Raw genomic sequence first — 54,730 nt, 5'->3', positions numbered from 1 at the left:
TGACCCCCAGAGGTCAATGACCAACCCCTTCGGCCAGTCGCCCTGATCCTGCAAATGGCGGCGCAAGAGCTCTTCGGCCAGCTTCACCCCCTGCGCATGGGCGGCGCGCGAGGGCACGGCGCGCGGATCAGTGGTGAAAAGGTTGCGCCCGGTCGGCAGCACATCCGAGCGGCCGCGATAGGGCGAGCCCGACGGCCCCGCCGTCACCCGTGCGCCGCCCAACGCCGCCAGGAGGCCTGCGCGCTCCTCGGCACCGCAAGCACCCCGGCCATAGATGTGCAGCCCCTCGCCGAACTGGCTTTCCTTGATGTCGCAGACGAAACGGTCGATGCGGGTCAGGGCTTCGGCGGCGCTGGCGCCCTGCGGGATGCCCAGATCCTCCTCAACCCCCGCCGCCTGCGCCTCGCCGCGGATATCGCCGATCAGCCGGTCGCGGCGGGCGGGGTCGAGGCCTTCGGCGGTGGAATATTCGTCCAGCAGGCGCTCAAGATGGCTCAGGCCTTCGGGCACCGAGCTTGCCACCTGTGGCGGTGGCAGATGGCCCAGCGTCACCGCGCCGATCCGGCGTTTGGCCTGCGCCGCCTCGCCCGGGTCATTGACGATGAAGGGATAAATCACCGGCAGCGGCCCCAGAAGCGCCTCGGGCCAGCAGGCCTCCGAGAGGGCCACCGATTTGCCGGGCAGCCATTCCAGCGTGCCATGCGCGCCCATATGGATCAGCGCATGCAGCCCCTGCGACCGCAGCCAGAGGTAGAAGGCCACATAGGCGTGCCGGGGGGTGCGTGACAGGTCATGGTAGTCATCCTCGCGCGCCGCCACATCGCCGCGCTCGGGTTGCAGCGCCAGCAGCACCGCGCCGCGCCGCAAAGCGGGAAAGCGGAAGGCACCGTCGCGGACCATCGGGTCGGTTTCGGCGGGCCCCCAAGCCTCAGCCAGCCGGGTGCGCAGGTCTTCGGGCAGGGTGGCCAGCGCGGCCGAATAGTCCGCCAGCGGCCAGCTCAGGGTTTCGTCCCCCAGCGCTTTGCCAAGATCGCTGCCACTTTCGGTAGCATAGCCCGCCCCGGCCAGATCGCCGAGCACGGCCTCGGCGGAGGCCAGCGCATCGAGACCCACGGCATGGGCCAGCTGATGCGCCTTGCCGGGATAGGTGGAGAGGATGAGGGCCAGTTGCCGTTCCCGCGCCGGGGTACGCGCGAGGCGGATCCAGGCGGCGACACGCTCGGCCACAGCCTCAATCCGCAGGGGGTCGGCGCGATGGGCAAAGCGGGAATATTGCAGATCGGGGTCGCGCGCGCCGGGGGATTTGAAGCTGACCACCCCGGCGAAAAGCCGCCCGTCCACCTCGGGCAGCACCACATGCATGGCGAGATCGGCGGGCGAGAGTCCGCGCTCGGACCCCGCCCAATCGCGCCGCCGTGCGGTGGAGAGGGCGAGCTGGAACACCGGACATCCGGCGGCATCCAAAGGCGAGCTGCCATCCGGTCCCTGCGCCGAAAAGGCGGTGGCGTTGAGGATGGCGGCGGGCGGGTGCGCCGCCAGATGCCCGCGCAGCCACTGGGCCGCAGCGGGGGATTTCAGCGAGGGGGCAAAGGCGCCATGGGCGGCAAAGCCCCGCGCCCGGAGCGCCCGGATCAGCGCATCCACCGGGCCGGTATCGGCGGCGGTCAGATAGCTGCGGTAAAAGGTCACCAGAACCTCGGGCGCGCGCGCGGACGCCGGGGGCAGGGCGGTCAGTACCCCGGCATCCGGGTCATAAAAGCCAAAGTCCGGCACCGATTTGGCGCCCATCACCGGCCCGGCATAGAGCCCCGCCGCCAGTGCGAGCTGCGCCAATGCTGCCTGCGCCGCCACCGCGCCGCCCGCCTCACAGAGGCTGGAGAGCTGGCGCAGGGTCGAAACCGGCAGGGTCGAGAGCGCATCGAGCCGCGCATCAGGCCGCCCGTCGCCCGGCAGCACCGCCAAAGCAATCCCGCGCCGCCGCGCCAGATCCTGCAGGCTCGAGAGGCCATAGGGCCAATAGGCCTCGCCGCCGATCAGCCGCACGAGGATACCGCGCGCGCCGTGCAAGGTCTGCTCGACATAGGTGTCAACCGAGAGCGGATGCCGCAGCGCCACAAGGTTCGCCAGCCGCAGGGTCGGCAGGCGCTCCCGTCCCCGTTGCCAGCCTGCCGCGAAAGCCCCGAGGTCACTGTCGGAATAGGACAGAACCACCAGATCGGCCGGGCTTTGGCCCAGATCGATCGGGGTGTCGGATTCCTCCAGCCCGTGACTTTCGCGAAAGACGACATGCATCAGGCGACAGCGACCTCCGGGATCAGGACGGCGCGGATCGCAGCCGGATCAACGTCATGATGCTCGGCAATGACGACGAGGCGCGAGGCGCGCGCCTCCGTGCCCCAGGGCCGGTCAAACTGCGTGCGGATGCGCGACCCCACCGCCTGCACCAAAAGGCGCATCGGTTTGCCGGTGATCGCCACATAGCCTTTGACGCGCAGGATGTCCTGCTCTTCCGCCAGACGGGTGATTGCGGCCACCAAAGCCTCAACACTGTCCTGTTCGGGGAGTTCAATCACCACCGAGTCGAAATCGTCATGCTCGTGATCGTCGGCCCCATCGTGATGCGAGGGGCGGGCGGCCAGATCATCCTCAGCGGCGGCATTGAGGCCGAGGATGACGCGCGGGTCAATCACGCCCTCGGTCATCGGCAGAATCGGGATCACACGCGGCGCTTCGGCCAGAATGATCTCGCGCGCGGCGGCCAGACCCGCTTCGCCCGCCAGATCGGCCTTGGACAACAGCACGATATCGGCGCAGGCGATCTGATCCTCGAAAACCTCCGAGAGGGGCGTCTCGTGGTCAAGGCTGTCATCCGCCGCGCGCTGCGCTTCCACCGCCGCCTCATCGGGGGCAAAGCGGCCCGCCGCCACCGCCTCGGCGTCGGCCAGCGCGATCACGCCATCCACGGTGATGCGCGAGCGGATCGCCGGCCAGTCAAAGGCCTTCAGCAGCGGCTTCGGCAAAGCCAGCCCCGAGGTTTCGATCAGGATATGATCCGGGCGCTGCGGCAGCGCCATCAGCGCCTCGATCGTCGGGATGAAGTCATCGGCGACGGTGCAGCAGATGCAGCCGTTGGCCAATTCGACGATATTCTCGACCGGGCAGCTCTCATCGGCGCAGGATTTCAGAATGTCGCCATCCACACCGACGGTGCCGAATTCATTGACCAGAACGGCGAGGCGCTTGCCCTGCGGGTTCTGCATCAGATGCCGGATCAGCGTGGTTTTCCCGGCGCCGAGAAAGCCGGTGATCACGGTCACCGGAATTTTGGTCAGATCAGACATCTTGGGTCTCCGTCGGAATGGGGGTCAGGGGAGGAATACGGGCAAGGCTTTGCTTGCGGAAAATCACCGGGCGCTCGCGCCAGGGCACGATGCCATCGGCGCTCTGCGCATAAGCGGCGGCCCCGGCAAGGATCTCGGGCGCGTCATCCGTGGTCATGCGGCCATACACATAGGACCAGCAGCCCGGGGCCGACAGCGCCACCGCGCAACCCGCGTTGCAGGCGGAAAGGCATTCGACGCCGACAATCCGCACCCCTTCGGGGGCGCCTGTCGCCGTCAGCGCGGCCTGAAGGCGCGCGCCGGGCGGAATGTCACCCTCGGGCACGGGTTCACCCGCGCGGCAGGTGGTGCAGACGTGAAGCGTAACGGTCATCGCCGGTCCTCATGGGGACGCCGGGGCATGGCCAGAGGCGGGGCCGGATTGCCCCTGCCTGCCGGTCGCGGAACACCCCGTCCGCCCGTTCAGTCACATGCGCTGGCAGGTCTCCCGGCTTGCGGATTCAGGGTTTCCCCACCGGTCCACCCTCCTTCCCGGCATCTGCCAGTGGCTGGGCGGACCTTTCCGGTCACGGTCGCGGGGGCGGCTGCGCTTCGCGTTTCCGACCGGAACAGTCGGAAACCCTGTCGCATTCCCTCTTCGCCTGTCCTAAGACAGGAACCAACGCCGCCTCACCTGAGGCACGAAGCCCCTGCTTGTCAAGGATGAGGAGCGACGAGATGACCGAAGTCAGCGACCTGGAAGCCAAACACGCCAGCAAGATGGCCAAGAAAAAAGCCGCGCGGGATAAGATCATGGCGGGGAAATCCGGCGAAAAAGGCCTGATCATCGTCCACACCGGGCCGGGCAAGGGAAAATCCTCCTCCGGCTTTGGCATGATCCTGCGCTGCATCGCCCATGAGATGCCCTGCGCGGTGGTGCAGTTCATCAAAGGCGCCTGGGACACCGGCGAGCGGCGCCTGATCGAGACGCATTTTTCGGATCTCTGCCAGTTTCACGCGATGGGGGAAGGCTTTACCTGGGAAACTCAGGACCGCGCCCGCGACATCGCCGCGGCGCAAGCCGGATGGGCCAAGGCCAAGGAGCTGATCCTGAACCCCGAAATCCGCTTTGTGCTGCTCGATGAGATCAACATCGCCTTGCGCTACGATTATCTGGATATCGCCGAAGTGGTGCGCTTCCTCGTCGAAGAAAAGCCACCCCTGACGCATGTGGTGCTGACTGGTCGCAATGCGAAAGACGAGTTGATCGAGATCGCCGATCTGGTGACCGAGATGACACTGGTAAAGCATCCGTTCCGCTCGGGCATCAAGGGGCAGAAGGGCGTCGAATTCTGACCTCTTCTCCTGCGTGAATGGTGCAAGGCAGGTATTTATACCAAGAAGAAAAGGCTGGACTCATGATCAGGGCGTGGCAGACTTTCAGGGCGGTACAGGGAGAGGTCCCGATGACCGCCCAAGGAGAAAGCGCCGCGTTTCCCCCGCCCGGGCGGCCCGAAGCGCGGCGCCCCTTGGCTGTCCGCTCCCCTTTCTTCTTGGCGAAAAATACCTCCGCCGGAGGCTTCCGCAGTCAGGTTCGGTGCGGCGGCGGAGGGATGCGATGACCGCGGTGATGATCCAGGGGGCGGGCTCGAACGTGGGCAAGTCGCTGATTGTGGCGGGTCTCTGCCGGGCGGCGTTGAGACGGGGGCTGACGGTGGCACCGTTCAAGCCGCAGAACATGTCCAACAATGCAGCCGTGACGGTGGACGGCGGCGAAATCGGGCGCGCGCAGGCGTTGCAGGCTTTGGCCTCGGGGCGGTTGCCGCATACCGATATGAACCCGGTTCTGTTGAAGCCTGAGAGCGAAATGGGCTCGCAGGTGGTCGTGCAGGGGCGGCGGATCGCCACGGTGAAGGCGCGCGACTATGCGAAGTTGAAACCGCAGCTGATGGTTTCGGTGCTGGAGAGTTTCCGGCGGTTGCAGGCTGAAGTTGATCTCGTGATTGTCGAGGGGGCAGGCAGCCCGGCCGAGGTCAATCTGCGGGCGGGGGATATTGCCAATATGGGCTTTGCCCGCGCGGCGGATGTGCCGGTGGTGCTCGTGGGGGACATTGACCGGGGCGGGGTGATTGCGCAGATCCTCGGGACCCAGTTGGTGCTTGACCCTGAGGACGCGGCGATGGTTGGGGGCTTTCTCATCAACAAGTTTCGCGGCGACCCGCGGCTCTTTGACGATGGGTATCAGCTGATCTCGGCGCGCAGCGGTTGGCCGGGGTTTGGCGTGGTGCCCTATTTCGCGGGGGCGGCGGATCTGCCGGCGGAGGATGCGCTCGACATTCAGGGGGGCGGTTCGGGAGCCTGCAAGATCGTCTGTCTGCAATTCTCGCGCATTGCGAATTTCGATGATCTGGATCCGTTGAAGCTGGAGCCGGGGGTTGAGGTGGTGATGCTGCGCCCGGGGCAGCCGATCCCCGGCGATGCGCGGCTGGTGATCCTGCCGGGCAGCAAATCGACGCGGGGCGATCTGGCCTTTCTGCGGGCGCAGGGCTGGGATGTGGATCTCGCGGCGCATGTGCGGCGGGGCGGGCATGTCTTGGGCATTTGCGGCGGCTATCAGATGCTGGGACAGAGGATCTCGGACCCGGAGGGGATCGAGGGTGCGCCGGGTGAGATGGTGGGGCTTGGCTTTCTGGACGTGGAGACGGTGATGACGCCGGATAAGCGACTGACGCGGACAACGGCCGAGCATGTGGGTTCGGGCCTGACCGTCGAAGGCTATGAGATCCACATCGGCCGCACCGAGGGGCCGGACCGGGCGCGGCCTTTCGCGCGGGTCGCGGGCACGCCGGAGGGGGCTGTGAGTGCGGATGGCCGCATCATCGGCAGCTATCTGCACGGGCTTTTCGCCGAAGATGGGTTCCGGGCGGCGTTTCTGGCCGGGCTCGGCGTTTCGGCGGGGGCCGTCAATTATGGCGCGCGGGTGGAGGCGCGGCTCGATGAGCTGGCCGCGCATCTGGAGGCGCATCTCGATGTCCCGGCGCTGCTCGGTTTGGCGCGTTAAGGGCCTCCGGCGGGGATATTTGACCGAAGCAAGACCTTAGCGTTCGCGCCAGGCGTCATGGGTGTTTTCCTGCCAGCCTTTGCGGTGCAAGAGCGGCGTGTCATCGGTAAACTCCGGATAGCCGAGGCAGATATAGGCGGCAAATTCCCAGCCCGGTGGCACGGCAAACAGCGCCTCGATCGCGCGGGGTTCGAGGATGGAGACCATGCCGAGGCCAAGGTTGCGGGCGCGGGCGGCGAGCCAGAGCGTGTGGATCGCCATCGCGGTGGATTGCCGCAGGGTTTCGGGCAGGGTGCGGCGGCCGAGGCCGTGGCCCTCGGGCGGATCGGATTCGGTGAAGACCGCCAGCTGCACCGGGGCGGCATCGAGGCCCGCCAGTTTCAGCGCCAGATATTCCGTCAGCTTTTCATCGCTGTAATCGGCGGCGGCCTCGGCATTGCAGCGGTTGAAATTCGCCCGCACCGCGGCGCGAAGCCCGGGGTCGGTGACGCGGATCACCCGCCAGGGCCGGGCATTGCCGACCGAGGGCGCGTAATCCATCAGCTCTTCCAGCTCATCGAGCAGTGCCTGCGGCACCGGGTCGGTGCGGAAATGCCGCACATCGCGCCGCCAGCGCAGCACCTGCGTCAGCGCCTCGGATTGGGCATTGTCAAACTGCATGGAGGCTCTCCAGTGCTTGGGTGAGGCGGTCCCATTCCGCGGGCGTCCCGGGCAGGCCGAGGCGCAGCCAGCGGTCGGAATAGGGGAAGCGGCGCGACCAGATGCGGTGGCGGGCCAGCGCGTCCTGCGCCGCCGCCGCCTGCGGGGTGTCGTAGAGACGAAAGAGCGTGCTGCCGCCGCGCGGGGTCCATCCGGCGCGTTCGGCCAGCGCGTCAAGGCGGGGGGCTTCCTCTGCCAGACGCCGGGTTGTGGCCTCGGCCCAGGCGGTATCGGCCAGCGCGCGGGTGCCGATGGCGAGGGCGGCGCCCGAGACGGGCCAGGGCCCGGCCATCTCGGCCAGCGCCGCGATTTCGGCAGCGCCCCCCAGCACAAAGCCCAGCCGCAGCCCGGCCAGCCCGTAGAATTTGCCAAAGGAGCGCAGCACCAGCAGGCCCGCGCGCCCGGCCTGCGGCGTCAGCGACATCTCGGGCGTCATATCGCCAAAGCTCTCATCCACCACCAGACGGCCCACGCGTTCAAGGAGGGCCTGCAACGCGGCGGGCGGATGCTGGCGGCCATCGGGGTTGTTGGGGTTGACCACCACCGCCAGATCGGCGCCTGCGAGATCGGCTAGGGTGGCGACTTCCTCCACCTGCCAGCCCGCAGCGCGCAGGGCGGCGGCATGTTCGTTATAGGTGGGGGCAAGCACGCGGGCGCGGCCCGGACGGCCCAGACGCGGGATCATCTGGATGGCGCCCTGCGCGCCTGCCAGCGCCAGCATCGGCGCGCGGGTGCTCCAGGCGCGGCGTGCCGCTTCGATCAACGCGGCCTGCGCGCTGCGGGTGGGCAGCATCGTCCAGACCTCGGGCGGCATGTCGGGCAGCGGATAGGGCACACGGTTGATCCCGGTGGAGAGGTCGATCCACTCGGCCAAGGTGCCGCCGTGACGGCTGACTGCCGCGTCGATATTGCCACCGTGATCGCGCATTCTTCCCCCCTAAGCTGTCGCCAGCGCCACGAGCATCAGCCCGAGCAGCAGCATCGCCCGCCGATAGAGCACCAGCCCGCGCCGGATGTCCTCTGCCCCCGGATCGGCGGCCTCTGCATTGACCCAGGGCTCCTCTGCCACCCGGTCGCCATAGATCCTCGGCCCGGAAAGGCGGATCTGCAAGGCCCCGGCCAAAGATGCCTCGGGCCAGCCCGCATTGGGCGAGCGGTGGTGTGACGCGTCGCGCGCCATCGTGGTGAGGGCCGCGCGGGGGCGGCCGGAGGCCAGCGCGAACAACAGCCCGGTCAGCCGCGCCGGGATCAGGTTCACGCCGTCGTCGATGCGGGCCGAGGCCCAGCCAAAGGCTTCGTGCCGGGGGCTGCGGTGGCCGATCATCGAATCCAAAGTGTTGATCGCCTTGTACCCCGCGATGCCGGGCAGGCCCAGCAACGCCCCCCAAAACAGCGGCGCGACGATCCCGTCCGAGGTATTCTCGGCCAGGCTTTCGAGGGCGGCGCGCGCGACCCCTGCGGCATCAAGCCGCGCCGGGTCACGGCCCACGATCATCGCCACTGCCGCCCGCGCGCCCGCCAGATCGCCCGCACTGAGCGGCCGCGCGACGGCGACGACATGGTCATGCATCGCGCGGGTGGCCACCAGCGGCCAGGCCAGAACCCCGGTGATCAGCATGCCCGCGACGCCGCCCGGCAGCAGGCGGGCGACCAGCCAGCAGGGCAGGACGGCGGCGGCAATCACCACCAGCGCGGCGGCGATACCCATGATCCGGCGGGTGAGGTCGCGGTGATGGCTGTGGTTCCAGCGGCGGTCGAGATGGCCGATCAGCCGCCCGATCCAGGTGACCGGATGGCCGATGCGCGCATAAAGCGGCGCGGGCCAGCCAAGGCCCGCATCCACCACCATCGCCACCGCCATTGCGCCTGCTGCCAGCATCAGTTCCCCCCGATCAGAAAGGTTGTGATCCGGGAAAAACCCGCCCGGCGCAAGTCTGCCCTTGCGCCCGCAGGCACCTTCCCCGGGGCAAAGAGCAGCGCGCGCGCGGCCCCGGTATGCGCTATCGCCCAGCCCAGCGCCCCGTGGCGCGCCGCCAGTGCCGCCGTCGGATCGGGGTTTGGACCCCGCTGCGCCAGGGTGCGGGCGGCGGAGAGGCTGGCGAGGGCGGCCACTGCCGCCGCCCCTTTTGCACAGGCGTCGGGCCAGCGCGCCACAAGGTCGCTGATGTCGGGAAAATCCAGATCCTGCGGGTCTGTGCGCTGGCCCGGCCCGAAAAAGCCGCCCAGCACCTGCAGCCGGGGCAGCGGTGGCAGCGCGGCCAGAATCCGCCCCTCGCGCGAGGCCCAGAGGAGCCGCTCGGGCCGGGGCAGCATCAGCGGATCGCTGGCGCCTTCGGTGATCCGGCAGGCATGGGCGATGCGGGCGGGGTCATATTCTCCGGCGGCCCGCGCCAGTGCGACGCGCGCCGCGGTCGAGGCCCCGGCCCCGCCGCCCGGCGGCATGTCGAGGCGCAGGGTGAAGCGGCCGCGCAGGGGCAGGTCGAGGGCGCGCAGAAACCGGGCGGCCTCGCTGCGGGTCAGGGCGCGGGCACCGGGTTGGTGCAGGGTGAACTGGCGGGGCCTGTGGCTGGCGGCGGTGCCCTCGGCCGTGGCGCGCACCAGCAGGGCGGGGCATGGCAGGGTGATCAGCGCCAAGGGGCCAGAGGCGCCGAGCCGCCCTTGCAACAGCTCGCCGAAATGGCCCGCGACCGAGACCTCTGCCACGCTCATGCCGCGCTCCGGTTGACATAGGCGACGGAGAAGGAGAGCGCATCCGCCTCGGGCAGCACCCGGATCAGCGTCACCGACAGCGGCGCGATTTCAAATCCGAGGCCCGCCGAGGGCACCCCCAGCGCCCATGACAGTGCCGCCCGGATCACCCCGGCATGCGCCACAACCGCCACCCGCCCCCCCGAGGCCGCCGCGATGAGCCCCGGTGTCACGCGGGCGCAGAGATCGGCAAAACTCTCGCCCTGCGGTGGGCGGTGCTGCGCCAAAGCGTCGCGGGAGAGGGGGCCGAGATCGGGCAGATCGGCGGGAGAAGTCCCCTCCCAGAGGCCGAAATCCTGCTCCCACAGGCGTGCATCCTCGGTGGCCTTTCCGGTGGCGGGTGCCGTCCCAAACAGCGCCGCAAGGGTCATCTGGCAGCGGCGCGCGGGCGAGGTGATCAGCCGGTCCGGCACGCCGATCAGCTGCCGCCGTGCCTCCAGCTCGGCCGCGCCGGGCAAAAGCGCCCCCACATCGCGGCGCCCGGCCAACAGCCCGCCATTGTCCGCCGGGGCATGGCGGATCAGCAGGAGGTCGGTCGCGCGGCGCGGCGGGGTGGGGACAGAAGGGGGCGTCGTTTCAGGGCGGGTCACGGTCGGCTTTGCCCCTTTTCAAACGGGCGGAATGGTGTTTCTTGGGCGCCAACCCGCCCGGTTGGCGGCACAGGAGGGCATATGAGCGTGATACTCATCACAGGTGGCGCGCGTTCGGGCAAGAGCCTGATCGCGGAAAACCGGGTCCTCGCTTTGCCGGGCCGTCCGGTCTACATCGCCACGGCGGAGGCACAGGACGCCGAGATGGCGGCCCGGATCGCCCAGCATCAGGCCCGCCGCGATGCCCGCTGGGCCGACCGGCCCGCGCCGCTGGATCTGGTGGCGGCGCTGGCGGAAACCGATGGTGGCGGCCCGCGTCTGGTGGATTGCCTGACGCTCTGGCTCTCCAATCTGATGTTCGCCGAGCGCGACTGGCGGCAGGCCGGGGCGGAACTGGTGACGGCGCTGGCGGCTCAGAAAAGCCCGGTGGTGCTGGTGACGAATGAGGTGGGCCTCGGTATCGTGCCCGACAATGCGCTGGCGCGGGCGTTTCGTGACGCCGCCGGCACGCTGAACCAGATGATTGCCCAAGCCGCGGATGAAGTGATTTTCGCGGTCGCGGGTCTGCCGATGAAGGTGAAATGATGAGCCAAACCCCCTTTCCCGCGGCTTCCTTTGCCGCGCTGACCGAAGCGCTGACCACGCTGCCCGCCGCCGATGCGGAGGCGGCCGGGGCCGCACGTGCGCGCCAGAACAGCCTGACCAAACCGCCGGGCAGTCTGGGGATGCTCGAGGATCTGGCAGTGTTCATGGCCGGTTGGCGGGGCACGGAGCGGCCGAAAATCGTCCGCGCCCAGGCGGTGATTTTCGCGGGCAACCACGGGATCTGCGCGCAGGGCGTGAACCCCTTCCCGCAGGAAGTCACCGCGCAGATGGTGACGAATTTCCAGCATGGCGGTGCCTCGATCAACCAGCTCTGCCGGGCGAATGGCGCCGATCTTTCGGTGGTCGCGCTGGATCTGGACACCCCGACGCAGGATTTCACCACCGGCCCGGCGATGAGCGAGGCCGAGGTGCTGGACGCGATGGCGCGTGGTGCGGCGGCAGTGGACAGGGGCGCGGATGTGCTGCTGCTGGGCGAAATGGGGATTGGCAATTCCACCATCGCGGCGGCGCTGGCCACGGCGATTTTCGGCGGTGCGGCCTCGGATTGGGTCGGCCCCGGCACCGGCTCGGATGCGAGTGGCATGTCGCTGAAAGCGCGGGTGATCGAGGCGGGGCTCGAGCGCCACGCGGCGGCCAAGGGCAACCCGCTGGCACTGCTCGCGGCCTTTGGCGGGCGCGAGCAGGCAGCGATCTGCGGCGCGGTGATCGCGGCGCGGCAGGCGCGGATTCCGGTGCTGCTCGACGGGTTCATCTGCACGGCGGCGGCGGCGGTGCTGGCGGGCACGCCGGGCGCGCTCGACCACTGTCTTGTCGGGCATGAGAGCGCCGAGCCGGGCCATGCGCGGCTGCTGAAAGCGCTCGGCAAACGCGGGATTCTCGATCTGGGGCTGCGGCTGGGCGAAGGCTCGGGCGCGGCGCTGGCGCTGGGCGTGCTGCGCGCGGCGCTGGAGGTGCATAACGGCATGGCGACCTTTGCCGAAGCCGGGGTGTCGGGCGGCTGATGCGCGCGCGCTGGGATCAGTTCCGGCTGGCGGTGATGCTGTTGACCCGGCTGCCGGTGGGGCGGCTGCGCGATCCGCTGCCCGCGATGGGCAGCGCCGCCTGGGCCTTTCCGCTGGCGGGCCTGCTGGCGGCAGCGCCCCCGGCGGCGGTGATCTGGCTGACCCTGCCGCATCTGCCGCCGCTGATGGCGGCGCTTTTGGCGCTGATGGCGGGATTGCTGGTCACCGGCGGGCTGCATGAGGACGGGCTTGCCGATCTGGCCGATGGTCTGGGAGGTGGCGCCACCCGCGCCCGCAAGCTGGAAATCATGCGCGACAGCCGTATCGGCTCTTATGGCGGGCTGGCGCTGGTGCTGGGGATCGGGTTGCGGGCCACGGGCCTCGCGGCGGCGCCCGATGCCACCACGGCCGCTTTGGCCGTGCTGGCGTTGGGAGCAGCAAGCCGCGGAGGCCTGCCGCTGATCCTCACCTTTCAGCCCCCCGCGCGGGACGATGGTCTGGGTGCCTCCGCCCGCAGCGCAGGGCGTCTCGGTGCGCTCGCTGCGCTGGGCTTTGGCGTTGTTGCACTGGTTCTGGTGGGCCATGCGGCTCTGGCGACGGGAGCGGCGATCGCCCTTGCCGGGGCGGCGCTGACGGCGCTCTGCCAGCGGCAGCTCGGTGGCTATAGTGGTGACACATTGGGCGCCACGCAGCAGATCTGTGAGATCGCGGGCTGGGTCGCGCTGGCCGCCTGCTGGAATGCCTAAACCTGCTGGCGCGAGAGCGCCGCGATCAACCGGTTGCGCGCCTCGGGCAAAGGCCGGGTGCCGAGCGCCGGGGCCAGATGCGTGGCGAGAAAATGGCCGGTGACCGCCAGCCCCTGCGCCAGTTCACCCGCCATCGCCGGACCCTGCCCCAACAGACATTGCGGCAGCGGCAAGAGCCGGGGCGCCCAATCGCCCGCGGCCCCGCGGCTGATGGCACGGCCGGTCTTCGGGCTGACAAAGGCCAGATCCTCGCGGCTGCCGGTCACAGCACAGCGGCTGAGATCCAGCCCGTGCCCCATCTCCTCCAGAAGCTGCATCTCCCAGCGCAGATAGGCGAGCGGCCAATCGGGATGCCCGGCGGAGAGTTGCCCCAGCAATTCCTCGGTCCGGTCGTGCAATGCCGGATGCGGGTCACGCTCGGGCAGCACGAAGACCAAAAGCGCGCAGATGGCGTTGAGGCCGCTGAGCGCCAGCCGGTCCGATAGAATACCCGCCCGGCTGATCAGCGGCTCGGCGGTAAAGCTGCCCAGATGATCCTCCAGCCGGGCGCGCCAGGCGAGGGTGACCCGGTTGCCCGGTTGGATGACCGGCGCAATCTTGCGCGACACGCCGCCCCGCACCACCCCTGCGTGACGCCCGCGGTCGCGGGTGAACACCTCAAGGATCACCGAGGTTTCCCCATGCGGGCGCAGCGAAAGGATGGTGCCGTCTTCCCGCCAGTCCACGTGTCGCAGTCTCCCCCTTTGCTTGGTACAAAATATCCCCGCCGGAGGCATCCGGCGGTGCCGCTTGCGGCCACCCCCGGGGGCTTTGCGCCCCCGGACCCCCGCAGGATATTTGTCCCGAAGCAAGGCTAATCCGAGAGACCCTCTTCGTCGAGCAAAGTGCGGCCCGTGCGGCTTTCGATCTCGATCACCCAGAGGTCGGGGTCAAAGCTGCGCTGGCGGCGGATGGCGGCGTCAACTTCGGGTTCGGCATCGTCTTTCAGCACCACCCAGGCGCGGGCGCCGCTCATCAGATCATAGCTGCGTTGCCAGAGACTCGCGCGGCCATCGAGCGTGGCGCATTTCACCAGCACGGCGCCCGCGCCGGGGTCGCCCTTGTGCAGCACATAGGCCGGAATGTCGGCAAGCCCGAGCCGCGCCAGATAGGCGCGGACCCAGAAATCCGCCGTCAGCCGCGCCTCCATCAATCGCCGTCGTTGAAGTCGAGGCCCATTTCCGAGTAGCGCTCTTTCTCTTCCAGCCAGTTCGGCCGCACCTTCACCTGCAGGAAGAGATGGACCGGGCGGCCGAGGAATTCGGTCAGATCTTCGCGTGCGGCCTTGCCGACGGATTTGATCGTCTCACCACCATGGCCGAGCACGATGCCCTTATGCCCGTCGCGCATCACATAGACGAGCTGGTCGATCCGCGTCGAGCCATCGGCGCGGTCTTCCCATTTCTCGGTCTCGACGGTGAGCTGATAGGGCAGTTCCTCATGCAGGCGCAGGGTCAGTTTCTCGCGCGTCACTTCGGCGGCGATCATCCGCATCGGCAGATCGGCGATCTGATCCTCGGGGTAATACCACGGGTTTTCCGGCAGTTCCGCCGCCAGCCATTCGCGCAGATCATCGACGCCATAGCCGCGTTCCGCCGAGATCATGAAGGTCTTGGCGAAAGGATAGGCGTTGTTCATCTCTTCGGCCAGCGCCAGCAGCGTCTCGGCCTTGACCTTGTCGATCTTGTTGATCGCGAGGGCCACCGGGCGGTCGCCCATCCGCTCTTTCAGCGCCTCGATGATGGCTTTGGTGCCTTCGGTGCGGCCGCGATGCGCTTCGATCAGCAGGACAACCAGATCGGCATCGGCTGCCCCGCCCCAAGCGGCGGTGACCATGGCGCGGTCCAGACGGCGGCGCGGCCGGAAGATGCCGGGCGTGTCGACAAACACGATCTGCGCATTGCCCTCCATGCAAACACCGCGGATGCGGGCACGGGTGGTCTGCACCTTATGGGTGACGATCGAGACCTTGGCGCCAACCATGCGGTTCAGCAGGGTCGATTTTCCGGCATTCGGCTCGCCGATCAGGGCGACGAAACCGGCGCGGGTCGGGCCCTGCGGTTGCGTATCCTCTTGCGGGTCGTTTGCGCCGTTCTCGGGGGTCGCTTCAGTCATCGGACATCTCCATACGGGCAAGTAGGGCGCGGGCGGCGGCCTGTTCGGCCTGACGCTTGGCGCCAGCCTGTGCGGTTTCAGCTTCGCCCGTTGTCAGGCGTGCTTCAATGGTGAAGAGCGGGGCATGGTCGGGACCATCGCGCCCCACTTCGGAATAGGTGGGGGGCGGCAGGCCACGGGCCTGGGCCCATTCTTGCAGGCTGGTCTTGGGGTCGCGGGCATCCTCGGCCACACCGCCGATGCGCGGCCCCCAGAGGCGCAGCACCAGATCACGCGCGGCATCAAAGCCTGCATCGAGGTAGACGGCGGCGATCACCGCCTCCATCGCATCGCCCAAGAGCGCCTCTTTGCGGCGGCCCCCGGTCATCATTTCGGAGCGGCCGAGTTTCAGCACATCGCCCAGCCCGATGTCGCGCGCGACATCGGCGCAGGCCTCTTTGCGCACCAAAGCGTTGAAGCGCGGCGCCAATTGCCCCTCGGAGGCTTTGGTATCGGCCCGGAGCAGCGTTTCCGCCATCACGAGGCCGAGCACCCGGTCGCCCAGAAACTCCAGCCGCTGGTTGTCGGGGCGCTGCGGCGTCGCGATCGACGCATGGGTCAGCGCGCGCAGCAACAGCTCCGGCTTGGCGAAGCTATGGCCCAGGCGGGCCTGAAAGCCCGCGATTTCCGCCGAAATCTTCACTCGACCGCCTTGAAGAAGCGGTCAGAGCGCCAGGTCCAGAAGAAGAGCAGCGAGCGGCCTGCCGAGGAGAACATGATCCGGTCGGCGCGGCCGATCAGATATTCTGCGGGCACGAAGCCCACGCCATCGGCCGTCACCGCAAAGCGGCTGTCGGCGGAGTTGTCACGGTTGTCCCCCATGAAGAAATACTGGCCCGCGGGAACGGTGAAGACCGCCGTGTTGTCGGCAACCCAGGTGTCCGAGATGTTCAGGATGTCATGCGAGACGCCATTCGGCAGCGTCTCGATCTGACGGCCCTTGACACATTCGCCGCCCTGACCCACCGGGTCATTGGCGCAACGCGGCATCAGGCCCTGCGGCCCTTGCTTTTCCTTCGTCTCGACAAAGGTGCCGTCATCTTTCAGCTGCACCGGGGTGCCGTTGATGATCAGAACGCCATTGGTCACCTGAATGGTGTCACCCGGCAGACCCACCAGCCGTTTGATGAAATCGACGCCCTGCGTCGGATGGCGGAAGACCACCACGTCGCCGCGCTCGGGGTCCGAGCCGAGGATGCGGCCGGTGATCGGACACATCGAGAAGGGGCAGGAATGGCGCGAATAGCCATAGGCCATTTTGTTGACGAAGAGGAAATCGCCGATCAGCAGCGTGTCCTTCATCGAGCCGGAGGGGATCCAGAAAGGCTGGAAGAAGAGCGTGCGGAACACGCCTGCAATCAGAAGCGCGTAGACGACGGTTTTCACCGTCTCCATGATACCGTCTTTCGCCGTGCTGGCCATGTTCCGTCCGTTTCTTGTGGAAAACCCAGCGCTAATTGCGCTCCCCCGGCCTCCGAGTCAAGCGATGGGGCGGCGCGGGGGGCCGGTTTTGCCGGGTTCCGCACGTCACCGTGATGGGCGCTTTGGCGGCAGCGCGGGTCTGTGCCCGGCCAGAACCGCATCCGGGCGGTGGGCCGGGGGCCTGCAACCGGGGTGGTGGTGGCGGCGCGGTCAGGGATGTGGCGGTGTCAGGACCTCATCTGGCGCGGTGACCGGGCGCGCCTCGATCACCACAAAGGCCTGCGCCCAAGGGTGATCATCGGTCAGCGTCACATGCACGGTGGCCTCATGTCCGGGCGGGGTCATCGCGGCCAGACGCTCGGCGGCCCAGCCGGTCAGATGCATGACGGGCTGGCCGCTGCGCAAGTTGGTGACGGCCATGTCCCTCCACGCGATCCCCATCGCGAGGCCGGTGCCAAGCGCCTTGGAACAGGCCTCCTTGGCCGCCCAGCGTTTGGCATAGGTGGCGGGCTGATGCGCCCGCGCCTCGGCCTTGGCGATCTCGGTCGGGGTGAAGACCCGGTTCTTGAACCGGTCGCCAAAGCGGGCCAGGGTGCCCTCGATCCGTTCGATATTCGCCAGATCGGTGCCGATGCCGAGGATCATGCCGAGACAATTCCCGCGCGGGCCGCATCCATGCGGGCGCGCATCTCGCGGATGGCGGGCTCCAGCCCGATGAAGATCGATTCCGCGATCAGGAAATGGCCGATGTTCAGCTCGACCACTTCGGGCAGGGCGGCGATGGGGGCGACGGTGTCAAAGCTCAGCCCATGGCCCGCATGCACCTCAAGCCCCAGCGAATGCGCCAGACGCGCGCCCTCGGCGAGGGCGGCCAGCTCGGCGTCCCGCTCGGCAAAGCGGCCCTCGGCGTGGAAATCGCAATAGCCGCCGGTGTGCAGCTCCACCACCGCCGCGCCGATGCGGGCCGAGGCCTCGATCTGGCGCGGATCATGGCCGATGAACATCGATACCCGCGCGCCCGCCTCGCGCAGCGGGGCGATATAGTCGGCTAGACGCGCCGCGTCGCCCGCCACATCAAGGCCGCCCTCGGTGGTGCGCTCTTCGCGTTTCTCCGGCACGAGGCAGACGGCATGCGGGCGGGTGGCCAGAGCCAGTGCCTGCATTTCCGCAGTTGCAGCCATTTCAAAATTCAGCGGCAGGCTGCAGCCCTCGCGCAGGGCGGCCATATCGGCATCGCGGATGTGGCGGCGGTCTTCGCGCAGATGCGCGGTGATGCCATCGGCACCAGCGGCCTGCGCCAAGAGCGCTGCGCGCAGCGGATCGGGATAGGCCCCGCCGCGGGCATTCCGCACGGTGGCCACATGGTCGATGTTCACTCCCAGACGGAGCCGGTGTTGCGCTTGATCCATCGTCGCCTCCTTGCAGCTGTGCTGCGCAAGGTAGAGCGCGGCGCGGCGAAACGGAACCGGGCGGCGCGGGAAATTTTGTACCAATTCTGCGGGGGGATACACATGCCGCCTGCCGGACCGGCGGCGGCTTCGCGGCGCGTCAGACCTTGTCGGCGCGGTGGACGATCTTGGCCTTCAGCTTGTCAAAGCGTTCCTTGATCCGCTTGCGGCGGCGGTTCTGATAGGCGGTGATCAGCGGCAGCGAGAAGTAATAGGCCGCCACCGCCGCGATGATCCCGGGACCGATCCCCCCCACCAGATAGGGCAGGAACACGTCAAAGAAGAAATTCGCCAGCCCGTCCCAATTGCTGTGCGCATCGGTGAAGATCGCCAGGAAGTTGTTCTTCAGATCGCCGCCCGCCTGCAGGAACTTTTCGACCAGCCCGTGGTTGCCATGGTCCTGAAACCGGGTGCCAAGCATCCAATGCCCGAGCTTCATCGAGGAATAGCCGATGATCGGAAAGGTGATCGGATTGCCCGCGAACGTGCCGAGAATGGCGGCGATGATATTGCCGCGCAGCGCCATGGCAATCACCACCGCGCCAAAGAAATGCAGCCCGAACAACGGTGTAAAGGAGATGAACACCCCCGCCGCAATGCCGCGCGCGATGCGGTGCGGCCGGTCGGGCAGGCGGTTCAGTCGGTGCTTGATATAGTGGAAGGCGCGGGTCCAACCGCCCCGGGGCCAGAGCGATTCAGCAGCCATGCGCGCGTAACTGCGTTTGTCGCGCCGCTTGAATACCACCGATCCGTCCTTCCCTCGTCCTGCAGCATCAGCCCTGCGGCCCCGCCATTTTGGTCCCCCCAAGGGGGGCACCGTCAAGGCTTGCGGGACAGATCCCGCCAGCGTTCTACTTGCGCCACGTCGCTTTCCGCTTCCAGCGCCGTCAGCAACGTATGCAGGTGTTCCACGTCGCGCAGTTCGACCTCTATCACGAGAGAGTAAAAGTCTGGTTTCCTGTCAACGAAACGCATGTCCGAGATATTGGCCTTTTGCTGGCCGATCAAGGTGCAGATATGGCCAAGTACGCCCGCGTCATTGGCGATGGTCAGTTTGAGGCTGACATCATTCACCGCCGCATGACGCCCCGATTGCCAGTGCAGATCGACCCAGCGTGCGGGCTGCTCCTCGACCTCTTCCAGCGCCGGACAGTCGATGGAATGCACCACCACGCCCTGACCGCGATAGGTGATGCCCACGATCCGCTCGCCCGGGAGCGGCTGGCAGCAATGCGCGCGGCGGAAGTTCTGATCGGCGGCCAGACCGATCACCGGACGGCGGCTGTCGACCTCATCCGCCTGTTTCAGCGCGAGTTCGGGATAGAGCGCCGCAATCACTTCGCGCGCCGTCAGCTCCGCCGAACCCAGCCGCGCCAACAGCTCGGTATCATCGCTGAGGCCGAGGGTTTTTGCGGCTGTTCTCAAGGCCTTGTCCGAGACCTTGCGGCCCACGTGCTCAAAGGCCACCCGCGCCAGTTCGGCCCCGAGTTTCACGAAACGCTCGCGGTCATCTTCGCGCAGGGATTTGCGGATCGCCCCCTTGGCGCGGCCGGTGATGACAATGTCGAGCCAGGTCGCCTGCGGCCGTTGTCCGGCGGCGGTGATGATCTCGATCGACTGGCCGTTCTTCAGCCGGGTCCAGAGCGGGACGCGGATTCCATCGACCTTGGCGCCGACACAGGAATTGCCGATCCGCGTGTGGATCGCATAGGCATAGTCGATGGGCGTGGCGCCTTTCGGCAGCTTGACCACATCGCCTTTCGGGCTGAAACAGAACACCTGATCGGTGTACATTTCCAGCTTCACGTTTTCGAGAAACTCGTCGTGGTCGCCCTCTTCGAAGCGTTCGGTGAGCTGCGCGATCCATTTGGCGGGGTCGACGGCAAAGGGGTTTTGCGCCCGGACCCCCTCGCGGTAGGACCAATGCGCGGCCACGCCCGCCTCGGCCACTTCGTGCATCTGCCGGGTGCGGATCTGCACCTCGACCCGTTTGCCGTCGCGCGCCGAAACCGTGGTGTGGATCGAGCGGTAGCCGTTCGACTTCGGTTGGCTGATGTAATCCTTGAACCGGCCCGGCACGGCGCGCCAGCGCTGGTGGATCACCCCCAGCACGCGGTAGCAATCGGCCTCGGAGCGGGTGATGATGCGGAAACCGTAGATGTCGGACAGCCGCGAAAACGCCAGCTGCTTTTCCTGCATCTTGCGCCAGATCGAATAGGGACGTTTGGCGCGGCCAAAGACATCCGCCTCGATCTGGGCCTTTTCCAGCTCGATCCGGATGTCGGTGGTGATCCGCGGGATCACGTCGCCCGATTCTTTTTGCAGCGTCACGAAACGGCGGATGATCGAAGTGCGCGCCTCGGCGTTCAGCACCTTGAAAGCCAGGTCTTCCAGCTCTTCGCGCATCCATTGCATGCCCATGCGCCCGGCCAGTGGGGCAAAGATGTCCATGGTTTCGCGGGCTTTTTGTGCCTGCTTGTCCGGGCGCATCGATTTGATCGTGCGCATGTTGTGCAGCCGGTCGGCCAGTTTGACCAGAATGACCCGCAGATCCTTGGACATCGCCATGAACAGTTTGCGGAAGTTCTCCGCCTGTTTCGACGCCGAAGAGGAAAGCTGCAGATTGGTCAGTTTGGTGACGCCATCCACCAGTTCGGCCACATCGGTGCCAAACAATGCGGCAACTTCGGCATAGGTGGAGCGGGTGTCTTCGATCGTGTCATGCAGCAACGCGGTGACGATGGTGGCATCGTCGAGCTGCTGCTCGGTCAGGATCGCGGCGACGGCCACGGGATGGGTAAAATAGGGCTCGCCCGAATGCCGGAACTGCCCTTCATGCATCCGCTTGCCATAATCATAGGCGCGGCGGATCAATTCGGAATTGGTACGCGGATTGTAGTTGCGAACGAGCGCGATCAGGTCTTCGACGTCGATCATTCCCGTTCGCCAGCCTCCGGTCTTATTCGCGGCCCTGCGCTTCCATCAGCGCGCGCAGCATCCGCTCTTCCGACATGTCGTCTTCCCGCGGACGGTCCGGCGCTTCGCCACCCATCAGGAGAGCCATGGAATCTTCTTCCGGCTCATCGACTTCGATCTGGGTCTGGTTGCTTTCGATCATCCGCTCGCGCAGATCATCGGCGGCTTGCGTCTCGTCAGCGATTTCACGCAGCGAAACGACGGGGTTCTTGTCGTTGTCACGGTCCACGGTAATCGCGGCACCCGACTGGATTTCGCGTGCCCGATGGGCAGCAAGCATCACCAGCTCGAACCGGTTCGGAACTTTGTCAACGCAGTCTTCAACCGTCACGCGGGCCATAGGCAACTCCAATGCGAAATGGGAGGTGTGGAACCGCCTCTTTACGGCGCGGCTCCCGGATTGACAAGCGCAGAAGCACCCCCATTGGCCTGGCCCAGGGGACGAATGGCGGTTTTTTCGCCCTCCGGCAGCGCCAGAACCATCGCTGCGACCGTTTCGCCGGTGACCGGATGCACCCAATCGGGCGCGATGTCGGCCAAGGGAATCAGCACAAAGCCCCGCTCGGTCAGGCGCGGATGCGGCAGGATCAACTGATCGGGCGCAAGGCGCATCTGGTCTGCGACGGGCAGGCTCTGCCAGCGGGTCTGGGTCTCAAGATCGGGTAAAATCTGCGCGCCCACCGCCAAAAGGTCAAGATCGATGACGCGGGCCCCCCAGCGTTCCTGCCGGACCCGGCCAAGATCCGCCTCGATGCGGTGCAGCAGCGCCAGAAACGCGGCGGGCGTGCCGGTCCCGCGGATGCTGGCGCAGGCATTGACGAAGTCGGGGCCCGAGCCGGGCGGAAACGCCGGTGTGCGGAAATATCGGCTGACGGCGTGTACACAAAAGCCATTTGCCTGTATTTCTGCCAGTGCTTGCGTCAGAACCTCTGCGCAATCTCCCGCTGATCCGGGCAAGTTGCCCCCCAACGCCATCAAGAATTCGCTAGTATCCTTTTCGACAGATACCTTTTGATTCGAATCTGTCATCTATTTGCACCCCAGATTTTCGCCGACTTTTCGGTCCGGCCTCTCCACTCGCGGAGCGACGGCGATGATTATAGAAAGGATCATTTGATGTTTTACAAGGATGAGCGCCTGGCGCTGTTCATCGATGGATCTAACCTTTACGCCGCCGCCAAAGCCTTGGGTTTCGATATTGATTACAAGCTGTTGCGGCAAGAGTTCGAGCGGCGGGGGAAATTGGTTCGGGCGTTCTACTACACCGCCCTGCTGGAAAATGACGAGTATTCGCCCATTCGCCCGCTGGTGGACTGGCTGAATTACAATGGCTACGCGATGGTGACCAAGCCCGCCAAGGAATACACGGATTCGATGGGGCGACGTAAGGTCAAGGGCAATATGGACATCGAACTGGCGGTGAATGCGATGGAACTCGCGCCGCGGCTGGATCATGCGGTGCTCTTTTCAGGCGATGGTGACTTCCGGCCGCTGGTGGAAAGCCTGCAACGGCAGGGCGTGCGCGTCTCGGTGGTGTCGACCATCCGCAGCCAGCCGCCGATGATCGCCGATGAATTGCGCCGTCAGGCGGATAACTTCATCGAGCTTGATGCCCTGCGCGATGTGATCGGCCGCCCGCCGCGTGAGCCGCGTGAGGCAGAGCCTGCGGAGCCCGTCGAGGGCTGAGACAGGCATCGGGTTGGCACTCCGATCCTGCGCTATGGGGATGGTGCGGGATTGGGGGCTGCCTGCCCCCGCGCGGCCGGGGGCCGCGTCCCCCGGGGATATTTCTCACGAAGCAATTGCCGGGACAGGCGCGGTATTCGGGGCTGGACCTGAGACGGTGCTGCGCTTACCTCTGGGGCGAGTAGATGCAGGACCCGATGATGCCCAAACCTCCTTTGACCCTTTATCTTGCGGCGCCGCGCGGCTTTTGTGCCGGTGTCGACCGGGCGATCAAGATCGTCGAGCTGGCGCTGCAGAAATGGGGGGCGCCGGTCTATGTGCGCCATGAGATCGTGCACAACAAATTCGTGGTGGACGGGCTGCGCGATCAGGGCGCGGTCTTTGTCGAGGAACTGGATGAGGTGCCGGACGACCGGCCGGTGATCTTTTCCGCGCATGGGGTGCCGAAAGCGGTGCCCGCCGAGGCGGCGCGGCGTGAGATGGTCTATGTCGATGCGACCTGCCCATTGGTTTCCAAGGTGCATATCGAAGCCGAGCGCCATCATGGCGAAGGGTTGCAGATGGTGATGATCGGCCATGCCGGGCATCCGGAAGTGCTGGGCACCATGGGGCAATTGCCGGAGGGCGAGGTCATTCTGGTGGAGACGGTCGCGGATGTGGCGGGGATCGCGCCCCGCGATCCGGCGCGGCTGGCCTGGATCACCCAGACCACTTTGTCGGTGGATGACACGGCCGAGATTGTGCGGGCCTTGCAGGCGCGGTTTCCCGGCATCATTGGTCCCGCCAAGGATGACATCTGTTACGCCACCACCAACCGTCAGGCCTCGGTCAAGGCGATTGCCGGGAAAATTGATGCGCTGTTGGTGATTGGCGCGCCGAATTCCTCCAATTCGCGGCGGCTGGTGGAAGTGGGGCGCTCCGAGGGCTGCGCCTATGCGCAGCTGGTGCAGCGCGCCGCCGATATCGACTGGCGGGCGCTGGAAGGGATTGCCTCGGTGGGGGTGACCGCCGGGGCGAGCGCGCCGGAAACCCTGGTCAATGAGGTGATCGAGGCCTTTGCCGCACGCTATGCGGTGCAGGTGGAAAAGGTTGAGACTGCCCGCGAGGATATTGAATTCAAAGTGCCGCGCGTCTTGCGGCAGAGCGCCTGAGGGGGAAGCGATGAGCTGGGAATTTCTGCTGACAGCCTTTGCCGTCTGTGTCGCGCCGGGGATCGGGGTGGTCTATACGCTGTCGGCCACCTTGGGCGGCGGGCTGCGCGCCGGGGTCTGGGCTGCCGTGGGCTGCACGCTGGCCACGATGCTGCATATGGGCGTGGCGCTGGCCGGGCTGGCGGCGGTGTTGCACACCTCTGCCGTGCTGTTCCAGACGTTGAAATATCTCGGGGTAGCCTATCTCTTGTGGATGGCCTGGGGCGCGTTGCAGGGCAGCGGCGGGCTGGCGGTGACGGCGGCGGCGCCTGCCCCGGCGGCACAGATCATCCGGCGGGGCGTGTTGATGAACATCCTCAATCCGAAACTGCCGTTGTTTTTCATGGCATTCCTGCCGCAGTTCCTGCCCGCAGGCTCCGGCACCGGGCTGATGGTTGAGCTGGGCCTTGGCTTTGCGGCGATGACCTTTGCCACTTTCCTCTTGTATGCGCTGATCGCGGCCAGCGGGCGGCAGCGGCTGCTCGGCAGCCCGCGGCTGATGGGTTGGCTGCGCCGGGCCTTTGCGGCGAGCTTCGCGGCGCTGGGCCTGCGTCTGGCGATGGAGCGGGCGGCGTGAGCGTTCTGATGGCCTGGACCGATGGCGCCTGTTCGGGCAACCCGGGCCCCGGCGGCTGGGGCGTGTTGATGCGCGCGATGGACGGCGAGACGGTGGTGAAAGAGCGCGTGCTGAACGGCGGCGAGGCGGATACCACCAACAACCGGATGGAGCTGATGGCGGCGATTTCGGCGCTGGAGGCGCTGACCCGCGCCAGCGAGATCACCATCACCACCGACAGCGCCTATGTGAAAAACGGCATCACTTCCTGGATGGTGGGCTGGAAGCGCAAGGGCTGGCGCACCGCCGATGGCAAGCCGGTGAAGAATATCGATCTCTGGCAGCGGCTGGATGCGGCGCAGGCACGGCATCAGGTGATCTGGAAATGGATCAAGGGCCATGCGGGCCATGCCGAGAACGAGCGTGCCGATGAATTGGCGCGTGAGGGCATGGCACCATTCAAACCGGCCCGCGCGGCGCGCAGCGCATGACCGCGCTGGCGGTTCTGGATCTGGCGGCGGTGCTGGTCTTTGCGCTGACCGGCGCGCTGGTGGCCAGCCGGGCGCAGCTTGACCTCGTGGGGTTTATCTTCATCGCGGCGCTGACCTCTGTGGGCGGCGGCACTTTGCGCGATCTCTTGCTGGGGCGTGATCCGGTGTTCTGGGTCGGCCAGCCGGAGTTCATTCTGCTGGCGGCGGCGGCGGCGATCGTGGTGTTTTTCACCGCGCATCTGCTGGAAAGCCGCTACCGGGTGCTGTTGTGGCTGGATGCCTGTGCGCTGGCGGTGGCGGTGCCCGCCGGGGTGGCCTTGGCCGAAGGGCGGGGGCACGGCCCGGTGATCGTGGTGCTGATGGGGGTGGTGACCGGCTGTTTCGGCGGGCTGATGCGCGATGTGGTCTGCAACGAGGTGCCGCTGGTGCTGAAACAGGGCGAGCTTTACCTCAGCGCGGCTTTTGGCGGCGCGGTGGCGGCGGTGGCCGTGGCGCAGCTGGTGCCGGGGCCCGGCTGGCCCAGCCTCGCGGCCTGCGCTTTGGTCACCTTTGCTCTGCGCGCGGGCAGCATGACCTTTGGCTGGCGGCTGCCGGTCTACAAAGCCCGGCCGCCGCGCTAAGCGTTTCAGTCGAGCAGACGCCGCGCGATCACCTGCGCCTGAATTTCCGCCGCCCCTTCAAAGATGTTCAGGATGCGGGCGTCGCAGAGCAGACGGCTGACGCGGTATTCCAGCGCGAACCCGTTACCGCCATGAATTTGCAGCGCATTATCCGCCGCCGCCCAGGCCACGCGGGCGCCGAGCAGCTTCGCCATCCCGGCTTCCAGATCGCAGCGCTTGTCATGGTCTTTCTGCCAGGCGCTGAAATAGGTCAGCTGCCGCGCGATCATGATTTCCACCGCCATCATCGCCAGCTTGCCGCCGACACGCGGGAATTCGATCAGCGATTTGCCGAATTGCTTGCGGTCCTCGGCATATTGCATCCCCACTTCCAGCGAGGCCTGCGCCACGCCGATCGCCCGCGCCGCGGTCTGGATGCGCGCGCTTTCAAAGGTTTGCATCAGCTGTTTGAAGCCCTGCCCCGGCACGCCGCCCAAGAGGTTCTCGCCCTTGACCTTGAAACCGTCAAAGCCCAGCTCGTATTCCTTCATCCCGCGATAGCCGAGGACCTCGATCTCGCCGCCGGTCATGCCGGGGGTGGGGAAGGGGATCTCATCGGTGCCGGGGGTTTTCTCGGCCAGGAACATCGACAGGCCACGGTAATCGGTCGTGTTCGGATCGGTCCGCGCCAAAAGCGTCATCACATGGGTGCGCGCGGCATGGGTGATCCAGGTCTTGTTGCCGGTCACCGACCAGTCATCGCCCTCGGGCACCGCACGGGTGCGCAGGGCGCCCAGATCCGAGCCGGTGTTGGGTTCGGTGAAAACCGCCGTGGGCAGGATCTCACCCGTCGCCAAGGCAGGCAGCCATTTCGCCTTTTGCGCGGGCGTACCGCCACACAGGATCAGTTCGGCGGCAATCTCGGAGCGGGTGCCAAGGCTGCCGACGCCGATATAGCCGCGCGAGAGTTCTTCCGACACCACCACCATCGAGGCTTTCGAGAGGCCGAGGCCGCCGAATTCCTCAGGGATGGTCAGCCCGAAAACGCCAAGCTCGGCCAGTTCCTCGATGATCTCCATCGGGATCAGCTCGTCCTTCAGATGCCAGTCATGCGCGAAGGGCACCACGCGCTCATCCGCATAGCGGCGGAACTGGTCGCGGATCATCTCCAGCTCGTCATCCAGTCCGCTGATGCCAAAGGTGGCGCGGCCATGGTTTTCGCGCATCAGGGCCACAAGTTGCGTGCGTGCGGCGGGGGTGTTGCCCGCCGCGATCAGCGCGGCGGCGGCGGGGCCGGGCGTCCAGCTTTGATCGAGATCCGAAAGGCGCGCCATCTCGCCCTGTGACATCGGAATGCCGCCTGCGAGTTGGGCGAGGTATTCGCCATAGCCGATCTGCAGCAAAAGCTGCTCCATCGGGCCAAATCCGCCGGTCTCGGCCAGCCGCCCCGCCCAGGCGCGCAGCTGCCGCAGGCTTTCGACATAGGTAGCAAGCCAGGAGAGGGTGTGGGCGGCATATTGCTCGGCCTCCAGCGCGGCGGCCTGCACCTTTCCGTCGCGGGTGACGCGGGCGCGGAGTTCTGCGCGGGCGGCCTCGAACAGCGCCTCCACCTCCGGCAAAGCGGCGGCGGTCAGCGCCAGAAGATCGCTCAACACGGTGGTGCCAGCCTTTTCCATTCCGTCATGTGCCCCGTCATGTGCCATGAGTCGCCCCTTTTGCTGCGTTTGCATTGTGATACGGCCTTCGCATCCGCAGCGCAATAAAAATTCGCATGAAGCACCTTGGGTGCATGAATGTGTCGCGTCGGAATTTGGCTGCGGTGGGGGGCTGCCTGCGTTAGAAACGACCCCGGCAACGGGAGACGCAGATGTTGGGAATGGAGCCTTGGGCTTTTTGGCTGGCCTTTTCGGTGACGGGCTTTGCGGGATTTGTGAAGGGCGCGCTGGGCTTTGCGATGCCGATGATCATGATCTCGGCCTTTTCCAGCTTTTTGACCGCCGATCAGGCGCTGGCGCTGATGATCCTGCCGACGCTGACCACCAATATCTCGCAGGCATTCCGGCAGGGACCGGCGGCGGCCTGGGGCAGCATCAAGCGCTACCGGCTGCACATCGCGATGATCATTCTGTTCATCCCGATTTCGGCCCAGTTCGTGCATGTGATCCCGACGGCGGTCATGTATGCGCTGCTGGGCGGGCCCATTCTGGCTTTCGCGCTGGTGCAGCTCGCCGGGCGCAGTCTGGCCATCCCGATCCATCACCGGGCGCGGGCCGAGGCGGGGCTGGGCATCATTGGCGGACTTTATGGCGGGATTTCAGGTATTTGGGGGCCGCCGCTGATCGTGTATCTCCTGTCGATCAAGGCGGATAAGCTGGAAACCGTCCGGGTGCAGGGCGTGGTGTTCCTGATCGGGGCGGTAATCCTGACCGGGGCGCATCTGCAATCGGGGCTGCTCAATGCGCAGACGATCCCGGCCTCGCTGGCGATGGTGCTGCCCGCAAGCCTCGGCATGTGGCTGGGATTTCGGGCGCAGGACAGGCTCGACGCGGCCAAGTTCCGGCGCTGGACGTTGGTTCTGCTGGCGCTGACCGGCCTGAATCTGGTGCGGCGCGCGCTGGCGATCTGAACGCCTGAGGCAGTGCGAAGGGCGGTGGCCGTCAGGCGGCATAGGGCGCGCGCGACTGGGCGCGGGCGGCCAAGAGCGTCTGTGCCTCATAGTCTCGCAGGGTCGGCCGGACCGGGCGGCGGTGGCGCGGCGGATCGGCCAGCCCGGCCATCGGTCCCTGTGCCAGCAGCGGCGCGGCCGTCGCCAGATTGCCCAGATACAGGCTCTCGACATGGCAGCCATCGGCGATCAGCAGGTGATGGTCCCGCAGTAAGACGCCTTGCCAGACCAGCGCGCGCGGACTTTCGCAGCGCAGTGCCGAGCGGCCATCGACCAGATGCCGGGCCTCGATCAGCACCGCATCCTGCCCAAAGAGATATTCCACCGCTGCCCCCGATACCGCGACCCGGTGCTGCGGGTGCAGCCAAAGGTCATGCGCCTGACCAAAATGCCCGGCCAACAGCCGGATCGGTGCCAGCCCGCCCAGCGCAGGCAGCGACATGCGGCCCGACCACAGCACCTGTTGCGGACCGGCATCCACCGTCTCGACCCAATCGCCGCGCCGGATATTGCCCGCCGGGCGGGGGCCCTGCGGTGTGTTGAGCCGCGTTGCCGGGGCAAAACAGGCCCCCGGCCCCAGCGGCTGGGCCTGATCCGACAGGGCAAGCCAAGTGACCCCGGGCCCAAGCCGGGCCAGCCCGGCGCTGCGGTCGCCCGGGGGCGCGGTCCGGGTGCTGGTGTCAGCTCCGGCGGAACCGTCCCCTGCGTGGCCCAGCACGGCGCGCGCATCGGCGGCGGGCAGCGGGATCGGCGCGCTGCCCTGATGCTGGCGCAGGACACCGTGGTCCGGTGCCTCCAGCGTCAGGCTGCTGTGGCGCGCGGGGCCATCCCAGCGCCAACTGAGGCGCATGGTGCCGCCTTCGGCCATCTCCGGTCCGGGGGGCAGGATCAACCGCTCTTGCGCGACGCCCTGCCGGTGATAGGCGCACAGCTGTCCCCGGTGGTCCAGTACGAGGGACAGCTGGCGTGACCAGCCCGAATGATGGGCATGGTGCAGGAGCGGTTGCGTGCCAAGCGCCCCCCGCTCCCGGGTGAATTCCAGCATCAGGCTGCCCGTGCTGAGCAGGGCAGGCAGGGGCTGGGTGGAAAGCAGGTATGGGCCCCCCTCAGGCAGCCGCGCGCCCTGCCAGCCGTTCGGGCAGGGCGGGCGCATCTGGTGCTGAGCATGGGGGGCGGCGGCGGTCATGCGGCGCGCTGATCCTGCGCCGCGGGGTGGAGCATCCGCCGCGGCGGTTCGGCGTTTTGCCGGTGCAAGGGCCCCTCGGCCAGCAGCACCTGTACCTCATGCTGTTTCAGCAAGCGCCGGGCGGCGGGACCATAGCCCGCGCCCGTCAACGGGCAGAGCTCGGGGAAAAGCGCGAGGATCTCGGCCTGCACCGCCGCCTCCATCCCGGTCATCACCTGCGGACCGGGGCGGAAGCTCTCGGTGGCCAGCCCCTCGGACCAGATGACCTGGTGGCGGTCAAAGAGCAGGTGCAGATAGGTGATTTCCTCGGCTTCCTGCCGGATGATCTGATCGCCATCAACGAGATCCTTAGCGGCCACCAGCACTTCGGACACCCCAAAGAGGAGTTCCGCCCGCGGCTCGCGCAGCAAGATCCGGTGCTGCGGCGAGAGGGTCAGCGCGCCATGCGCGCCGAGCGCACCGGCGGCGAGGTGGACGGGGGCCATCGCGCCCCGCGCGGGCACGCTGCGCGCGCCAATCCAGCGCAGGGGCTGCGCGCCCTGATCGCGGGTCAGCACCAGATCGCCGGGGCAAAGGTCTTCGACCGGGCGCAGGCCTTCGGGTGTCAGAATGCGGGTGCCACGGGCAAAACAGGGCACGGTGTGCACGGTGACCATGCCGATGTCGGTGGCCCCGGTCGAACTGGTCACCTGATAGGTGAAGCTCACATCATCCGCGTCCTGATCCGTGTGTACATTCAACGTGCCGTCGCTGTTCAGCGTGATCACATCGCCCGAGGGCAGGGTGACGCTGTCACCGGGATGCACCGAGACGCCGTTGATCTGGGTGATGGTCAGCGTGCCGCCGGTGGTGTTCACGTCATTGCCGAGCACATCCAGCACGCGGTTGCCGCCCAATCCCATCGTGATCTGGTCTTCGAGGGCGACAAGGGTGGTCTGGATGGAATCCCCGGCGATCAGCAGGTTTGAATCATATTGTGAATCCGACACATCCGCGATGCCGATGCGGATGCTGTTGGTGACCCCGGCATTGACCGGAATCGTCAGCGTCAGCGTCAGGGTAAAGCCGTCCATCTCGGTGTTGTAGCTGTCACCGGTGTTGTTGATGTAGAGATTGGCGTTGTTGCCGGCATTGATGTTGGTGACCGAGGCATCGCCGTTGCCGACGCTCATCTCGACCGGGCTGCCGTTGATCCAGACGCCGATCATGTCGTTATAGGCCGAGTTGATGTACTCGGGATATTCTTCCGACGAGAAGGTGAACTGGATCGTCATCACATTGCCGGTGGGGACAAAGTTCACATCCAGCAGGGCCGCATCATAGGTGTTGGTGCCCGCCAGCGCATTGAAGGCCGCGTTGTTGTTGACGCCCCAGGTGTCGGTTGAGGTGGAGGCGGAGGTGTTCGGATCGCCCCAGCTGCGGGTGAAATCGGTCACCCGCCCGGTCGACAGGATCACGCCGGTGTCCGAGGGCGTCGCCTCCGGAGACCGGCTGTCGCCGCGCGAATAGATGGCCGATGAACTGGCGTCGCCGCTGTAGCTGGCGCTGACCACCTTGACGCCATCGCCAAAGATCGCATTCGCCATCTGCATCGCCGAAGCGCTGGTGTTATAGCTCAGCTCGGAACCTGTCGCCATTCGTGCCTCCAAAATTCTTGGAGACAGCGCAAACGCTGCGGCGGGGACATACGCCCCCGTAAGATCACTGCTGTCGTCACTGCCGTGCCTGTCGCGGGGCTCTTTGTCCCCTTGCGTTTGCCCTGCCTCTGGGCCGTCTTTTGCGTAATTCATGCCGGAAAGACGGGGATCTGTTAATACTTTTGCGCCGCATTGGCGGGTTCCCTCGCGGCAGGGTGGCCGAGGCGCAACAGTCTGATCCCGCCGACAAAGCGGCAGCCGATTGCAGCGCGCCGCCGCCCGCGCTAGGTCTAGGGCCCGTTTCGCAGGAGTTTTCGATGACTGAGACCGCCGCATCCCCCATTGATCCCGTCGCCCTGAGTGCGGCGCTGATCCGCTGCCCCTCGGTGACCCCGGCGGAGGGTGGGGCGTTGGTTTTGCTGCACAACCTGCTGGAAGACGCGGGATTCGCCTGCACGCGGGTTGAGCGGAACGGCATTTCGAATCTCTTTGCGCGCTGGGGGGCCAAGGGGGCCGCCCGCACATTCGGCTTCAACGGCCATACCGATGTGGTGCCGGTGGGCGATGCCGCCGCCTGGCGCCATGACCCGTTCGGGGGCGAGATCGTGGAGGGCGTGCTCTGGGGGCGCGGCGCCACCGATATGAAGACGGGCGTGGCGGCTTTTGCGGCGGCGGCGGTGGATTTCGTGCGCGAAACCCCGCCCGAAGGCGCGGTGATCCTGACCATCACCGGCGATGAGGAAGGGGCGGGGCGCGACGGCACCCGCGCGATTCTCGACTGGATGGCGGAGGCGGGCGAGGCGATGTCGGTCTGTCTGGTGGGCGAGCCTACCTGCCCCGACCATATGGGACAGATGATGAAGATCGGTCGCCGCGGCTCGATGACCTTTTACATCACCGCCAAGGGGGTGCAGGGACATGCCGCCTATCCGCATCTGGCGAAAAACCCGCTGCATGCGCTGGTGGCGCTCTTGGGGCAGATGACCGCCGCGCCGCTGGATGCGGGGACCGCGCATTTCGACCCCTCAACCCTGCAGGTCACCACGATTGACTGCGGCAATCCCGCGAACAATGTGGTGCCCGCCGAGGCGCGCGCCACGGTGAACATCCGCTTTAACGATGCGCACAGCGCGGGCAGCCTGACAGACTGGGCCAAGGGTCTGGCGGCGGCGGTCACCGAAGCCTCGGGGGTTACTTTCGATCTGCGGGTGGAGGTGTCGGGCGACAGCTTCCTGACGCCGCCGGGGGATTTCGTGGCGCTGGTCGCCGGGGCGGTGACGGCGGAAACCGGGGTGGTGCCGGAGCTATCGACCTCGGGCGGGACCTCGGATGCGCGCTTTGTCAAAGACCATTGCCCGGTGGTGGAATTCGGGCTGGTGGGCAAGACGATGCACAAGGTCGATGAGCGGATCGAAACCGGGCAGATCGTGCAGCTGAAAGCCATCTATGCCCGGATCCTGCGCGATTATTTCGCCTGATCCGCGGCGGGGCTTAAATTTCGGGGGGTGGGGGCACCTGCGGGGCGCGCGGCCTCTGCTTTCCCGATGACGCGCTGCATGGATTCTGCTACCGCAGGGCTATGACACAGATACCCACCAAAAAAGAGATCCTCGACTGGCTTGCCGATCATCCGGGCGCCGGGGCGAAACGCGACATTGCCAAGGCCTTTGGCATCAAGGGCGCCGCCCGGATCGAGCTGAAGCGGATCCTGAAGGAAATGGCCGAAGAGGGGCTGGTTGAGCGCAAGCGGCACAATTACCGCGATGCCGACACCCTGCCGCCGGTCACCATTTTGCAGATCCTGGCCGAGGATGCCGATGGCGATCAATTCGCCCGCCCCCTCGAATGGGAAGGCGAAGGCCCGGTGCCGCGCGTGCTGTTCACCCCGCGTGCGGGCGATGCGCCGGTGGCCGAGGGCGACCGCATCCTCGCCAAACTGCTGCAGGTCTCCGGGCAGGATCATCATTATGAGGCGCGGCTGATCCGCAAGATCGGCGTCGCGGCGCATAAGATCGTGGGCATTTTCCGCAAATCCGCCGAGGGCGGGCGGATCATGCCGATCGACAAGGGCGCGGACAAGGAATGGCTGGTGCCCGCCGGGTTTACCCTCGACGCCGAAGATGGCGAGCTGGTTGAGGCGGAACTGGCCGGATCGAAGCAGCGCATGGGCCTGCCGCGCGCGCGCATCAGCGAGCGTCTGGGCGATCCTTCGGCGCCGAAAGCGGTTTCGCTGATCGCCATCCATCAGCACGGGATCCCCGATGATTTCCCCGATGCGGTGATCGCCGAGGCGGATGCGGCCAAACCCGCTGACCTTTCGGGGCGCGAGGATCTGCGCGATCTGCCCTTTGTCACCATCGACCCCTCGGATGCCCGCGATCACGATGACGCCTGTTTTGTCGAGCGCGATGAGAATGCCCTCAATCCGGGGGGCTTTATCCTTTGGGTCGGCATCGCCGATGTGGCACATTATGTGACGCCGGGCTCGGCCCTGGACCGCGAGGCGAAAAAGCGCGGCAATTCCACCTATTTCCCCGACCGTGTGGTGCCGATGCTGCCGGACCGCCTGTCGGGCGATCTCTGCTCGCTGCATGAGGGGGTGAGCCGGGCCTGTATCGTGGCGCGGATGGTGCTGAGCGCGCAGGGCGAAAAGCTGAGCCACAAGTTCCTGCGCGCGATGATGAAATCCGCAGCCTCGCTCTCCTATGAAGAGGTGCAGGCGGCGCGGGATGGGAACCCTTCAGACCGCTGTGGCCCACTGCTCGAGCCGGTGATCAACCCGCTTTATGAAGCCTATGAGGCTTTGTGTATCGCCCGCCATGCGCGGCAACCCCTGGAGCTGGATCTGCCCGAACGGCGGATTGAGCTGGGCGAGGACGGCAAGGTTTCTTCGGTCAATTTCAAGGAACGCCTTGATGCGCACAAGCTGATCGAGGAGTTCATGGTGCTGGCCAATGTGGCGGCCGCCGAAGAGCTGGAACGGCTGCGCCGCCCGCTCCTGTACCGCGTGCACGAGGAGCCCTCGGTCGAGAAGCTGGATGCGTTGCGGGAAGTGGCGGAGGCCTCGGGCTTCACCTTGGCCAAGGGGCAGGTGCTGAAAACCGCGCATCTCAACCGGCTGTTGGCGCAGGCGGAGGGCAGCGAATTTGATGAGCTTTTGAACATCACCACGTTGCGCTCGATGACGCAGGCCTATTACTACCCGGAGAATATGGGGCATTTCGGGCTTGCCTTGCGCTCTTACGCGCATTTCACCTCGCCGATCCGCCGCTATTCCGACCTGATCGTGCACCGGGCGCTGATTTCGGGGCATGGCTGGGGTAAGGATGGCCTCTCGGTGCAGGACATCGAAGAGCTGCACGACACCGCCAAGCAGATCTCGGACACCGAGCGCCGCTCGATGACCGCGGAACGCGATACGACGGACCGCTATCTGGCCGCCTATCTTTCGGACCGGGTGGGCAGCGAGTTTTCCGGGCGGATCTCGGGGGTGCAGAAATTCGGTGCCTTCGTGAAGCTGGATGGGACCGGGGCGGATGGTCTGGTGCCGATCCGCTCGATCGGGCGCGAGTTCTTCCACTATGACCGCGACAGTCAGACGCTGATGGGGGCGGATACCGGGCTGACGCTGGGGATCGGGCTGCGGGTCAAGGTGCGGCTGCAGGAGGCGGTGCCGATGACCGGCGGGCTGATGCTGGAACTCTTGGAGATCGAGGGCAAGGATCTGCCGGGCGGCGGGGGATCCAAGGGCGGGCGGCGGATGGGCGGGCGCAAGCTGGCGGCCACCAAGGCGCGGGAGCGTGGTGTCGCCCGGAAGGTGAAGCGGGTGCGGCAGAAGAAGTAGCGCCATCTGCGGGCGGCGCGGGGGGCTCTGCCCCCGGCCTGCGGCCTCCCCCGAGGTATTTTGGCCAAGAAGAATGGATGGATGTTGATTGCGGCATCCGGGGTGGCGCGTGGCGTCGGTGCATTCCGGGCGCGCGGCCGGGAGGGGCCGCGCCGTGATGCGGCATCCGGTGTGATCGTCGCCGAAATATGAAAAGGCCGGAACCTGAGTTCCGGCCTTTCGCTATTGGCGTAACAAGGGTGCGGTTCAGCCGATGGCGGCGGCTTTCACGTCGGCATCGATATAGGGCACATATTGCGCGAAATTGTTCGAGAACATCTCGACCAGTTTCTTGGCCTGCGCATCATAGGCGCCTTTGTCGGCCCAGGTTGCGCGCGGATCGAGCAGCGTGGTGTCAACGCCCGCCACCAGAACCGGTACCTCAAAGCCGAAGTTCGGATCCTTGCGGAACTGCACCGCGCTGAGCGAGCCATCAAGGGCGGCGGTCAGCAGGGCGCGCGTGGCCTTGATCGGCATCCGTTTGCCGGTGCCAAAGGCGCCGCCGGTCCAGCCGGTGTTCACCAGCCAGCAGTTTGCACCGGTCTTGGCGATCTTCTCTTGCAGCAGTTTGCCGTAGACTTCCGGCCGGCGCGGCATGAAGGGGGCGCCGAAGCAGGTCGAGAAGGTCGGGGTCGGCTCGACCACGCCCACTTCGGTGCCCGGCGTCTTGGAGGTGAAGCCGGAGAGGAAGTGGTACATGGCCTGCGCCGGGGTCAGGCGGCTGATCGGCGGCAGAACGCCGTAGGCATCGCAGGTCAGCATCACGATGTTCTTCGGATTGCCGCCCAGCGAATTGCCGGATGCGTTCGAGATATAGTCGAGCGGATAGGCGCAGCGCATGTTGTCGGTGATCGAGTTATCCTCGAAATCCAGCTCCAGCGTGTCGGCGTCGTAGATCATGTTTTCGACCACGGTGCCGAATTTCGAGCAGGTGGCGTAGATTTCCGGCTCTGCCTCGGCGCTGAGGTTGATGGTTTTTGCGTAGCACCCGCCTTCGAAGTTGAAGGTGCCGCGGTCCGACCAGCCATGCTCGTCATCACCGATCAGGATGCGCGACGGATCGGCCGAGAGCGTGGTTTTGCCGGTGCCCGAGAGGCCGAAGAAGATTGCGGTATCTTCCTCATCGCCGATGGCATGGTTCGCCGAGCAATGCATCGGCATCACGCCCTTGCCGGGCAGGATGTAGTTCAGGAGGGTGAAGACCGATTTCTTGTTCTCACCGGCATAGGCGGTGTTGCCGATCAGGATCAGCTTCTTGTCGAAGTTGAGCGCGATCACCGTCTCCGTGCGGCAGCCGTGACGGGCCGGATCGGCCTTGAAGGTCGGGCAGTTGATGATGGTGAATTCCGGCACGAAGCTTGCCAGTTCGGCGGCCTCGGGGCGGCGCAGCAGGTGACGGATGAACAGGCCATGCCAGGCCAGCTCGGTCACCACCCGCACGTCGAGGCGCAGCTCGGGATCGGCACCGGCGTAGAGATCCTGCACGAAATAGTCGCGGCCCTTCATATGCTCGAGCATATCGGCATGCAGAACGTCGAAGGCCGCCGGGGTCATCGGGGCGTTGTTTTCCCACCAGATGCTGTCTTCGACCGCGGGGGTGCGCACAACGAACTTGTCCTTCGGCGAGCGGCCGGTATGGGCGCCGGTGGTCGCATAGAGTGCGCCGCCCTTGCCCAGCACGCCTTCACCACGCTTGACGGCCGCCTCGACAAGGGCGGGTTCGATCAGGTTGTAATAGACATGGCCGAGGCCGTTGATGCCTTGGTCTTCCAGGCGGTTCGCCGGGTTCACACGTCCAATATTCATCTTCAAGCTCCCGATGCCGGTAATCGGCGGATCATGGTTCGCGGCGGCCCCCGGGCCTTGGGGGACCGATCCCGACCTTTCGCAGGGGGGATGCGACGCCTATAGCATGACAGATAAATGAAGGAATAGAAGGGTTTGCTTCCGTTAGCGCAACCATCTTAAGTTTAGCGCAACCAGTTCGGCGCATCAGGGTAAATTCGTCAAACCTTAGGCGATTCAGAGTTTGATGACGCTGTTGCGGCAGGGTGATTCGCTAATCCCGGTTGATTCTGCGGGCGGGAAAGCGGACAGTGCTGAAAAAACAAAGGCAGAGCAGTAACAAGGAAACCCACGATGTCGCGTATCGCCTTGGTCGATGACGACCGTAATATTCTGACCTCCGTATCAATGACCCTCGAGGCTGAGGGCTTTGAGGTCGAGACCTATAACGATGGCCAATCTGCGCTGGAGGCTTTCACCAAGCGGATGCCGGACATGGCCGTGCTGGACATCAAGATGCCCCGGATGGACGGGATGGATCTGTTGCAGCGCTTGCGGCAGAAGACCTCGATTCCGATCATTTTCCTGACCTCGAAAGATGATGAGATCGACGAGGTGCTGGGCCTGCGGATGGGCGCCGATGATTATGTGAAAAAGCCCTTCTCGCAACGTCTGCTGGTCGAGCGCATCCGTGCGCTCCTGCGGCGTCAGGAGGCGATCACCACCGGCGAGGTGGCGACGACGGAAGAAACCAAGGTGATGGTGCGCGGCCAGCTGACGATGGACCCGCTGCGGCATTCGGTGACCTGGAAGGGTCGCGAGGTAACGCTGACGGTGACCGAATTCCTGCTGTTGCAGGCGCTGGCCACACGTCCGGGCTTTGTGAAAAGCCGCGATCAGCTGATGGATGTCGCCTATGACGACCAAGTCTATGTCGACGACCGGACCATCGACAGCCACATCAAACGGCTGCGCAAGAAAATGCGCACCGCCGATGATGAGTTTGGCGCGATCGAGACGCTCTATGGCATCGGCTACCGATACAACGAAGAATGAGCGATGTGGCGGCAAGCGGCATGCGGGAGAGCCGTTCGGATAAAGACTCGGATGTGGTCCTTGGCGAGGATTGGGTCGGGCCGGATGGCTACGTCGACAGTGCCCTGCGCGAAAGCCGGGCGCGTCGGCCGCTGATCGCGCTGAACCGGTCGCCGCTGGCGCGAAAGATCATCACCTTCAACCTGTTGGCGATGGTGGTGCTGGTGGCGGGGGTGCTCTACCTCAATCCGTTCCGCGACAGTCTGGTGATCCAGCGCGAGCAGGGCCTGATCAGCGAAGCCCAGCTGGTGGCGGATGTATTTGAGGCGCAATTGCCGCATGGCGTGCCGGTCAATCTGGCGGCGGGCGACGGGCTGGACGCGCGCGCGACGATCTCGGGCCTGGAATTGCCGAACGGGGCGGATCTGTTCCTGTTTGACCCGCGCCAGACCCTGATTGGCAGCACCTACGGGCCGGATGCCATTTTGCCGGATCAAAGCCACGAGGCGGTGGTGGGGCTGGCGGTGGATCATCGCACGACGCTGATCACCGATCTGCTCAGCCGGGCCTGGGACGGGCTGGCGGGCTGGCTGTCGCCGGCGCCGGTGGCGCGGCCGGAGTTTGATCTGCAGGATGTGCTGCGCCCCTTGCTGCCCGAGGCGCTGAACGGCCAAACCCAGATTTCCACCGGGCATGATGCCCTGGGCGAAACCATTTTTGCCGTGGCAACCCCGGTGCGGCAGGATGGTCAGGTGGTGGCGGTCATCGGCATCACCTCCGGCGCGGGCGAGATTGACAAGCTGGTGCGGGTCGAGCGCGAGCAGGTGCTGCAGATGTTCGTCATCGCCATCATCGTCTCGATCGGCCTGTCGCTGGTCTTGGCCTCGACCATCGCCAATCCGCTGTCGGATCTGGCGGCGGCGGCGGAGCTTGGCCGTGACAAGAACGCCCGCAAGATGTCGCCCAGCCGGGTGCGGATCCCCGATCTGACGGCGCGGCCGGATGAGATTGGCCGCCTGTCGGGGGCGTTGCGCGGCATGGTCGAGGCGCTCTATGACCGCATCGACGCCAATGAACAATTTGCCGCCGATGTGGCGCATGAGATCAAGAACCCGCTGGCCAGCATGCGCTCGGCGGTGGCCTCGTTGCATCTGGCCAAGCGCGAGGATCAGCGGACCCGGCTTTTGGAGGTGATCGACCATGATGTGCGCCGTCTGGACCGTCTGGTGAGCGACATCTCCAACGCCTCACGGCTGGACAGTGAGCTGGTGCGCGAGGAGGAGGAGGATTTCGACCTTCTCCACATGCTCGGCAATCTGACCGACCATCTGGGCGCGCAGGCGGCCGAGCATGGGGTGGATTTCATCACCGACCTGCCGAAGGCGCCGATCCGCATCACCGGGCTTGAGGCGCGGCTGGCGCAGGTTTTTGTCAACCTGATCACCAATGCGGTATCCTTTTGCGAAGAGGGCGATGCGGTGCGGGTCTGGGCGCGCAAACGCGAGAACCGCGTGCTGGTTGTGGTGGAAGACACCGGCCCGGGGATCCCTGAGCAGGCGCTGGCCAAGGTGTTTCAGCGGTTCTACTCCGAGCGCCCCGTGGGCCAGTTCGGCGAGCATTCCGGTCTGGGGCTGGCGATCTCCAAGCAGATCGTCGAAGCGCATGGTGGGGTGATCTGGGCCGAGAACATCCGCCCGACCGATGCCGATATCACCTCCGAACCGCTGGGCGCGCGCTTTGTCGTGGGGCTGCCGGTATAAGCCGCGATGCCTGATCTCGAACAAGATGATGCAGATGCAGAAATCTGGCACGCGAGCTGTGTCGCGGTTGCCGGGTGCGGCATTTTGATCCTCGGGGCGTCTGGCCGTGGAAAATCGTCACTGGCCCTTGAGTTTATGGCCTGGGGTGCCGATCTGATAGCAGATGACCGCACAATCCTGCGCCGCCAGCCTGCCACCACAGGCGACTCGGTTTGGGCTTGTGCACCTGCAGCAATCCACGGCAGGATCGAAGCCCGGGGAATCGGCATCCTGTCGGCGAAGGCCCTGAGCGGGGCAAAGCTGGCCTTGGTGATCGATCTCGACCGAACGGAAACCGAGCGACTGCCCCCCAGGCGGGAAATGCGTGTTCTTGAGGTCACGCTACCGATGGTTCTGGCGCCTCACTCTTCCGCGAGGGGGCATTTTTCTGCCGGGATTATGCAATATCTTAAGGGAGGACGGGCAGACTGATCTGCCGGAGGACAACATGGGCGACTTGCCGCAGGTACAACGTCTGGTTCTGGTCACCGGCCCCTCGGGCGCCGGACGTTCGACCGCGATCAACACGCTGGAAGACCTTGGCTATGAGACCATCGACAATCTGCCGATGAGCCTGATCCCCCGGCTGATGGACGGCCCGCCGATCAACCGGCCCGTGGCGCTGGGCGTGGATGTGCGCAACCGCGAGTTTTCCGCCGCCAATCTGATCGAATTGATCGACCGGCTGACCCGCGCGCCCGAGGCCGATCTGGACGTCCTCTATATGGATTGCGCCCCCGATGAGCTGGTGCGCCGCTATTCCGAGACCCGGCGGCGGCACCCTCTCGCACCACAAGAAGCCCCCGCGCAGGGCATCGCCGCCGAGATTGACCTGCTGGCCCCGATCCGGGCGCGGGCGGATGTGCTGATCGACACCACCGGCATGTCCGTGCACGATGCCCGCGCCGAGATTGAGCGTTGGTTCGCACCGGGCAAGGGGGGCAGCATGGCGGTCAGCCTGCACAGTTTCAGCTACAAACGCGGCGTGCCGCGCGGGCTCGATCTGATGTTTGACTGCCGCTTTCTGGCCAATCCGCATTGGGTGCCGGACCTGCGCGCGCTCGACGGCCGCGATGAGGCCGTGGCCGCCTACGTCGCGGGTGATGAACGCTACGGCGGTTTCGTTGCGCGGGTCATGGATCTTGTGCTCTATGTCTTGCCGGAACATGTCGCGGAAGGCAAAAGCCATCTGTCGATCGGCTTTGGCTGCACCGGCGGGCAGCACCGTTCGGTAGCGGTAACGGAATATATGGCCAAAGCGCTTGCAGCGGCCGGATGGCAGGTGTCTAAACGGCACCGGGAATTGGAACGCCGGGCGCAGGTCGCGCCCCAGGCATTAGTCGGAGCGGGCGCGTGATCGGGATCGTGATCGTGGCACATGGCGGATTGGCACGCGAATATCTCGCGGCGGTGGAACATGTTGTGGGGCCGCAGACCGGCATCCGCGCCATCACCATCGAGGAAGACCATGACCGCAGCCAGAAACAGGCCGAGATCTGTGCGGCCGCCGATGCGGTCGATGCGGGCCAGGGTGTGGTGGTGGTCACCGATATGTTCGGGGGCTCTCCCTCCAACCTGAGCCTGCTGGCCTGCGCGCCGTCAAACCGGCGGATTATCTATGGCGCCAATCTGCCGATGCTGATCAAGCTGGCAAAGTCACGCCAATTGGCGGTAGAACCAGCAGTAGATGCGGCATTGGACGCCGGGCGGCGGTATATCAACAGCTACTCGGCGGATCCTGCCGGCATCTGAGGCCGGATGAGACGTTGGGAGCAGGTATGCAGGTTGGCACACGACAACTGAAGATCGTGAATGAAAAGGGCCTGCACGCGCGGGCCTCCGCGCGATTCGTCGAAGTGGTGGAGGCGCATGATGCCCGCGCCGAGGTGGAAAAGGACGGCATGCGCGTCTCGGGCGATTCGATCATGGGGCTTTTGATGTTGGCAGCCTCGCGGGGAACCTCTATTGACGTCCGCACCAGCGGGCCCGAGGCCGAGAAGCTGGCGGATGCGCTCGAAGCGCTGGTGGCCGACAAATTCGGCGAAGACTTCTGAGCGGCGCAGACAGGAAGGAATCCCCCATCGTGGCGGAGACGGAAACAGGCCGGGCGGTTGGCGCAAATGGCAAGGCCTATGACAAAAAGCGCCTGTCCTATGCGGGGACGTTCACCAACCCCTGGAAAGCGAATTCGATCCGGGTGATCGAATGGCTGACGGCCAAGGCGCGACTGCTCTATCTGATCCGCAAGTTTGAGCGTAAAGGCGCCCCTTTCGGGCAGCCCTTCTGGCCGCAGGCGCTGGAAATCATGGGGATCGACGTGCAGACCCCGGATGAGCAGGTCGCGCGCATCCCCGCCACCGGCCCGCTCGTTGTGGTGGCCAACCACCCGCATGGGCTGGTGGATGGCATGGTGATGGCCGAGCTGATCGGCCGGGTGCGCACGGATTACAAGATTCTGACGCGCTCTCTGTTGACGGGCATTCCCGAGATCGCGGAATTCCTGATCCCGGTGCCCTTCCCGCATGAAGCCAATGCGCGCGAGGAAAGCCTCGCCATGCGCAACGAATGCATGAGCCATCTGAAGGCGGGTGGCGTGATCGTGCTGTTCCCGGCGGGCAAGGTCGCCGCCTCCGAGACCCTCTTTGGCCCGGCGATCGAGGCGGAATGGAACCCGTTCACCGCCAAGATGGTGGCCCGCTCCGGCGCGGCCGTGCTGCCGATGTATTTCCCGGGCCACAACACGCGGCTCTATCTCATCGCCAACAAGCTCTCGGCGACGCTGCGGCAGGGGCTGTTGCTGCATGAGATCAAGGCCGCGCTGAACAAGCCGCAAAAGCCGGTGATCGGTCATCCGATCTATCCCGATGAGATGCGCGACGGGCTGAAAAACGCCAGTGGTTTCCTGGCCTGGTTGCGCGAGCACACATTGGCGCTGCGCGACTGAGCTTGCTTCGGATCAAATATCCCCGCCGGAGGCTTCGGGTCTGACCGTGGAAGCCTCCGGCGGGGAATTTCAGATCAGGCAAAGCGCAAGGCGTTTCCGCAGCGGGCGGCGCCTCAGCGCGTCGGCACCGGCGTCTCCCCGCGGTAGTCGTAGAAGCCGCGGCCGGTTTTGCGGCCAAGCCATCCCGCTTCCACATATTTCGTCAGCAGCGGGCAGGGGCGGTACTTGGTATCGGCCAGCCCGTCGTGCAGCACGTTCATGATCGCCAGACAGGTGTCGAGCCCGATGAAGTCGGCCAGTTCCAGCGGCCCCATCGGGTGGTTGGCGCCAAGCTTCAGCGATTCATCGATGGATTTGACCGAGCCGACACCTTCATAAAGCGTGTAGACCGCTTCGTTGATCATCGGCATCAGGATGCGGTTGACGATGAAGGCGGGGAAATCCTCAGAAGAGGCCGCGGTCTTGCCGAGCTTGTTCACGACGGCCAGCAGCGCCTCATAGGTCTCGGTGTTGGTGGCGATGCCGCGGATCAGCTCGACCAGCTGCATCACCGGAACCGGGTTCATGAAGTGAAAACCCATGAACTTCTCCGGCCGGTCGGTGCGGCTGGCCAGACGGGTGATCGAGATCGACGAGGTATTGGAGGTGAGAATCGTTGTCGGCTTCAGATGCGGCAACAGGTCTTCAAAAATGGCTTGCTTCACGGTTTCCCGCTCGGTGGCGGCTTCGATCACCAGATCGCATTGCCCCAGATCGGGCAGCGACAGTGTCGTCCTGATCCGCGCCATGGCGACCGCCTTGTCCTCGGCGCTGACCTTGCCACGGCTGACCTGGCGCTCGATGTTGCGGTCGATGATCGCGACGGCCTTTTGCAGGCCTTCGGCGCTGATGTCGTTCAAAAGAACATCAAATCCCGCCAGCGCGAAGACATGGGCAATGCCATTCCCCATCTGGCCTGCACCCACGATTCCGACCGATTGAATGTCCATCCGCGTCCCCTTTGGTTCTTGCCCTGACCATATGCGGCAGGGCGCGCGGGGCGCAAGGTATAAGCAAATTTCAACACATTGTTCCTTTAGCCCTTTGGCAAGGCTTGTCCGGCAATTTGGTCGCGGGTGAGTCGACTATTAAAGGTGGGACCGATGGCTTTTGAGCATCAGGGCGCGGGGGCGCTTGACTATTTTCCATGTCGCTACGGCAAATCGAAACTGTTGTTTCGGGGGCCAAGGCGTAATCTTGATCAGACATTCTGTGCGGCGCTGGGGGGCACCGAGACCTATGGCAAGTTCATTCAGAAACCCTGGCCCGCGCTGGTAGAGCAGCGCATTGGCGTACCAACCATCAATCTGGGGTATCTGAACGCGGGGACGGATGTCTTTGTGAATGAGCCCGAGATCACCGAGGCCTGCAGCAAGGCGGCGGTGACGGTGGTGCAACTCATGGGCGCGCAGAACATGTCCAACCGCTTCTACGCGGTGCATCCGCGCCGCAATGACCGCTTCCTGCGCGCCTCGTCGATGATGCAGGCGGTGTTCCGCGAGGTGGATTTCACCGAATTCAACTTCACCCGGCACATGCTGCATGCCTTGGCAGACCGGGCGCCGGACAAGTTTGATCTGGTGGTGGATGAACTGCGCGCCGCCTGGGTGGCACGGATGAAAATGCTGCTGGAGAAGGTTGAAGGCCGGGTGATCCTGCTCTGGCTTGGCGATCACCGTGCGCCGGGCAACCGCGACCGTCTGGGCCCGGATCCGTTGCTGGTGGATCAGGCGATGGTCGACGAATTGTTGCCCTTTGCGGCTGAACTGGTCCGGGTCGAGCCTTCGGCCGCGGCGCGGGCGGCGGGCACGGCGGGCATGCATTTCGCCGCGATGGAAGAGCCTGCGGCGGCGGGCATGCCGGGGCCGATGGTGCATCAGGAAGTGGCCGAGGCCATTGCCCCGGTGATGCAGCGCCTGCTCTGACACCACCCCGTAACCTCAAAGGCCCGGCATTGCGCCGGGCCTTTTGCGATTCGGTGGGGGGGGCGATCAGCGCCGGCGCTGGGCTTTGTGTTGCTCCTGCGCCGCCTGAATGCGCGGCAGATTCCCCTCGATCCAATCGGTCATCCCCTCCACACGCTGCGCGATCTCGCGCCCCATCGGGGTCAGCGCATAATCGACATGCGGCGGTACCACCGGATGCGCAATGCGCTGCACGAAACCATCCGCCTCCTGCGCCTGCAGGGTTTCCGCCAGCATTTTCTCGCTGATCCCCTTGATCCGCCGCCGCAGGTCCGAGAACCGCTGCGTGCCTGCCAACAGCGCGAGCAGCGTCAGCGCGCCCCAACGGCTGGTCACATGCCGCAACACATCGCGCGAGGGGCATTGATCGGAAAACACCTGACCCCGATCCATCGCCATGGCGAGTGATCCTTGTCCGGCCGGGGGTTCATCTCCGCGCATCATGCTTACCTTTTTGTGCGTACTTACGATTTGTAAGTACATGCGCTAGAGATGCAGCACAAGCTTATTCAGGAGAGAGAAGATGATCGCAGTCACAGGGGCCACTGGCCAACTTGGGCGTCTGGTGCTGGCAGCGCTGGCACAAAAGGTTCCGGCGGGGGACATTGTGGCGCTGGTGCGCAGTCCGGAGAAGGCCGCCGATCTGGCCGCCGCGGGCTATGTGGTGCGGGCGGGGGACTACACGGATCCCGCCGCCTTGCAGGCCGCGCTGGCCGGGGTGGAGAAGCTCTTGCTGATCTCCTCCAGCGAGGTCGGCCAGCGCGCCGCGCAACACGCCAATGTCATCGCCGCGGCCAAGGCGGCGGGCGTCCAGCTCGTGGCTTACACCAGCATCCTGCATGCTGACACGTCGGTTCTGGCGCTGGCCGAAGAACATGTCGCGACCGAAGCGGCGCTTGCGGCCTCGGGCCTGCCCCATGTTCTCCTGCGCAACGGCTGGTATCTTGAAAACTACCTCGGCAATGTGGCGCCGGGTGTCGCCCATGGCGTGGTGATCGGTGCTGCAGGTGACGGTGTGATCCATGCGGCAGCGCGGGCGGATTACGCCGCGGCCGCCGCCGAGGTGCTGACCGCGCCGGATCAGGCGGGCAAGATCTACGAACTGGCCGGGGATACCGGCTTCACCATGGCACAATTCGCGGCAACTCTGACGGATCTTTCCGGCAAACCCGTCGCCTATCAGAACCTCGCCGAGGCGGATTATGCCAAAGCCCTTGAAGGTTTCGGCCTGCCCGCGCCCTTCGCGGCGGTGCTGGCGGATTCTGACATCGGCGCCTCCAAAGGCGGTCTCAGCGACACCAGCGGTACGCTCGGCAAGCTGATCGGCCGCCCGACCACGCCCCTCGCCACCGTGCTGAAAGCTGCGCTGGCCTGATCCATCCACGAAAAAGGCCCGGGGTTTCCCCCGGACCTTTCCTTTCTTCTTGGCTGAAATACCTCCCGCGGAGCGGCCCCACCTGACCGCCCGCGGTGGCATCAGAGCTTCGAGGTCAGCTCCGGCACCGCGGTGAACAGATCCGCGACCAGGCCGTAATCGGCCACCTGGAAGATCGGTGCTTCTTCATCCTTGTTGATCGCCACGATGACTTTCGAGTCCTTCATCCCGGCCAAATGCTGGATCGCCCCCGAAATACCGCAGGCGATATAAAGGTCCGGTGCCACCACTTTGCCCGTCTGGCCCACTTGCCAGTCGTTCGGTGCAAAGCCGCTGTCCACCGCCGCACGGCTGGCGCCGACGGCCGCGCCGAGTTTGTCGGCGAGCGCCGCGATGATCGCGAAATCGGCCTCCGAGCCCACGCCACGGCCCCCCGAGACGACGATCTTCGCCGAGGTCAGTTCCGGCCGGTCGGACGACGCAACCTTGTCTTCCACCCAGCTGCTCAGGCCCTTGTCACCGGCCGCGGCTGCGGCTTCCACCGGGGCGGAGCCACCGGCACCGGCCGCTTCAAAGCCTGCGGTGCGGATCGTGGCGACCTTCACCGGATCGGCAGAGGTCACCGTCTGGATCGCATTGCCCGCATAGATCGGCCGCTCAAAAGTGTCCGCATCCAGGATCGCGGTCACATCCGACAGCACCATCACATCGAGAAGGGCCGCCACGCGCGGCAGCACGTTCTTGGCGCTGGCGGTCGAGGGGGCGAGGATATGGGTGACGCCGCCTGCGAGGCTGACGATCAAATCTGCCAGAGGCTCGGCCAGACCATGCGCATAGGCGGCATCATCGGCGACCAGCACCTTTTCCACGCCCGCCAGCGTCGCCGCCGTGGCCGCAGCCCCGGCCACACCGGCGCCCGCCACCAGCACCGTCACCGGGCCGAGGGCTTTTGCCGCCGAGACGGCTTTCGCGGTCGCATCGAGGGCCAGATCGGCGCCATTCACTTCGGCAATCAGCAGAACCGACATCAGAGCACCCCCGCTTCGTCTTTGAGTTTGGCGATCAGCTCATCGACCGAGCCGACCTTGACGCCCGCCTTGCGGCCCGCCGGTTCCACGGTTTTCACCACGGTCAGACGCGGGGTCACATCAACGCCGTAATCGCCGGGGGTCTTCTCCTCGAGCGGTTTTTTCTTGGCTTTCATGATATTGGGCAGCGAGGCATAGCGCGGCTCGTTCAGCCGCAGATCGGCGGTGATGATCGCGGGCAGCGTCACCGAAATGGTCTGCAAACCGCCGTCCACTTCGCGCGTCACCGTGGCTTTGCCATCGGCAATTGTCACTTCCGAGGCGAAGGCCGCCTGAGACCAGCCCAGCAGCGCCGCGAGCATCTGCCCGGTGGCGTTCATGTCGTTATCAATCGCCTGTTTCCCGGCGATGATCAGCTCCGCGCCCTCGGCCTCGGCCACGGCTTTCAGGAGTTTCGCCACGGCCAGCGGCTCGATGTCCTGATGCACATCCGAAGAGGCTTCGATCAGGATCGCGCGGTCAGCGCCCATGGCCAGCGCGGTGCGCAGGGTTTCCTGCGCCTGTTTCACGCCGACGGAGACGGCGATGATCTCGGTGACCACGCCTTTTTCCTTCAGCCGGATCGCCTCTTCCACCGCGATCTCGTCGAACGGGTTCATCGACATCTTGACGTTGGCGAGATCGACGCCCGTGCCATCCGCCTTCACGCGGACTTTCACGTTATAGTCAATCACGCGCTTCACGGGTACGAGTACCTTCATCGGCGAGTGTCTCCTTATGGTCATTCGCGCCCCGGTCGGGGCGGCAATTCACGCTCTCGGCAATTTTGTTACCTGAGCGTTTCCGAAGGGGACAGCGCAAAATCGACCCGCTAGCGCTAAAGGACGCCACGTTTTCAAAAAGCTGATTTTTCCAGACCGATTTTCGCCTCTGGGAAACCCGGCGAAACGGCGTCAGCGGTTGGCGCCGGGCACCCAGAGCACATCGGCGCGGCCCTCATCATTCGCAATCCGGGCGGCGACAAAGAACCAGTCGGACAACCGGTTTAGATATTTGATCGCCGCCGGGTTGACCGATTCTGCGGTTGACAGCTCGACCGTGCAGCGCTCGGCCCGGCGCGAAACGGTGCGGCAGAGGTGCAGATGCGCCGACAGTGCGGTGCCGCCGGGCAGGATGAAACTGCGCAAAGGCTCCAGCCGGGCGTTCATCGCGTCAATCTCGGCCTCCAGACGGTCGGTCTGGGCGGGCTGGATGCGCAGCACCGGATAGGGCGCGGCGGCATCCTCTTCCATTGCCGGGCGGCAAAGATCAGCGCCGAGGTCAAAGAGGTCGTTCTGGATGCGGGCGAGGGCGGCGGCCATCTCGCCTTCGGCATGGAGTTTCGCCATGCCCAAGGTGGCGTTGGTTTCATCCACGGTGCCATAGGCGGTGACGCGCAGCGAATGTTTGGCCACGCGGGCGCCATCGCCCAGAGCCGTGTCGCCGCCATCGCCGGTGCGGGTGTAGATTCGGTTCAGAACAACCATGGTGCCTTACCCTTTGCGCAGCCAGACAAACAGCAGGATCAGGCCGATGGCCACGGCCTGTGCCGCCACGCGCAGGCGCATGATCTTGTTGGAATACTTTCGGTTGAACTCGCCGCCTTTGGCAAAGCTGCCGATGCCGATCATCAAGATGACCAGAACCGCGAAACAGGCCAGGACGACGACGTAAAACACCGGATCATTGCGCATGGGAACCCCCTAGGTTGCCCCTGAGATAGCGGGCATGGCGTGAAAAGCGAAGGATATTTGCCGAAATCGGCTGCGGCACGCGGCCTCAGCCCAGCCCGGCCAGCCAATCGAGGGCGCGGTTGGGCAAGAGGCGGCGCGCGATTCCCATGATATAGGTGGGGGTGGTCACATAATAGCGCGGTGCCGGGTTCGGCACGGTGAGGGCGGTCAGGATCTTGGCAGTGACCGCGCTGGCGGGAAGCTGGAACCGGTCCTTGCCGCTCGGCTCATAGAGACGCTTCAGCAGGCTCGTGCGGTATTGCTCAATCCGCGGGCTGTTCTGCCAGTCGATCCATTTCTCGAAATGCGGGATCGAATTGACCCGGATCTTGGAGGCAATCGGGCCGGGCTCGATCAGCACCACCTTAATCGGCGTATCCGACATTTCCAGCCGCAGCACGTCGGTCAGCCCTTCCAGCGCGAATTTGGTGGCGACATAGGCGCCGCGCCAACGGATGCCGACGAGGCCCAGCACCGAGGAGCAATTGAGGATCCGCCCGTGGCCCTGCGCCCGCATCACCGGGATGACCAGTTTGGTCAGATCCTGCAGACCAAAGAGATTGACCTCGAAAATCTCGCGCAGCGCTTCGGCGGGCAGGTCTTCGACCGCGCCGGGGCAGGCGAAGGCGGCGTTGTTGTACAGCGCATCCAGCGTGCCGCCGGTGCGCCGCAGCGCCTCGGCCAGCCCTTCGCGGATGCTGGCCGGATCGGCCATATCGAGGCGGAAGCTCTCCAGACCGGCATCTTCCAGACGTTCGCAATCGCTCTGGCGGCGGCAGGTGGCGAAGACCCGCCAGCCTGCGGCTTTCAGCCCAAAGGCGGCATCGTAACCGATGCCCGAGGAGCAACCGGTGATCAGGATGGATTTCTGCATGGCGGCCTCATGTTCTTTGCGCCGTTGCCTAGGCGGTTTTTGCCGCTGCCGCAACGGGACAACATGTCTGGCCTGTGGAACCGCCGGGGCGTGGCCGCGGGATCAGGGCGCGGTCGCGCCGAGGAATTTGCTCGCCACCCAGCCTTCGGTGCCCGAGGCGGTCAGATGCACCTGCGCCCAGCCCCCTGTCTCGGCCAAAACCGCCACCTCTGCGCCGCGGCGGGCGCGGCCGATGATGGCATAGCCTGTGCCGGAACCTGCGCGGATGTTTAGCCCGTTTGCAGTGATGAAGCGCAGATCTGCATCCTCGCCGGGGGGGGCCACCTCAGTCGTCGCGGCCTCGCGCTGGCGGTATTCGGGCGAGGGTTTCAGCGGCGGGCCGGGCATCGGCTCGGGACGGAGCGCGGGGGCGGCTTCGGGAACAGTGACATCGGCCGTTGCACTGTGGGTGCCGCCGGTGCCAAGGCTGGCCGGGATCAGCATGGCCTCCGCGGTGTTTTGCCGCCGCGCGCCCAAAATCGACGGGGATGCGACCGCCTGCGTGCCTAGGGTGTCGCCCGCCGCATCGCCGCCAAAGGTCGCGGCAGAGGCAGGGGCCGGCCGCGCGGTGGCCTGAGCGGTCTCGTATCGGTTTTCCGCCCCGAACTGCAGCGCCAGATACAGGCCCGTTGCGGTGATTGCGATCAACTTGATCATGCGAAACATGGCCATAGCCCCCTCGTCTGGTGCAGTGTTAACGTCGCCAAAACCCCTTCAGTTCCGTCACATCGGCAGCCTGCCGCTGATTTTATAACTTTTCTGTGAGAGCATCTTGAAGCCTGCTGCGCCACCGGACCACCTGTCGAAAAAGGCCGTATCTTTTTCCCGCTGGACCGGGCGGCGTCGGGCCATTACATCCAAGGCATGACCGAAGAGATCGAAAACACCCCCGGGACGACGCATACCGAACCGCTCAGCCGTGCCATCGGTGAGCGCTATCTGACCTATGCACTGTCAACGATCATGCACCGGGCCCTGCCCGATGCCCGCGACGGGCTGAAACCTGTGCACCGACGCATTCTGTTCGCGATGCGCGAGCTGAAGCTGAGCCCCACGGGCGGCTTCCGGAAATCGGCGAAAATCTCCGGCGATGTGATGGGCAACTATCACCCGCATGGCGATTCCGCGATTTATGACGCGATGGCGCGGCTGGCGCAGGATTTCAACGTCCGCTACCCGCTGGTCGACGGCCAGGGGAACTTTGGCAATATCGACGGCGATAACCCGGCCGCCAGCCGCTATACCGAGGCGCGGCTGACCCGCGCCGCCGAGGCGCTGATGGAAGGGCTGGCGGAGAACGCCGTTGATTTCCGTCCGAACTATGACGGCACTCTGGAAGAACCCATCGTGCTGCCCGCCGCTTTCCCCAACCTGCTCGCCAATGGCTCGAGCGGGATTGCTGTGGGCATGGCGACCAACATTCCGCCGCACAATCTGGATGAGCTGATCGGCGCCTGTCTGCATCTGATCCAGCGCCCGGACAGTGCTGATGAAAATCTGGTGGCTTTGGTGCCGGGGCCGGATTTCCCGACAGGCGGCGTGCTGGTGGAACCGCGCGAGAATATCCTTGAGGCCTACCGCACCGGGCGCGGCAGTTTCCGCCTGCGGGCGCGCTGGGCGATCGAGGATCTGGGGCGCGGTCAGTGGCAGATCGTCGTCACCGAGATCCCCTATCAGGTGCAGAAGTCGAAACTGATCGAGCGTCTGGCTGAGCTGATCCAGACCAAGAAGGTACCGCTTCTGGCCGATGTCCGCGACGAGAGCGCCGACGATGTGCGCATCGTGCTGGAGCCTCGCGCGCGCAACATTGATGCCGATATGCTGATGGGCATGCTCTTCCGCAACTCGGATCTTGAGATCCGCTTCAGCCTGAACATGAACGTGCTGATCGACGGCCGGGTACCGAAGGTCTGCAGCCTGAAAGAAGTACTGCGCGCCTTCCTCGACCACCGCCGCGACGTGTTGCAGCGCCGCTCGCAGCACCGGCTGGACAAGATCGCGCATCGGCTGGAAGTGCTGAACGGCTATATCATCGCCTATCTCAACCTCGACCGAGTGATCGAGATCATCCGTACCGAGGATGAGCCGAAACCGGCGCTGATGAGCGAGAATTGGGCGGTTGTGGATGGCGAGGCGGCCTTCCTCACCGATGTGCAGGCCGAAGCCATTCTGAACATGCGCCTGCGGTCCTTGCGGCGTCTGGAAGAGATGGAGCTGCGTAACGAGCGCGATGCGCTGATGGCCGAACGCGCTGACCTCATGGGCCTCCTGATGGATGTGGGCGAGCAGTGGCGGCGGATCGCGGCGCAGCTGAAACAGGTGCGCAAGGATTTCGGCAAGGATGCCCCCGGCGGCGCCCGCCGCACCAGCTTTGCCGAGGCGGGTGTGGTCGAGGAAGTGCCGATCGAGGCGATGATCGAGCGCGAGCCGATCACGGTGATCTGCTCGAAAATGGGCTGGATCCGCGCAATGAAGGGCCATCAGAACCTGACCGCCGAGGTCAAGTTCAAGGATGGTGACGAGGGCCGCTTTGTCTTCCACGCCGAGACGACGGATAAAATCCTGCTCGTCGGCTCCAACGGCCGTTTCTACACGGTGCTGGGCGCCAACCTGCCCGGCGGTCGCGGCATGGGCGAGCCGGTGCGGCTGATGGTCGATCTGCCGAACGAGGCGGAGATTGCCGATCTGCTGATTTACCGCGCCGGGGTGAAATACCTGCTGGCCTCGTCGGATGGCGATGGCTTCGTCGTGCCCTCGGAAGAGCTGGTGGCGCAGACCCGGGCCGGGAAACAGGTGCTGAACCTGCGCGACGGCGCGCGGACGCAGGTCTGCCGTGTGGTGGCGGGCGATCATGTGGCCGTGGTGGGCGAGAACCGCAAACTCCTGGTCTTTGCGCTGGAAGAGCTGCCCGAGATGTCGCGCGGCAAGGGTGTGCGACTGCAAAAGTACAAGGATGGCGGTCTGGTCGATGCGATTACCTTCAACCTTGCGGCGGGGCTGAGCTGGAAAGATCCGGCGGGCCGCACGCGGACCGAGCCGGTTCTGGAGGAATGGCTGGCCAAACGGGCCACCGCCGGCCGGATGGCGCCGCGCGGCTTCCCGCGGGACAATCACTTCACCTGATCTGCGGTGGGGCTGCATCAGAGACACAAGGCGCGGTTCCCGGACCGCGCCTTTTGCTTTGGCCGCAGGGGTCAGGCGGGGGTGATGGTCAGCCAGATGCCCCCGGCGGGGCGCAGGGTCAGAATCAGCTCGGGTTCCGGTGCGCGGCCGGGGATGGCGGCAAAGCGGTGCCGGGCGAGCAAAGTGGCGAGGATGATCACCGCCTCTTGCAGCGCGAAATGCGCGCCGATGCAGATGCGCGGCCCCGCGCCAAAGGGCAGATAGGCATAACGGTCGGGCGCGGTCAGAAAGCGGTCGGGCCGGAAGGCATCGGGTTCCTCCCACAGGAGATGGTGACGGTGCAGCGCATAAATCGGCAGCATCACCGTATCGCCCCGGCGGATGTCGCGGCCACAAAGCGTGTCGGCAGCCTGCGCGGTGCGCGAGAGGAACCCGGCGGGGGGATAGAGACGCAAAGCCTCATCAATGATCCGGCGCGTCAGCGGCAGGGCGGGCAGATCCTCCACCGTGGCGGCGCGATCACCCAAGGCCGCCTGCGCCTCGGCCCGCGCGGCGTCTTGCACTGCCGGGTCAAAAGCGCAGAGATAGAGTGCCCAGGAGAGGGTCAGCGCCGTCGTCTCATGCCCCGCCACGATGAAGGTGAGAAGGTTGTCGCGCAGCTCGGCCCGGTTCATCTGCCGTTTGGTCTCGGGGTCTTCGGCCCCATTCAGAAGGTCCAGCAGATCCGGCGTCGCATGCGGCGTTTGCGCCCCGCGCCCGTCGATCGCGGCATCCGCCAGCCGCTTCATGTCGCGCACAGCACTGCCTGACAGCAGCCGCCCCGGTCGCGGGATCCAGCCGGGCAGGCCCAGAATGTCGAGCAGCGACACCTTGGCCGTCTGCGCGATATAGGCGTCAATCGCGCGGTGCACGGCGCTGCGGTCAAAGCCCGGCTCACCGGAAAAGGTGACATCCGAGATCACTTCGAAGGTGGCGGTGACCATTTCATCGTAAAGGTTCACCGCGCGGCCCGCGGGCACCTGCAGCCGGGCACTGGCGGCCTCCGCTGCGGCGGTCATCACCGGGGCCAAAGCCTCGACATTGCGGGCGGCAAAGGCGGGGGCGGCGGCGCGGCGCTGCCAGCGCCAATGCGCGCCTTCGGCGACAAACAGGCTGTCGCCAATGGCCGGGCCGAGGATCAGCTTGGTCACATCCGATTTCGGATAATCCTCAACCCGGTCTTTCAGGATGCGGCGGAGCGCGCCGGGGTCCATCACCATATGCCAGCGTTTGCCGGTCGAGCCCGAGACCATCGGCTGCCGCGTGGCGATTTCCGGGATCAGCCCCAAGAGGTTACGCTGCGCCACCTTGAGGCTGCCCCAGACGCCGAGCGGCCGGGTGGCCAGGGCGGCGCGGGCGGGAACCGCAGCCGGGGCGGCGGCGGGGGGAGGGGGGAATGCGCTGTTCATGCCGCACAAGATAGCCCCCCGTCGCCTGCCGCCAAGGGATACGCTCAAGCGGGCTTGATTTTTCTTCTGGCAGCAAATAGGTAGCGCGCGATGCTCACTCGGGGCCCCGGCGGCCCCCCCAAACCACGAGGCGCCCCCGCGATGGCAAAGGCAAAGTTTGAACGGAACAAACCGCACGTCAACATCGGCACGATTGGCCACGTTGACCACGGCAAAACCACGCTGACCGCTGCGATCACCAAATACTTTGGTGAATTCCGCGCATATGACCAAATCGACGGCGCGCCGGAAGAGAAAGCCCGCGGGATCACCATCTCGACGGCGCACGTGGAATATGAGACGGCGAACCGTCACTACGCCCACGTCGACTGCCCGGGCCACGCTGACTATGTGAAGAACATGATCACCGGTGCGGCACAGATGGACGGCGCGATCCTGGTGGTGAACGCGGCTGACGGCCCGATGCCGCAAACGCGCGAGCACATCCTGCTCGGCCGTCAGGTCGGCATTCCGTACATGGTCGTGTACATGAACAAAGTTGACCAGGTGGATGACGAAGAGCTCATCGAACTGGTTGAGATGGAAATCCGCGAACTGCTGTCGTCCTACGACTACCCGGGCGACGACATTCCGATCATCAAGGGTTCGGCGCTGCACGCAATGAACGGCACCCGTCCGGAAATCGGCGAATCGTCGATCCGGGCGCTGCTGGAAGCGGTTGACAGCTACATCCCGACCCCGGAGCGCGCTGTTGACCAGCCGTTCCTGATGCCGATCGAAGACGTGTTCTCGATCTCGGGCC

General features: G+C 65.6%; 56 protein-coding genes and 1 riboswitch (1 of these 57 cut by a window edge). Of the genes, 24 read left to right on the top strand and 32 right to left on the bottom strand.

The window, feature by feature from the left end; translation table 11 throughout:
* The 3 genes in view from cobN to ACEN2S_RS13915 are tightly spaced (each overlapping or abutting the next) and all read right to left on the bottom strand, a layout consistent with a single transcriptional unit that may run on beyond the window.
* Positions 1–2,292 carry the 5' portion of a cobaltochelatase subunit CobN gene (cobN, locus tag ACEN2S_RS13925; RefSeq protein WP_441866766.1) on the bottom strand. The gene continues 999 nt to the left of window position 1, outside the view, so only the first 2,292 of its 3,291 coding nucleotides appear in the window; it begins with the start codon at positions 2,290–2,292; its stop codon lies beyond the left edge, outside the window.
* The gene (cobW, locus tag ACEN2S_RS13920; protein ID WP_441866765.1) at positions 2,292–3,341 is read right to left on the bottom strand and encodes a cobalamin biosynthesis protein CobW; all 1,050 of its coding nucleotides are present in this window, start codon (positions 3,339–3,341) and stop codon (positions 2,292–2,294) included. The genes cobN and cobW overlap by 1 nt, the downstream gene beginning before the upstream one ends.
* A complete protein-coding gene (locus ACEN2S_RS13915) occupies positions 3,334–3,714 on the bottom strand; it encodes a DUF1636 family protein (RefSeq protein ID WP_441866764.1) in 381 nt (126 codons plus the stop codon). Before ACEN2S_RS13915 ends, cobW begins: the two co-directional genes overlap by 8 nt.
* 87 nt (positions 3,715–3,801) lie before the next feature.
* Positions 3,802–4,019, bottom strand: a riboswitch (cobalamin riboswitch).
* A gap of 39 nt (positions 4,020–4,058) precedes the next feature.
* On the opposite strand from ACEN2S_RS13915, the gene cobO reads away from it, so the two are divergent.
* Together cobO and ACEN2S_RS13905 are read left to right on the top strand one after the other, a co-directional pair.
* The gene (gene cobO, locus ACEN2S_RS13910; RefSeq protein ID WP_441866763.1) at positions 4,059–4,676 is read left to right on the top strand and encodes a cob(I)yrinic acid a,c-diamide adenosyltransferase; all 618 of its coding nucleotides are present in this window, start codon (positions 4,059–4,061) and stop codon (positions 4,674–4,676) included.
* A 262-nt stretch (positions 4,677–4,938) separates the two neighbouring features.
* Positions 4,939–6,381, top strand: coding sequence for a cobyric acid synthase (locus tag ACEN2S_RS13905; protein WP_441866762.1), 1,443 nt, complete (start codon positions 4,939–4,941; stop codon positions 6,379–6,381).
* Between the two features lie 36 nt (positions 6,382–6,417).
* Here ACEN2S_RS13905 and bluB read toward each other — a convergent pair whose 3' ends face one another.
* Genes bluB through ACEN2S_RS13880 form a run of 5 tightly spaced genes read right to left on the bottom strand, consistent with a single transcriptional unit; the run spans position 6,418 to position 10,418 of the window.
* The gene (bluB, locus tag ACEN2S_RS13900; RefSeq protein ID WP_441866761.1) at positions 6,418–7,041 is read right to left on the bottom strand and encodes a 5,6-dimethylbenzimidazole synthase; all 624 of its coding nucleotides are present in this window, start codon (positions 7,039–7,041) and stop codon (positions 6,418–6,420) included.
* Entirely contained in the window at positions 7,031–8,008 is a 978-nt protein-coding gene (gene cobD, locus ACEN2S_RS13895; protein ID WP_441866760.1) for a threonine-phosphate decarboxylase CobD, read from the bottom strand. The genes bluB and cobD overlap by 11 nt, the downstream gene beginning before the upstream one ends.
* Before the next feature lie 9 nt (positions 8,009–8,017).
* Positions 8,018–8,959, bottom strand: coding sequence for an adenosylcobinamide-phosphate synthase CbiB (gene cbiB, locus ACEN2S_RS13890; RefSeq protein WP_441866759.1), 942 nt, complete (start codon positions 8,957–8,959; stop codon positions 8,018–8,020).
* Complete coding sequence (locus tag ACEN2S_RS13885; protein WP_441866758.1) at positions 8,959–9,789, bottom strand: propanediol utilization protein; 831 nt, start codon at positions 9,787–9,789, stop codon at positions 8,959–8,961. The genes cbiB and ACEN2S_RS13885 overlap by 1 nt, the downstream gene beginning before the upstream one ends.
* A complete protein-coding gene (locus ACEN2S_RS13880; RefSeq protein ID WP_441866757.1) occupies positions 9,786–10,418 on the bottom strand; it encodes a histidine phosphatase family protein in 633 nt (210 codons plus the stop codon). Before ACEN2S_RS13880 ends, ACEN2S_RS13885 begins: the two co-directional genes overlap by 4 nt.
* Before the next feature lie 81 nt (positions 10,419–10,499).
* On the opposite strand from ACEN2S_RS13880, the gene cobU reads away from it, so the two are divergent.
* From cobU to cobS, 3 genes are read left to right on the top strand one after another with little or no spacing between them, the layout of a single operon-like run.
* Positions 10,500–11,003 carry a bifunctional adenosylcobinamide kinase/adenosylcobinamide-phosphate guanylyltransferase gene (cobU, locus tag ACEN2S_RS13875; RefSeq protein WP_441866756.1) on the top strand — a complete coding sequence of 168 codons (504 nt, stop codon included), beginning with the start codon at positions 10,500–10,502 and terminating at the stop codon, positions 11,001–11,003.
* Positions 11,003–12,025 carry a nicotinate-nucleotide--dimethylbenzimidazole phosphoribosyltransferase gene (cobT, locus tag ACEN2S_RS13870; protein ID WP_441866876.1) on the top strand — a complete coding sequence of 341 codons (1,023 nt, stop codon included), beginning with the start codon at positions 11,003–11,005 and terminating at the stop codon, positions 12,023–12,025. Before cobU ends, cobT begins: the two co-directional genes overlap by 1 nt.
* Positions 12,025–12,771, top strand: a complete 747-nt coding sequence (gene cobS, locus ACEN2S_RS13865) for an adenosylcobinamide-GDP ribazoletransferase (RefSeq protein ID WP_441866755.1) — start codon at positions 12,025–12,027, stop codon at positions 12,769–12,771. Before cobT ends, cobS begins: the two co-directional genes overlap by 1 nt.
* Here cobS and recO read toward each other — a convergent pair.
* The 11 genes from recO to folK all read right to left on the bottom strand — a co-directional run bounded on the left by recO (position 12,768) and on the right by folK (position 21,785).
* Positions 12,768–13,547 (bottom strand): DNA repair protein RecO, encoded by a 780-nt coding sequence (gene recO, locus ACEN2S_RS13860; RefSeq protein WP_441866754.1) that lies wholly within the window; start codon positions 13,545–13,547, stop codon positions 12,768–12,770. The two genes, cobS and recO, sit on opposite strands and share 4 nt — an antisense overlap.
* Positions 13,548–13,624: 77 nt before the next feature.
* Complete coding sequence (locus ACEN2S_RS13855; protein ID WP_441866753.1) at positions 13,625–13,960, bottom strand: DUF1491 family protein; 336 nt, start codon at positions 13,958–13,960, stop codon at positions 13,625–13,627.
* On the bottom strand, positions 13,960–14,925 hold the full coding sequence (gene era, locus ACEN2S_RS13850; RefSeq protein WP_441866752.1) for a GTPase Era: 966 nt from the start codon (positions 14,923–14,925) through the stop codon (positions 13,960–13,962). The genes ACEN2S_RS13855 and era overlap by 1 nt, the downstream gene beginning before the upstream one ends.
* On the bottom strand, positions 14,918–15,607 hold the full coding sequence (gene rnc / locus ACEN2S_RS13845; protein WP_441866751.1) for a ribonuclease III: 690 nt from the start codon (positions 15,605–15,607) through the stop codon (positions 14,918–14,920). The genes era and rnc overlap by 8 nt, the downstream gene beginning before the upstream one ends.
* A complete protein-coding gene (lepB, locus tag ACEN2S_RS13840) occupies positions 15,604–16,386 on the bottom strand; it encodes a signal peptidase I (RefSeq protein WP_441866750.1) in 783 nt (260 codons plus the stop codon). Before lepB ends, rnc begins: the two co-directional genes overlap by 4 nt.
* A 210-nt stretch (positions 16,387–16,596) precedes the next feature.
* Positions 16,597–17,031, bottom strand: a complete 435-nt coding sequence (gene acpS / locus ACEN2S_RS13835; protein WP_441866749.1) for a holo-ACP synthase — start codon at positions 17,029–17,031, stop codon at positions 16,597–16,599.
* On the bottom strand, positions 17,028–17,795 hold the full coding sequence (locus ACEN2S_RS13830; protein WP_441866748.1) for a pyridoxine 5'-phosphate synthase: 768 nt from the start codon (positions 17,793–17,795) through the stop codon (positions 17,028–17,030). The genes acpS and ACEN2S_RS13830 overlap by 4 nt, the downstream gene beginning before the upstream one ends.
* Positions 17,796–17,934: 139 nt before the next feature.
* A complete protein-coding gene (locus ACEN2S_RS13825) occupies positions 17,935–18,579 on the bottom strand; it encodes a DUF2062 domain-containing protein (RefSeq protein WP_441866747.1) in 645 nt (214 codons plus the stop codon).
* Between the two features lie 74 nt (positions 18,580–18,653).
* Positions 18,654–20,771, bottom strand: a complete 2,118-nt coding sequence (locus ACEN2S_RS13820; protein ID WP_441866746.1) for a RelA/SpoT family protein — start codon at positions 20,769–20,771, stop codon at positions 18,654–18,656.
* 22 nt (positions 20,772–20,793) lie between these two features.
* Positions 20,794–21,150, bottom strand: a complete 357-nt coding sequence (gene rpoZ, locus ACEN2S_RS13815) for a DNA-directed RNA polymerase subunit omega (protein ID WP_441866745.1) — start codon at positions 21,148–21,150, stop codon at positions 20,794–20,796.
* A 41-nt stretch (positions 21,151–21,191) separates the two neighbouring features.
* Positions 21,192–21,785, bottom strand: coding sequence for a 2-amino-4-hydroxy-6-hydroxymethyldihydropteridine diphosphokinase (gene folK / locus ACEN2S_RS13810; RefSeq protein ID WP_441866874.1), 594 nt, complete (start codon positions 21,783–21,785; stop codon positions 21,192–21,194).
* Between the two features lie 141 nt (positions 21,786–21,926).
* Between folK and ACEN2S_RS13805 the strand changes: the two genes are divergently transcribed.
* From ACEN2S_RS13805 to ACEN2S_RS13785, 5 genes are all read left to right on the top strand, one after another.
* A complete protein-coding gene (locus ACEN2S_RS13805) occupies positions 21,927–22,496 on the top strand; it encodes a LabA-like NYN domain-containing protein (RefSeq protein WP_441866744.1) in 570 nt (189 codons plus the stop codon).
* 200 nt (positions 22,497–22,696) lie between these two features.
* Positions 22,697–23,647: a 4-hydroxy-3-methylbut-2-enyl diphosphate reductase gene (ispH, locus tag ACEN2S_RS13800; RefSeq protein ID WP_441866743.1), complete on the top strand. Its 951-nt coding sequence runs from the start codon at positions 22,697–22,699 to the stop codon at positions 23,645–23,647.
* A 10-nt stretch (positions 23,648–23,657) separates the two neighbouring features.
* The gene (locus ACEN2S_RS13795) at positions 23,658–24,263 is read left to right on the top strand and encodes a LysE family translocator (protein WP_441866742.1); all 606 of its coding nucleotides are present in this window, start codon (positions 23,658–23,660) and stop codon (positions 24,261–24,263) included.
* The gene (gene rnhA / locus ACEN2S_RS13790) at positions 24,260–24,733 is read left to right on the top strand and encodes a ribonuclease HI (RefSeq protein WP_441866741.1); all 474 of its coding nucleotides are present in this window, start codon (positions 24,260–24,262) and stop codon (positions 24,731–24,733) included. The genes ACEN2S_RS13795 and rnhA overlap by 4 nt, the downstream gene beginning before the upstream one ends.
* On the top strand, positions 24,730–25,353 hold the full coding sequence (locus ACEN2S_RS13785) for a trimeric intracellular cation channel family protein (RefSeq protein ID WP_441866740.1): 624 nt from the start codon (positions 24,730–24,732) through the stop codon (positions 25,351–25,353). Before rnhA ends, ACEN2S_RS13785 begins: the two co-directional genes overlap by 4 nt.
* A 5-nt stretch (positions 25,354–25,358) precedes the next feature.
* Here the strand turns inward: ACEN2S_RS13785 and ACEN2S_RS13780 are convergent, their stop codons facing one another.
* Entirely contained in the window at positions 25,359–27,035 is a 1,677-nt protein-coding gene (locus ACEN2S_RS13780; protein WP_441866739.1) for an acyl-CoA dehydrogenase family protein, read from the bottom strand.
* A gap of 164 nt (positions 27,036–27,199) precedes the next feature.
* Between ACEN2S_RS13780 and ACEN2S_RS13775 the strand changes: the two genes are divergently transcribed.
* On the top strand, positions 27,200–27,958 hold the full coding sequence (locus tag ACEN2S_RS13775; RefSeq protein ID WP_441866738.1) for a TSUP family transporter: 759 nt from the start codon (positions 27,200–27,202) through the stop codon (positions 27,956–27,958).
* 31 nt (positions 27,959–27,989) lie between these two features.
* Here ACEN2S_RS13775 and ACEN2S_RS13770 read toward each other — a convergent pair whose 3' ends face one another.
* Both ACEN2S_RS13770 and ACEN2S_RS13765 read right to left on the bottom strand, forming a co-directional pair.
* Positions 27,990–29,183 (bottom strand): Hint domain-containing protein, encoded by a 1,194-nt coding sequence (locus ACEN2S_RS13770; RefSeq protein WP_441866737.1) that lies wholly within the window; start codon positions 29,181–29,183, stop codon positions 27,990–27,992.
* Positions 29,180–30,820, bottom strand: coding sequence for a Hint domain-containing protein (locus tag ACEN2S_RS13765; RefSeq protein WP_441866736.1), 1,641 nt, complete (start codon positions 30,818–30,820; stop codon positions 29,180–29,182). Before ACEN2S_RS13765 ends, ACEN2S_RS13770 begins: the two co-directional genes overlap by 4 nt.
* Positions 30,821–31,137: 317 nt before the next feature.
* Between ACEN2S_RS13765 and dapE the strand changes: the two genes are divergently transcribed.
* Positions 31,138–32,298, top strand: a complete 1,161-nt coding sequence (gene dapE / locus ACEN2S_RS13760; protein WP_441866735.1) for a succinyl-diaminopimelate desuccinylase — start codon at positions 31,138–31,140, stop codon at positions 32,296–32,298.
* Between the two features lie 101 nt (positions 32,299–32,399).
* Entirely contained in the window at positions 32,400–34,664 is a 2,265-nt protein-coding gene (rnr, locus tag ACEN2S_RS13755) for a ribonuclease R (RefSeq protein WP_441866734.1), read from the top strand.
* A gap of 246 nt (positions 34,665–34,910) precedes the next feature.
* Here rnr and ACEN2S_RS13750 read toward each other — a convergent pair whose 3' ends face one another.
* A complete protein-coding gene (locus ACEN2S_RS13750; protein WP_441866733.1) occupies positions 34,911–36,509 on the bottom strand; it encodes a phosphoenolpyruvate carboxykinase in 1,599 nt (532 codons plus the stop codon).
* A 333-nt stretch (positions 36,510–36,842) separates the two neighbouring features.
* Between ACEN2S_RS13750 and ACEN2S_RS13745 the strand changes: the two genes are divergently transcribed.
* From ACEN2S_RS13745 to ACEN2S_RS13715, 7 genes are read left to right on the top strand one after another with little or no spacing between them, the layout of a single operon-like run.
* Positions 36,843–37,544 carry a response regulator transcription factor gene (locus ACEN2S_RS13745; RefSeq protein WP_441866732.1) on the top strand — a complete coding sequence of 234 codons (702 nt, stop codon included), beginning with the start codon at positions 36,843–36,845 and terminating at the stop codon, positions 37,542–37,544.
* A 20-nt stretch (positions 37,545–37,564) separates the two neighbouring features.
* The gene (locus tag ACEN2S_RS13740) at positions 37,565–39,283 is read left to right on the top strand and encodes a sensor N-terminal transmembrane domain-containing protein (RefSeq protein WP_441866731.1); all 1,719 of its coding nucleotides are present in this window, start codon (positions 37,565–37,567) and stop codon (positions 39,281–39,283) included.
* 6 nt (positions 39,284–39,289) lie between these two features.
* Positions 39,290–39,754 carry an HPr kinase/phosphorylase gene (locus ACEN2S_RS13735; RefSeq protein ID WP_441866730.1) on the top strand — a complete coding sequence of 155 codons (465 nt, stop codon included), beginning with the start codon at positions 39,290–39,292 and terminating at the stop codon, positions 39,752–39,754.
* Between the two features lie 16 nt (positions 39,755–39,770).
* Complete coding sequence (rapZ, locus tag ACEN2S_RS13730; RefSeq protein ID WP_441866729.1) at positions 39,771–40,679, top strand: RNase adapter RapZ; 909 nt, start codon at positions 39,771–39,773, stop codon at positions 40,677–40,679.
* Positions 40,676–41,074 carry a PTS sugar transporter subunit IIA gene (locus ACEN2S_RS13725; RefSeq protein ID WP_441866728.1) on the top strand — a complete coding sequence of 133 codons (399 nt, stop codon included), beginning with the start codon at positions 40,676–40,678 and terminating at the stop codon, positions 41,072–41,074. Before rapZ ends, ACEN2S_RS13725 begins: the two co-directional genes overlap by 4 nt.
* A 26-nt stretch (positions 41,075–41,100) precedes the next feature.
* Entirely contained in the window at positions 41,101–41,376 is a 276-nt protein-coding gene (locus ACEN2S_RS13720; protein WP_441866727.1) for an HPr family phosphocarrier protein, read from the top strand.
* A 29-nt stretch (positions 41,377–41,405) separates the two neighbouring features.
* Complete coding sequence (locus tag ACEN2S_RS13715) at positions 41,406–42,266, top strand: lysophospholipid acyltransferase family protein (protein ID WP_441866726.1); 861 nt, start codon at positions 41,406–41,408, stop codon at positions 42,264–42,266.
* Between the two features lie 113 nt (positions 42,267–42,379).
* On the opposite strand, the gene ACEN2S_RS13710 is transcribed toward ACEN2S_RS13715, so the two are convergent.
* The gene (locus ACEN2S_RS13710) at positions 42,380–43,255 is read right to left on the bottom strand and encodes a 3-hydroxybutyryl-CoA dehydrogenase (RefSeq protein ID WP_441866725.1); all 876 of its coding nucleotides are present in this window, start codon (positions 43,253–43,255) and stop codon (positions 42,380–42,382) included.
* Positions 43,256–43,408: 153 nt separating this feature from the next.
* On the opposite strand from ACEN2S_RS13710, the gene ACEN2S_RS13705 reads away from it, so the two are divergent.
* Positions 43,409–44,230: a DUF6473 family protein gene (locus ACEN2S_RS13705; protein WP_441866724.1), complete on the top strand. Its 822-nt coding sequence runs from the start codon at positions 43,409–43,411 to the stop codon at positions 44,228–44,230.
* A gap of 66 nt (positions 44,231–44,296) precedes the next feature.
* Here the strand turns inward: ACEN2S_RS13705 and ACEN2S_RS13700 are convergent, their stop codons facing one another.
* The gene (locus tag ACEN2S_RS13700; protein ID WP_441866723.1) at positions 44,297–44,668 is read right to left on the bottom strand and encodes a winged helix-turn-helix transcriptional regulator; all 372 of its coding nucleotides are present in this window, start codon (positions 44,666–44,668) and stop codon (positions 44,297–44,299) included.
* A 124-nt stretch (positions 44,669–44,792) separates the two neighbouring features.
* Between ACEN2S_RS13700 and ACEN2S_RS13695 the strand changes: the two genes are divergently transcribed.
* Complete coding sequence (locus ACEN2S_RS13695) at positions 44,793–45,644, top strand: SDR family oxidoreductase (RefSeq protein WP_441866722.1); 852 nt, start codon at positions 44,793–44,795, stop codon at positions 45,642–45,644.
* 101 nt (positions 45,645–45,745) lie between these two features.
* On the opposite strand, the gene ACEN2S_RS13690 is transcribed toward ACEN2S_RS13695, so the two are convergent.
* From ACEN2S_RS13690 to ACEN2S_RS13665, 6 genes are all read right to left on the bottom strand, one after another.
* The gene (locus ACEN2S_RS13690; protein ID WP_441866721.1) at positions 45,746–46,672 is read right to left on the bottom strand and encodes an electron transfer flavoprotein subunit alpha/FixB family protein; all 927 of its coding nucleotides are present in this window, start codon (positions 46,670–46,672) and stop codon (positions 45,746–45,748) included.
* On the bottom strand, positions 46,672–47,433 hold the full coding sequence (locus ACEN2S_RS13685) for an electron transfer flavoprotein subunit beta/FixA family protein (protein ID WP_441866720.1): 762 nt from the start codon (positions 47,431–47,433) through the stop codon (positions 46,672–46,674). The genes ACEN2S_RS13690 and ACEN2S_RS13685 overlap by 1 nt, the downstream gene beginning before the upstream one ends.
* A 192-nt stretch (positions 47,434–47,625) precedes the next feature.
* A complete protein-coding gene (locus ACEN2S_RS13680) occupies positions 47,626–48,198 on the bottom strand; it encodes a cob(I)yrinic acid a,c-diamide adenosyltransferase (protein WP_441866719.1) in 573 nt (190 codons plus the stop codon).
* A gap of 6 nt (positions 48,199–48,204) precedes the next feature.
* On the bottom strand, positions 48,205–48,405 hold the full coding sequence (locus ACEN2S_RS13675) for a twin transmembrane helix small protein (RefSeq protein ID WP_441866718.1): 201 nt from the start codon (positions 48,403–48,405) through the stop codon (positions 48,205–48,207).
* Positions 48,406–48,490: 85 nt separating this feature from the next.
* Positions 48,491–49,318 carry an SDR family NAD(P)-dependent oxidoreductase gene (locus ACEN2S_RS13670; protein WP_441866717.1) on the bottom strand — a complete coding sequence of 276 codons (828 nt, stop codon included), beginning with the start codon at positions 49,316–49,318 and terminating at the stop codon, positions 48,491–48,493.
* 102 nt (positions 49,319–49,420) lie between these two features.
* Positions 49,421–50,029, bottom strand: coding sequence for an SH3 domain-containing protein (locus ACEN2S_RS13665; RefSeq protein ID WP_441866716.1), 609 nt, complete (start codon positions 50,027–50,029; stop codon positions 49,421–49,423).
* Positions 50,030–50,221: 192 nt separating this feature from the next.
* Between ACEN2S_RS13665 and parC the strand changes: the two genes are divergently transcribed.
* Positions 50,222–52,480: a DNA topoisomerase IV subunit A gene (parC, locus tag ACEN2S_RS13660; RefSeq protein WP_441866715.1), complete on the top strand. Its 2,259-nt coding sequence runs from the start codon at positions 50,222–50,224 to the stop codon at positions 52,478–52,480.
* Between the two features lie 71 nt (positions 52,481–52,551).
* Here parC and ACEN2S_RS13655 read toward each other — a convergent pair whose 3' ends face one another.
* Complete coding sequence (locus tag ACEN2S_RS13655; protein ID WP_441866714.1) at positions 52,552–53,928, bottom strand: cytochrome P450; 1,377 nt, start codon at positions 53,926–53,928, stop codon at positions 52,552–52,554.
* A gap of 141 nt (positions 53,929–54,069) precedes the next feature.
* Between ACEN2S_RS13655 and ACEN2S_RS13650 the strand changes: the two genes are divergently transcribed.
* Positions 54,070–54,730: GTP-binding protein (locus ACEN2S_RS13650; protein WP_441866713.1), on the top strand; the 661-nt coding region annotated here is incomplete at its 3' end.

It is taken from the genome of Phaeovulum sp. W22_SRMD_FR3 (assembly GCF_052113705.1).
Taxonomy (GTDB): Bacteria; Pseudomonadota; Alphaproteobacteria; order Rhodobacterales; family Rhodobacteraceae; genus JBGQOG01.
This window is presented reverse-complemented; position numbering and strand designations above follow the sequence as displayed.

Excerpts from the sequence above, each read along its gene's own strand:
- ACEN2S_RS13785 (WP_441866740.1), top strand. The coding sequence starts at position 24,730 with ATGACCGCGCTGGCGGTTCTGGATCTGGCGGCGGTGCTGGTCTTTGCG.
- ACEN2S_RS13745 (WP_441866732.1), top strand. The coding sequence starts at position 36,843 with ATGTCGCGTATCGCCTTGGTCGATGACGACCGTAATATTCTGACCTCC.
- ACEN2S_RS13705 (WP_441866724.1), top strand. The coding sequence starts at position 43,409 with ATGGCTTTTGAGCATCAGGGCGCGGGGGCGCTTGACTATTTTCCATGT.
- cobW (WP_441866765.1), bottom strand. The coding sequence starts at position 3,341 with ATGTCTGATCTGACCAAAATTCCGGTGACCGTGATCACCGGCTTTCTC.
- ACEN2S_RS13665 (WP_441866716.1), bottom strand. The coding sequence starts at position 50,029 with ATGGCCATGTTTCGCATGATCAAGTTGATCGCAATCACCGCAACGGGC.
- ACEN2S_RS13795 (WP_441866742.1), top strand. The coding sequence starts at position 23,658 with ATGAGCTGGGAATTTCTGCTGACAGCCTTTGCCGTCTGTGTCGCGCCG.
- ACEN2S_RS13685 (WP_441866720.1), bottom strand. The coding sequence starts at position 47,433 with ATGAAGGTACTCGTACCCGTGAAGCGCGTGATTGACTATAACGTGAAA.
- ACEN2S_RS13720 (WP_441866727.1), top strand. The coding sequence starts at position 41,101 with ATGCAGGTTGGCACACGACAACTGAAGATCGTGAATGAAAAGGGCCTG.
- rnr (WP_441866734.1), top strand. The coding sequence starts at position 32,400 with ATGACACAGATACCCACCAAAAAAGAGATCCTCGACTGGCTTGCCGAT.
- ACEN2S_RS13700 (WP_441866723.1), bottom strand. The coding sequence starts at position 44,668 with ATGGCGATGGATCGGGGTCAGGTGTTTTCCGATCAATGCCCCTCGCGC.
- lepB (WP_441866750.1), bottom strand. The coding sequence starts at position 16,386 with ATGGCCAGCACGGCGAAAGACGGTATCATGGAGACGGTGAAAACCGTC.
- cobD (WP_441866760.1), bottom strand. The coding sequence starts at position 8,008 with ATGCGCGATCACGGTGGCAATATCGACGCGGCAGTCAGCCGTCACGGC.
- ACEN2S_RS13780 (WP_441866739.1), bottom strand. The coding sequence starts at position 27,035 with ATGGCACATGACGGGGCACATGACGGAATGGAAAAGGCTGGCACCACC.
- ACEN2S_RS13675 (WP_441866718.1), bottom strand. The coding sequence starts at position 48,405 with ATGCGCAATGATCCGGTGTTTTACGTCGTCGTCCTGGCCTGTTTCGCG.
- ACEN2S_RS13670 (WP_441866717.1), bottom strand. The coding sequence starts at position 49,318 with ATGCAGAAATCCATCCTGATCACCGGTTGCTCCTCGGGCATCGGTTAC.
- ACEN2S_RS13655 (WP_441866714.1), bottom strand. The coding sequence starts at position 53,928 with ATGAACAGCGCATTCCCCCCTCCCCCCGCCGCCGCCCCGGCTGCGGTT.
- ACEN2S_RS13820 (WP_441866746.1), bottom strand. The coding sequence starts at position 20,771 with ATGATCGACGTCGAAGACCTGATCGCGCTCGTTCGCAACTACAATCCG.
- ispH (WP_441866743.1), top strand. The coding sequence starts at position 22,697 with ATGCCCAAACCTCCTTTGACCCTTTATCTTGCGGCGCCGCGCGGCTTT.
- dapE (WP_441866735.1), top strand. The coding sequence starts at position 31,138 with ATGACTGAGACCGCCGCATCCCCCATTGATCCCGTCGCCCTGAGTGCG.
- ACEN2S_RS13830 (WP_441866748.1), bottom strand. The coding sequence starts at position 17,795 with ATGGATCAAGCGCAACACCGGCTCCGTCTGGGAGTGAACATCGACCAT.
- ACEN2S_RS13805 (WP_441866744.1), top strand. The coding sequence starts at position 21,927 with ATGTTTTACAAGGATGAGCGCCTGGCGCTGTTCATCGATGGATCTAAC.
- cobO (WP_441866763.1), top strand. The coding sequence starts at position 4,059 with ATGACCGAAGTCAGCGACCTGGAAGCCAAACACGCCAGCAAGATGGCC.
- rapZ (WP_441866729.1), top strand. The coding sequence starts at position 39,771 with ATGGGCGACTTGCCGCAGGTACAACGTCTGGTTCTGGTCACCGGCCCC.
- rpoZ (WP_441866745.1), bottom strand. The coding sequence starts at position 21,150 with ATGGCCCGCGTGACGGTTGAAGACTGCGTTGACAAAGTTCCGAACCGG.
- ACEN2S_RS13690 (WP_441866721.1), bottom strand. The coding sequence starts at position 46,672 with ATGTCGGTTCTGCTGATTGCCGAAGTGAATGGCGCCGATCTGGCCCTC.
- ACEN2S_RS13750 (WP_441866733.1), bottom strand. The coding sequence starts at position 36,509 with ATGAATATTGGACGTGTGAACCCGGCGAACCGCCTGGAAGACCAAGGC.
- cobU (WP_441866756.1), top strand. The coding sequence starts at position 10,500 with ATGAGCGTGATACTCATCACAGGTGGCGCGCGTTCGGGCAAGAGCCTG.
- ACEN2S_RS13765 (WP_441866736.1), bottom strand. The coding sequence starts at position 30,820 with ATGGCGACAGGTTCCGAGCTGAGCTATAACACCAGCGCTTCGGCGATG.
- cobS (WP_441866755.1), top strand. The coding sequence starts at position 12,025 with ATGCGCGCGCGCTGGGATCAGTTCCGGCTGGCGGTGATGCTGTTGACC.
- ACEN2S_RS13710 (WP_441866725.1), bottom strand. The coding sequence starts at position 43,255 with ATGGACATTCAATCGGTCGGAATCGTGGGTGCAGGCCAGATGGGGAAT.
- ACEN2S_RS13770 (WP_441866737.1), bottom strand. The coding sequence starts at position 29,183 with ATGACCGCCGCCGCCCCCCATGCTCAGCACCAGATGCGCCCGCCCTGC.
- recO (WP_441866754.1), bottom strand. The coding sequence starts at position 13,547 with ATGCCTCCGGCGGGGATATTTTGTACCAAGCAAAGGGGGAGACTGCGA.
- ACEN2S_RS13905 (WP_441866762.1), top strand. The coding sequence starts at position 4,939 with ATGACCGCGGTGATGATCCAGGGGGCGGGCTCGAACGTGGGCAAGTCG.
- era (WP_441866752.1), bottom strand. The coding sequence starts at position 14,925 with ATGACTGAAGCGACCCCCGAGAACGGCGCAAACGACCCGCAAGAGGAT.
- ACEN2S_RS13740 (WP_441866731.1), top strand. The coding sequence starts at position 37,565 with ATGCGGGAGAGCCGTTCGGATAAAGACTCGGATGTGGTCCTTGGCGAG.
- ACEN2S_RS13855 (WP_441866753.1), bottom strand. The coding sequence starts at position 13,960 with ATGGAGGCGCGGCTGACGGCGGATTTCTGGGTCCGCGCCTATCTGGCG.
- ACEN2S_RS13885 (WP_441866758.1), bottom strand. The coding sequence starts at position 9,789 with ATGAGCGTGGCAGAGGTCTCGGTCGCGGGCCATTTCGGCGAGCTGTTG.
- folK (WP_441866874.1), bottom strand. The coding sequence starts at position 21,785 with ATGGCGTTGGGGGGCAACTTGCCCGGATCAGCGGGAGATTGCGCAGAG.
- ACEN2S_RS13695 (WP_441866722.1), top strand. The coding sequence starts at position 44,793 with ATGATCGCAGTCACAGGGGCCACTGGCCAACTTGGGCGTCTGGTGCTG.
- ACEN2S_RS13915 (WP_441866764.1), bottom strand. The coding sequence starts at position 3,714 with ATGACCGTTACGCTTCACGTCTGCACCACCTGCCGCGCGGGTGAACCC.
- ACEN2S_RS13680 (WP_441866719.1), bottom strand. The coding sequence starts at position 48,198 with ATGGTTGTTCTGAACCGAATCTACACCCGCACCGGCGATGGCGGCGAC.
- ACEN2S_RS13775 (WP_441866738.1), top strand. The coding sequence starts at position 27,200 with ATGTTGGGAATGGAGCCTTGGGCTTTTTGGCTGGCCTTTTCGGTGACG.
- ACEN2S_RS13735 (WP_441866730.1), top strand. The coding sequence starts at position 39,290 with ATGCCTGATCTCGAACAAGATGATGCAGATGCAGAAATCTGGCACGCG.
- parC (WP_441866715.1), top strand. The coding sequence starts at position 50,222 with ATGACCGAAGAGATCGAAAACACCCCCGGGACGACGCATACCGAACCG.
- bluB (WP_441866761.1), bottom strand. The coding sequence starts at position 7,041 with ATGCAGTTTGACAATGCCCAATCCGAGGCGCTGACGCAGGTGCTGCGC.
- acpS (WP_441866749.1), bottom strand. The coding sequence starts at position 17,031 with ATGATCCTCGGCATCGGCACCGATCTGGCGAATATCGAACGGATCGAG.
- cbiB (WP_441866759.1), bottom strand. The coding sequence starts at position 8,959 with ATGCTGGCAGCAGGCGCAATGGCGGTGGCGATGGTGGTGGATGCGGGC.
- cobT (WP_441866876.1), top strand. The coding sequence starts at position 11,003 with ATGAGCCAAACCCCCTTTCCCGCGGCTTCCTTTGCCGCGCTGACCGAA.